The following is a 57671-nucleotide window of genomic DNA, read 5'->3' on the forward strand; positions in this document are numbered from 1 at the left end:
TTTCAAGAGCCCCTGCGGTGACGAAAATTTATGTGTGTTGGTGTCACCCTGAGGGCACTCGAAGGGTTGGCGCAGAGGCCCGCCCGCATACTTCGACTACGCTCAGCATGACCCTTTTGGGATTTATCGAATACCTATATAAAAGAACAAAGCCCGATCCACCCAATTGGTCGAAGTTTAAACTTCGACCTAAAATATTTTAAGCTTAATTTATATTTCTCGCAAGCAAGGATGCTTGATACATTATAAGTCTAAGTTACAATTCGTTAAACTTAAATCAGTAGATTTTATTATATTTCGTGCCTCACTAATAATAATTCAGAGAATACGTTTATAACAAACAATTGGCAGGTAAAACAGATTAATACTTATAATTAACTAGATAAAAATGAAAAAACATTCATTTGAGGAATCTAAATTGCCACGCTGGCTAGTGACAATAATCGCATTTATCTTATTTTTTATTTTAGCCTTTCTTATGCTTTTTGCAGGCCTTCAACTTTACCACCGCTAAACCGGAGGCGTAGTTATATAGTTAAATACCCGACCTACATAAGTTCGCAGCTTTATGAACTAAATTTTAGCCTTTGGTCGGTATTTTACCGCACCAAAAATGTTGAATGTTGTACTCGTTAATGCCCCATCGCAGACAATTTGCAGGCATAGTTTAATTCAATCGTATTTAAGATTGTTGATCAGTTCTATAGCTATTTTGTAATGCGAAATCACCAATAACAATACCGTTCGCTAATAATAAATGTCCATCCAGAGATTTGGCAGGGCTTCCTGATGTAGCTATATCATTAATACAACTCTTGGATAGGTTTTACATAATCTTTTGATACGGAGATTAGTGTGCTGCTTATCGCGCTGGATAGTGGGGTGTTACTTTGCGTAGATTCAGACATAGTGATTAAGGTAAAGGATAATTATCAGGTTTATTTTATTATGTATCGAATATATAGATCTTACTTTGAATTTGGGGAGATATTTAAGTATTGGCCGATATTTTCATCACATAAACTCTGCGGGAACAGAAAGGACTCTGAAAAATAAAAAATCCCTTCTCGTTACAGGAGGGCACTGAAAAAGTACCTGTTTTAAAAGGGAGACTTTAAAGCGATCAAGTAAAACACGATTTTTACTTGATCGTTTTTTATTAGTGAAGTGTTTTGTGAGGCTATTGTAGGCTGGCTCGGAGAGATGGAGAGCGTAGGTTTTAGCCTATTTTTTAGTCGATTTACTGTTGAGAGATTAGTCTTTTAAGGTTAACCGTGAAAATTGCCAATGCTCCCTGCATCTGCATGTTTTCAATCCCGTAAGCTATTGCCCGGTCATAACCATGAACATTTTTCAATTCGCTGTTTTTGGCTTCGATTTTATACCGGTGTTTGGCCTTTTCTTTAAAGAAAGCTGTATCCTGAAAGGTTTGCTGCTCCTGATGTACGGCCGATTTTATTTTTACCCCATAGGTTTTTGATTGGGCCCCCGGTTTGTAACATCCGTCCCTTAATGGACAGGTTTTGCATTTTTCAATGTCGAAATAGTAAGTGTACGACTGTTTTTTTCCAACGGTTTTCTTTCCCTGCCTCGCTTTTCGGATAGCCAGGTGGCCTGCTGGGCATACAAACATGTCAGCATCTTTGTTATAATCAAACTTGTCTTCATCCTTTCTAAAGCCCTGTGTTATTGTGGGTTTAAGCTTAGATACAACCTTGATATCCTGATTAGCTGTTAGTTTAAGATTTTCTTTGCCTGAATAAGCCGAGTCGCCGATGATCGTATCTACTTCAATGCCATTGTTTTGGCTGATCTCCAAAAGTTTGGGAAGTTCCGGGCCATCGCCTTTTTCGCCCGAGGTCACCACAGCAGCGGTAATAATGCGTTCCTCGGTCATGGCCAGGTGGGTCTTGTAACCAAAGAATGAACTGTCTGCGGATTTATGGCCGGTCTTGGCATCCTTGTCTTTTGAGATCGTATAATGTTCTTCCGTATCTGTTATTGTTTCTTTTAACAAGTTTAGTTTCTCCTTAACCGCAGGAATGGTGCTTAAGGTTTGGTCAGCTTCGATATGCTTTTCAAGTTCCCTGCAATAAGCCAGTTCTTTCGCCAGATCATCTGAATCATTCTTTTTCGGCATGAGGTCTTTCATTTCCTCATCTATGGCATAAACCGTTTTTCGAAGTAATTTTGAACGTTCCCTCAATACTTCAAGTGCCGAATAAGGGTTGGATCTGGACAGCGAATGGGTAGCATCAACAATAATGGACTTAGAGCGGATGATGCCTTTTTCAATAGCTATAGAGACAGTTTTGCTGATCAGCAGGTTCAATAGGTCGGCATCCTTTAACCGCAGCTTTCGGAACTTTGTCAATGAACTGGGGTCGATCACGTCTTCTTCAGGCGACATCCCCAGGAAATACTTGAAAGACATGTCATATCTGGAACGCTCTACTACATCGACGTCCGAAACAGTATAGACCGTTTTCAATAGCAGGTATTTGAACATCCGTACAGGACTTTCGGCTGTACGCCCGTTATTAGGGCAGTATTTGTTCAATAACTCATCGTAAATAAAAGTGAAATCGATCAGCTCGTTGATCTTGCGCAGGAGATTATCTTTGGGAACGATCAAGTCATATAACCCCGAAAAAGCGCTGAATTGGAGCTGTTGCTGCTTAACTAACATCTGAAAGGCCTGCTGATTACTCTTTCAAGATACAAAAAAGGAGCAGAAAAACTTAGTTTCTCTGCTCCTTTTTATCCCTTTTTCTAATGGACTTTTTCAGTGCCCTCTGATCAGGTTAAGGGCTTTTTAGTATAAAGCTCAGTTAATTTTTTTGTTGCAGATTGGATATTGACCGCTGCATTTGTGCCATCATGCTGGTAAGGCTTTCCATTGTAGGCTCAGGAGCGGGTAGGGGCATTTGAGTTGATATATAGGCTTTGGCCTTCCAAATTTCTAAAACATCCTCACCGCTTATTTCATAAGGTTCATATACAGGGTTGTCTGATATTAGCTTCAGCTTTTTATCAGTCCTGAATTTGCTTCCCATGCGTTTATAAACCACGCCTTCGCTTTTTGATACAATAACATAGGTTTCGCCACTTTTTACATCACCCCAGTTTTCCATGTATTCGCCTATAATAATGGTGCCTGATACTAAGGGCAACATGGAGTCACCCTTTATTTCAAAAGCACGATATGTACCTTGCTTAAACATTGGTAAATAAAACTTTGGTAGCTGCGCTACATATTCCGGATCGGCATAACCGTTCAAATATCCGGCGCTGGCTTTTAAAGGTACCAACTCAATATTTTCGTTATCATCTTTATCAACTGATATGCTTAAAATACGCAAATTACCTTTAGGCGCAGGTGCCCATTTCTCGTTTATGGTTTCTTTTATAAAGTCATCAATACTAATTTCAAAAAAAGATGCTATGGTTTTTAGCAATTCGTATTTGGGTTCAGCTCTTTCTTCCTCGTAGGCGCCTACTAATGAACGTTTGATACCTACCTGATCTGCAAACTGTTGCTGTGTTAAACCCTTCTTTTTTCGAAGAAATTTAATATTTGACGAAATAATTGACATAAAATTTGGAATTGCTAAATTTATTAGTAATTTTATGCTCATAAAGTTAGTAATATTTTTTCAAACACCAAATTTATTGTCAAATGAAACGGTTTATTTATATTATCACAGACAGAAACAGGAACAATTTACACGTAGGTTTAAGCTCGGATCTGGTTAAAACTTTAAAGTTTTACAGCGATATGCCTACCTTATTTTTCGATACCGCGCAGCAACTTAACCGTTTGGTTTATTTTGAAGAAATCAACAGCGAAGAAATGGCGATGGAGAGATTTAAACAGGTAAGTACTTACACACGTCCTCAAAAAGAAAAAATGATCAGACCTGTTAACCCTGATTGGGTAGATCTGACCATTGGCTTGAATTTTGAAAGCAAGCTGCGTACGAGGCCGCAAATTCGTCCTTCAGTTGGTAATTTCAGGAGAGCAGTTACTTCGTTTTAACAAATATAAGCGCACCTGAATTCATACAATAACGTTTACCACCGCGATCGGCAGGGCCGTCATCAAAAACGTGGCCTAAATGTAAGCCGGTACTTTTTTCAATAACTTCATCACGGTCCATACCGTAGCTGTCGTCTTTTACAATTTCAATTTTGCTCATATCGGCAGGTTTAACAAAACTTGGCCAGCCGGTTCCGCTCTCAAACTTATCCTCCGAAGTAAATAATACTTCGCCGGTAGCTGCGCTTTTATAAACGCCTTTTTGATGATTTTCATCATATGCATTGTGGAAAGGTGGTTCAGTACCGCGATTAACCATTATGTCATACTGGTTTGGGGTAAGTATAGCTTTCCATTGAGCAGGTGTTTTACTCATTTTTCTGTGCTGAAGAACTTTTGCGTTGTCCTGCGCATTAATATTCTGGCAACTGAATAGCGTTAGTATGCTTAATAGCATTACAGCTAAAATCGATTTTTTCATCTTTTATATTTTTTTATGTAGATATAACAAAAAGCGCATCTAATAATCATGTGCCTTCCATCTATATAAGATACGCTTAAACACCCTTCGTGGTTTGTCAGTATAGCGTATAATGATTTATAGATATTATAACCTTAGTCGGGCGACTAGTTGTTTCCTTACACCATTAGTAGAAGTAAATTATAAGTACTTATTTACAGGCGATAGAACAGAATCTATTACAAACATATCTGCGTTGCCTTGTTTGATATTGAATACTTTAATAACGCTCTCACAACCACTTCCATCAAACAAAACAATATTCCGGTTAGCATTTATTTTTGCATTTAATTTAGTACCGGCAAGCGTGCGGAATGTAGCCTGACCGCCACCATCATGAATGGCTTTTGCAATATCTTTGGCAGTTAGTTTTCCTGCTATGATATGAAAATCCAGAGTGCTTATTAATAAAGATTTATTAGAAGGCATCAATAAACTATCCATTTTGTTTGCCGAAAATTTATCAAAGGCCTCATTATCCGGAGCAAAAATAGTTACGGGTTGTCCATTGAATATATTTTTTAATCCGGCGGCGTTTACAACCTTAATAAAAGTGGACAGGTCTTTCTTTGGAGCCGAAAGTAATGTGTCAGTATGGGTTTGCGCTTGTAAGCGCAAGCAGCCTGAAACTATAAATGTTATTAAAACCAGCTTTCTCATAATTGTGATACCACTAGTACGAAATTTTATTGCTGAGGGTTGTCTTTTGAATCATCAGGTGTCACAACTGCCGGTACACCTCCAGTTGTATCCACAGGCGCAGATGTACTATCAGTAGATGTTGTATCTGTAGAAATATGCGGCGATGGACAATTGTACTCTTTAGTTATTTTAACCCATGGCTTTGGATATGGCCCCCAGGTATAACCCGATTTAGGGTCGGCATATACCTTTTCCATAAACCGTGCGAAAATAGGTAAAGCAGTATGTGATCCTTCACCATTTTCAGAAGTCGTGAAGTGTACACTTCTATCATCAGCGCCAACCCAAACACCGGTAACCAGGTCTTTGGTAATACCCATGTACCAACCATCAACATAGTGTGATGATGTGCCTGTTTTACCACCGATTTGGTTATCCTTCTTCCATAAACCCGGATACTCCCATAACGCTTGAGATGTACCTCCCGGTTCTTCCATACCACCACGGAACATATAAAGCATCAGCCACGCTGTTTCTTCGCTCAATACCCTTTCACTATTTAAAGTGAATGTAGCCAATACATTCCCATCCTGATCGGTGATTTTAGTTACTAATAGTGGATCTATCTTCACTCCTTTGTTCAGGAAAGTACTGTAAGCACGTACCATCTCATAAACCGAAACATCATTTGACCCCAATGAAACTGATGGCACAGATTTTAGCGGACTTTCAATACCTAACTTATGCGCGTATTGAACAATTTTATCCCAACCAACTTGTTGGGTTAACTGCGCAGTTATTGAGTTTACTGATTTACCCATCGCCCATCGTAGTGACATTTCCTGATAACTAAATTTAAAGTCGGCATTGTTGGGTTGCCAAACCTGAGGCTTTCCGTCATCCATATAATTAATGGTAACCGGCTTATCTGTAAACTTATCGCAAGGAGTAAAACCATTATCAATAGCAGTTACATATGCAAACGGCTTAAATGTTGAACCCGCCTGGCGTTTAGCCTGATTTACGTGATCATAATTAAAGTACTTATAATCTATACCGCCAACCCAGTCCTTAATATAGCCGGTTGAAGGTTCAATCGTCATCATCCCGGTATTTAAAATACGCGCGTAATATTTTAACGAGTCGACGCTGGAAAAGGTCGTGTCTTTGTCGCCGTTCCATGTAAATACGGTCATCCGTTTTTTGGTGGTGAAGTATTTATTTATGGCAACAGTATCGCCTTTATATCTTTTCTGTAATAACTTGTAAATCGGTAAGCTTTGCTCGCCCTTCAATACAAAATCCTTAATCTCGTTGCCTGCAAAATCACGCCATGGGTTTTTCTTACCCCAAAGCTGATCAAAACGTTTTTGCAATACTTTCATTTTCTCAGCAACAGCTTCTTCAGCATATTGCTGCATTTTTGAATCAATAGTGGTGTATATTTTTAACCCATCAGAGTAAAGATCGTAACCGTTATCCTTGCACCATTTTTTTAACCATTTTTCAACTGCTTCGCGTAGATATGAATCGCCCTGGCCTTCATCATCAACATAATTTAAATTGAGGTTTAATGGAAGATTAACGTTTGTGTCGTATTCGGGTTTAGTCAGTTTGCCATACTTCTCCATTTGGCTCAATACAGTATTACGTCTTGCTAATGATTTATCCGGATTGTTAATCGGGTTATAAGTAGAAGTTGCTTTAAGCATACCTATAAGTGTTGCCGCTTCTGCAGGATTAACCTTATCCGGTGTTTTATCGAAATATTTTAAGGTGGCTGTTTTTATGCCGTAAGTATTATTGCCAAAAGGTACCGTGTTCAGGTAAAGCTCAAGTATTTCCTGTTTGCTGTAAACATGTTCAATCTCGAGTGCAGTTAACCACTCTTTACATTTATAAACAATGGTGTTTAGTAACGGCACATGCTTAATTAGTCCTTGTGATTTACGCTTACGTGTTTCGAACAGGTTTTTTGCAAGCTGCTGTGTTATTGTACTACCACCGCGTTTATCGCCTTTTGCTGTTGAGAGCATACTTGTAAGAAACGAGTATAGATCGATACCATGATGGCTGTAAAATCTCACATCTTCTGTACATATTAAAGCATTAATAAGATTAGGGGAGATGTCCTTAAAAAGTACCGGAGAGCGGTTCTCTTTATAATATTGCCCTATAAGTTTTCCATCGGCAGTGTACAGTTGTGAACCAACAGACATGCTTGGGTTTTTTATGTCATTCATATCCGGCGAATAGCCAAATAACCAAAGGAAGTTAACCTCTATAGCGCAAAAGAATATGATGATGAAATATATAAGTATCAGAAAATACCTGAGAAATCGGTTTTTTATACGATTGAACATTTACTAAGATGTAGTTTATGGCGTTAAATATAGCCAGCTTTGATGAAACATTAAGAACGCAATTATAGCAGGTAAATTTTACAGTCACAACTAAATTAGTTCGTACAATATTTATACAACTTGTATGTAACTTAAAAATTACCTTAAAATTGACTTGCTCTTACTAATGAACGTTGAAACACTGTATAGGTTTTAATTCTGTTTAATTGATGGAGCCTGTTGAGATCAGGTTAAGGGATAGGTTAAGACTGCGCTATCGCACTAAGAAGCTGTTTAAAAATGATAAAACTATCGTCATTGCGAGGAACGAAGCAATCGCTACACTTTACAGAGGAACTCTGTAGGTTCAATCTTACTAATCGCCGTGCTTAATGTAAAGATTGTTTCGCTCCAATGACGCTTTATTTTTGTGCTCGTATATAAGAATTATGCCTGATTATTTTCTTTGCTTTTCATCTCAACTCTTTTTGGATCGAAATGTACACCAGGTGTAAGCCAATATAACAAAACAACCCTTGAATACCTGAAATGGAAAGGTGATAACAAAATGGCCACTCCAAACAGCGCTCCCAAATACAACCACGGAGAATTGCTGCCGGTTAAAATGTGCAATCCCAAAGCCACGGTAACCATTTCGGCAACATTCATGGCATAACTTACAAACATGGCTACATAAAAATAACCGGGTTCAATCTCGAAGGTGAAACCACAATGCGGACAAGCCGTATTCATTTTTTGTGTCCCGAAACTGTACATGGCGCCCGAAAACATATTGCCGGTACGACATTTTGGGCATTTTGCATGTAACGCTGCCTGAAATTCTGATGGTATTTTATGATCTTCCATTTGTAATGTATCCATGGTTATTTTATAAATTGTTTCCTGAATTCTTCCGGAGTTATACCGGCTTGTTTTTTGAAAAACTTAGTGAAGTACGAGTTGTCCGCAAAATTTAAATGATTGGCAACTTCTGTAATACCCAATTGCGGATTGATCAGCAAACGCTTGGCTTCTAAAACTACACGGTTGCGAATAACCTCACCCGCAGGTATACCTAAAAGATCATTACACAAGGCATTTAAATGATTGGGGGTAATGTAAAGTAGTTCTGCGTAATATTTTGGTAACCTGTTGTTTATGTAATTTGCTTCAATAAGATTCTTGAAGTTTTTGAGCAGGGTTAAATTGTAAGGACTTGCTTGTTTTAATTGAGGTGTGATAACAGTCCGACCTATCAAAATAAAAAGTTCTAATAAAAGCAACCTGACCATATCCGGAGTTGTACGTTGGTTTTCTACAGTCTCACTTAACAGTTTCTCGAAAAGACCAATTAACTTTATTCTGAGATTTGCTTCAACATCAATTACTGCTTCATTCGCGTTGCCGCTAAAAAATGGGAATTGTTCAAGGTAATCTGGCTTGAGTAAAAAGGATTGGAAAAACTTAGGTGAAAAGTTTACCACGTAACCATCTACCTTTCCCTCAAAGGCCCAATGATGTACCTGCCCCGGTATCATAAAGTAAATTTGATAGGGCTTTACTTCGAATTTTTGAAAATCTATGGTTTGACTACCCGCTCCTTCAGTGAAAAATACTAAATGGGAAAATGTATGCTTGTGGGCCTGTTGCAGGTTTTTATGAATCTTAAGATAAGGTGCAAATTGGCTGATCAGAATGTCATCCTGCTTAGATTCGGCTAAGTGACCAATATCATAAACCGGAAATCTGTCTTTTATCATAGCGCAAATTTACGCTAAAAGTGCCGTTTGTAATGGTAATAATAGTGCTATTGGTGGTGTTAATTACTGATTTACGTCACTTTATTGATTGCTAGATTAGTTCGGAGCATTAACGACACAAGCAATAAAGATTAATTTAAAGCCATCCGTTAACTAACGGATGGCTTTAAATTAATCGGCTAAATAATATCGGTAACTGCTGTTGTGTTGCATTTTTTGCTTTACACGTTCAATACTGGTTTCAATATCTTCTTGATGTTTTTTGTCAATTACTTCAATAAATGCACTTTGATATTCATTTATGGCAATTGCCCAGTTTTTGTTTTTCTCGGCATATAAACCTAAAAGATTATGTATCGCAGCTGCACTTACTCCCGGAATTGTCAATGCCTTTTCTGCAACTTCGTTTACCTTTTTGTCCATATTTAAAAAAACAATTAAATGCAGGTAGTGATGATATACATCAGGAAATGACGGTTCTAACTCTGCACAGGTTTTAAAATGATAGCCTGCGGCCTGGTAATCCTTTATTTCGTAATAAAATATCTTTCCTAACTGGTAATGAGCCCGGGCATGTAAAGGATCGTTACTGATAATCTCATTCAATAACTTTAACCCTTTAGGATTTTCGCCATAGTTTATCTCATCAACAGCTTGCAGGTATTTTTCTTCAATGGTATAATATGTGTCCATGATTTTTAATGATATGTCCTGGCGACATTAAGCCGGTCAGGGTATTAAATAAACTGTGAAAATTGTCGCTGTTTTTTTATACTAAACAGGACTGGAGAAGGGTAGATCGAATGCATACCTCTTCTGCAGCGATACCACCATTGGTCGCTTATAATTTTTGCAGAATGAATTTAGAAGTAGCATTTCCTTTTATTTATTTCTACAAAAATACACTTAAAAATATGATTTTGCAAAAACGTAGGGAAACATGAGGTTAGACTTACAAAGCGAAATGTTTTATAAGCTTGGGGTTGGGTTGGAATAACGGTAAGCTATATTAAGCTGCAATTGAATGGGTTACCTTCAAGTTTTCTATCAAGTAATTGCTCATTAACTCTTTTTCTGACATCAAAACGCTGAAATCGTCAAACTTTACGCCTTCTTCAAATGGGTATACGGTATAGCCTCTTTTGTTTGGGTCATATGCGCCGATTTCAAAAATCTCTTCTTGTTTTTTGCCTTTTATTTTCGCGCCTTGCACTAATTGGTAGGCATCTGTTATATATTGAAATTCGTTGTTCTTCATAGTACAACACCGAATGCAATTACTTTGCCAAAAAACATCTTGAATTAATGATTAGTATAATTGTTACACACTTATCCAAACCAATCAAAAAGATCGTTTTGCTTTAGTTCAGCCTTCTTTTCAGTATTAATATCTTTTAAAATAATTCCTTCCCTCATCTGTATAATCCTGCTGCCGTAGTTATAAGCATCCTTTAAATTATGGGTGATGAGTATAGTTGTTAAGTTAAAATCTTTGATCAGCTTATCCGCGGTTTTCATCACTACTTCTGCTGAACGTGGGTCAAGGGCGGCTGTTGGTTCATCGAGCAATAAAACCTTACAACTGTCCATAATACTCATCAATAGTGTTAATGCTTGTCTTTGCCCGCCTGATAATGTGTCCATGGGTTGATCTGTTTTATTTTCCAGGCCCATACCTAAGGTGGCTATTTTTTCCTTTACCAATTTTTTAAATGCCTCATCAACACCAATTGATAAACCTTTTGGTTTAGTACGGATAGCAGCAAGACGGAAATTATCAATTATACTCAGATCCGATGCAGTACCGCTTACCGGATTTTGTAAAACGCGTGCTATCCATTGGCTGCGTTTATAATCGGGTATATCGGTTACATCGTTGCCGTCAATACTAATCGTTCCGGAGGTTGGTAGAACGCTGCCTGCAACAATATTTAACAAGGTGGTTTTACCCGACCCGTTGGAGCCAACTATAACTAAAAACTCACCATTGTTTATTTTTAGGTCGATACCGTTTAGGGCATCAACTTGATTGGCTTTGCCTTTATTAAAAACTTTATGGATGTGGTCTATCGCTATCATGCTGATCTGTTAAAAGATAAACGTGGTAAGCCTACAATTAATAACACAAAAGCAGCTGTAACCAATTTTAAGAAAATGGGATCAATACCAACGCTCAGCGTAAGCGCAAGAACAAATTGAAAGATAATGGCTCCTGAAATTACAAGTAATAGACTTATCCATACAGATGTTACTTTAAACCAATTGATAAATGCCTCGGCAATTATAACTGACCCTAAACCATAGATGACAATTCCAATTCCCATACTAATATCGGCATAACCCTGATATTGCGTTATTAAATAACCACTTACAGCAGTTAATGCATTGGCAATTGCTAAACCAGTAATTTTCATCCTGTCGGTATTTACACCTAAAGCTCTTATCATAGTTTCGCTGTTGCCGGTAGCTCTCATCGCAATACCAAAATCTGTTTTAAGCAGATAGCCAATAATTAGCGTGATTATTACAACAAAAGTTAATAGAATGAGAAGCGTATTTTGGTTAGGGTTGGTAATAAAATTAATCAAACTGAATAATGACGGAATTCCATTTAAAGGCAAATTGGAGCGCCCCATTATTTTTAAATTGACTGAGTATAGCGCGTACATAACCAGTATCCCCGAAAGCAGCGCGTTAATTTTTAATTTGGTATGGATAATGCCAGTTAAAGCTCCGGCAATAGCACCCGCTAAAATCACAGCAGGTAAAATGATATAAGTTGGTTGATTATGCAGTAATAAAATTCCTGTAAAACCTCCACCTAAAGTATAGCTGCCATCAGTAGTAATATCAGGTATGTTAAATATCTTCATCGATATATAAATGCCCAAAGCAATCCCCGAAAAGCATAGTCCCTGCAATAAAGCGGTAAGGTAAAAATCCATTTATTTAACTACTTCAAAATTGAGTGGCAGGGTGATTTTATATTTTTTAACCATTTCTGGGTTATAAACGCGTTTTCGTATTTTAACCATTTCTGGTTTTAAACCGGTGGTGCTATGGTTTTTTAAATATTGGGCAGCCTGTTCACCTGCCTGGTATCCCCATTGGTAAATATCTGCACCAAAAGCCATTACTGCTCCACGCTTTACTAAGCCTGCTTCACTTGTGAATATTGGGACATTTTTTTCGTCGCAATTCTTTTTTATTGTTTCGAAGGATGCGAACACGGTGTTATCCGGGTTGGCAAAAAAAGCATCAATGTTTTTGCTTAATAGTGATTGTGTTACCAGTTGTGCATCGGCAGATGAATTTAGTGGCAATGCGATAAGCGTAATATTAAATTTTGCGGCCAAAGTCTTTATGTACTGCATAGCATCGGCCGACTGGGGTTCGCTTTGATTATAGATCATGCCGATAACCAATTTATGCCCTTTGGGCTTTAATACCGTAGGAATGATAGAGAATGAAGTATCAATATATTGCAGATCTTCAACAGCGCCAAATAGGTTTGCAGGTGGCTTGCCGTTTGCATCCAATACATTCATAAGTGCCGGGGTAGGCGAAACCATTTCGAAAATCGGGATGTTTTTTGTTTTTTGAACAGCAGTTACAGATGATAATGTTGTACAGGTAGCCAATAAATCTACCGGCTCAGATATAAAATAGTTTACTATTTGCGTTAACGTAGGGATATCGCCTTGCGCGTTGCGGTATTCAATTTTTATGTTTTGTTTCTCCTCGCTAAAACCGCTGTCTTTTAAGGCAGCCACAAACCCGGTATGGGCTTGTGATATGGTGGCATCCTCAAAAGCGTCAACAAACCCAACAATAGGTACGTTGCTTTTAGTTTTTGGTTTGCAGGATGCAAAAGAGCAGAGTATAAAAATTGCAAAAAGGTATTTTTCAAGCTTCATGTTACGAAGTTAATTAATAGCGATGAAAGGTGGAAGTTTAAAGCCGAAAGGTGATGTTTTAATGATTGTTTTAAAATCCTTTCCACATCATGTGTAAAACCTTTTGGCTAATTTTATTAGTTTTTAATTATTTTAGCACCCGCTATGAGGCCCTTAACATCTAAACTACCCCAAACGGGAACTACTATTTTTACTATAATGTCGGCATTGGCTGCCGAAGTTGGCGCTATTAATTTGTCGCAGGGATTTCCTGATTATGATTGTGACCCATATTTGGTTGAATTGGTTGACAATGCTATGAAAAGCGGTCATAACCAATATGCACCAATGGCCGGTGTAATGGCGCTGCGCGAACAAATAGCCTATAAAACTGAAAAGCTATACGGTGCGATTTATAATCCGGATACAGAAATAACTATTACGGCCGGAGGCACACAAGCCATATTTACTGCAATAAGCGCTATTATTCACCCAAATGATGAAGTCATAATTTTTGAACCGGCTTATGATTGTTATTCTCCGGCTATAAAATTGATGGGCGGCGTGGTGAAATCGTTAGAATTGGAACCGCCAAACTATCGTATCGCCTGGGATATGGTGAAAAAGCTGATCACCAACCGCACCAAGATGATCATTCTTAACTCGCCGCATAATCCTACCGCTACCATTTTACATCAGCAGGATATTGAGGCATTAAGCGCGTTGGTGAAAGATCAGGATATTTATATTTTGAGTGATGAGGTTTATGAACACTTAATTTATGATGGCGAAACCCATCAAAGTATGGCCCGTTACCCGGAATTACAACAGCGTAGTTTTATTGTAGCCTCTTTTGGTAAACTATGCCATGCTACCGGCTGGAAAATTGGTTATTGCCTTGCCCCGGCGCATTTGATGCAGGAGTTTAGAAAAATACATCAGTTCATGATTTTTAGTGTAAATACACCCGCACAATATGCAATTGCCGAATATTTAAAGAATGAACAAGTGTATTTAGGCCTGCCGGAATTCTTCCAACAAAAAAGAGATCATTTTAGAAATGGCATAGAACAAACCCGTTTTAAGTTGCTACCTTGCTATGGTTCATACTTTCAATCTGTAACTTATAATGATATTACAGATGAGCGTGATACCGACTTTGCTATACGTCTGGCAAAGGAGTTTGGTGTAGCTACTATACCTACTTCCGGGTTTTATAGTAAGGGTACAAACCATCATGTTTTGAGGTTTTGTTTCGCAAAAAGGCAAGAAACGCTGGATAAAGCCGTTGATAGATTAATGACTGTTTAGTTTACTCATGCTATTTAATGAATAGCATGAATGTTAATTTTTATAAAGCTAAATCTATATTTGTACTATCTACCAGTATGTTAGCTTAAACTATGGCCTACCGCCATGAAAACAAACCAAATGGATAATCTAAAAATTACCATCTTCCAGGGATACCTTTTTTGGGAAAATACGGATAAAAATCTGCAAAATATATCATTGCGCCTATCCGGCATCCGCGAAAAAACTGAATTAATCATCCTTCCCGAAATGTTTAATACGGGGTTTAGTATGAACGCCGCAAACCTGGCCGAACCAATGGAGGGCAAAACCATGCAATGGATGCAAAAAACTGCTGACCAGTATAATTGCGTGGTAACGGGAAGTCTCATTATTAAAGAAAATAATAAATACTATAATCGCCTGATTTGGATGCGGCCAGACGGTACGCATGTGCATTATGATAAACGACACCTGTTTGCGTTAGGTAAAGAGGATGAAACATACACAGCCGGCGATAAAAAGCTTATAGTGGAGTTGAAGGGCTGGAAGATATGCCCGATGATCTGTTACGATCTACGTTTCCCGGTATGGATGCGGAATGTTGATGAGGAATATGATTTGTTAATTATTGTAGCTAACTGGCCTGAACGACGCGCATTGCATTGGCGTACATTGATACCTGCCCGGGCGGTTGAAAACCAGGCCTATGTTATTGGTGTAAACAGGGTAGGGCATGATGGGCATGAAGTATATCACTCAGGCGATTCTACCTGTATAAGCCCTATGGGTGATGTGATTTACTACAAACGCGATGAAGAGGATTTGTATACTTTTACTATTAGTGGAGATGATCCGGAAAAAACACGCCGTGCCTTGCCATTTTTAAATGATGCTGACAAATTTCAGATTAAATAAGTCTGGAAACTTTTTAAATTTTTTTAAAAAGATTTTTCAAATTAGTTTGCTAAAACGTTAACTTGCCATCCGATTTAGTAACCCCGTTTTATGAAAATATTATTCCGCGGCATTTTGCTTGCAGGTTTGTCTTTTGCATTAATCTTACCGGCATCGGCACAAGTAAAAAAAGACTATACCCAATTAGTTAATCCATTTATCGGTACAGGGGGCCACGGTCATACTTATCCAGGTGCGGTTATGCCTTTTGGTATGGTTCAACTAAGCCCGGATACACGTTACGATGGCTGGGATGGTTGTTCAGGATATTACTATACTGATACTGTTGTTTATGGCTTTTCGCATACACACTTAAGTGGTACCGGTATTCCCGATTATTGCGATGTGCTGTTTATGCCTACGGTTGGTGAGCCAAAATTCAAAAGGGAGGACTATGAATCTGGTTTTAAAAAGAAAAATGAAAGCGCTACTCCGGGCTATTATAAAACCCTGTTAGATAAATACAATATTGGCGTTGAACTAACTGCTACCACCCGCGTTGGCGTTCATCGCTATACTTATCCGTCATCTGCAAAAGAGGGAAATGTTATTATTGATCTGCAAGATCGTGATGAGGTTTTGGACTCATGGATAGAAGTTGTTAGCAATCACGAAATTCGTGGTTATCGCCGCTCAAAAAGCTGGGCCGCTGACCAATCGGTTTATTTTTATGCTAAATTCTCAAAACCATTTAAAACTTACGGAATAGCTTTAGATGACCAATTGCAAGACGGGAAATCTAAAGTTCAGGGTAAGAATGTGAAAATGTTTATCCGTTTTGATAATCCAGGCGAAGTAATCACCAAAGTTGGTATTTCATCAGTTAGCGCTGATGGAGCTTTAAAGAATTTGGACAGCGAAGTACCAGGATTTGATTTTAACAAAGTTCAAAAGGATGCTAAAGCTGCATGGAATAAAGAGCTTTCAAAAATTGAAGTATCGGGTGGTAGTCCATCTGCTGAAAAAGCCCATGATAAACAGGTTACGTTTTATACTGCTTTATATCATTGTATGCTGGCACCTAATGTTTATAATGATGTTGACGGGCAATACCGTGGAATGGATCAAAAGATTCACACCGCTAAAGGTTTTAACTACTATACCGTATTCTCTTTATGGGATACCTACCGCGCAGAAGATCCATTGTTTAATTTGATTGATCGTAAACGCACTCAAGATTTTGTAAGATCTTTTTTAGCGATGTATGAGCAAGGCGGATTATTGCCAATTTGGCCATTAGCATCAAACGAAACGTTTTGTATGGTAGGCAATCACTCTATACCGGTTATTGTTGATGCTTATGCAAAAGGAATAAGAGGTTTTGACGCTGAAGAGGCTTTAAAGGCTATGAAGTCAGCAGTTAATCGAAACCAATTTGGTTTGGAAAGTTACCGTAAAACCGGTGCTGTACAATCAGATGATGAAGCAGAATCTGTATCCAAAACATTGGAATACGCGATAGATGATTGGTGCATTGCCCAAATGTCAAAAATGATGAATAAGCCAAATGATTATAAAGAGTTTATTCAGCGTGCACAGTATTGGAAGAACGTTTATAACAGCGAAAATGGCTTTATGCAGGCACGTACAAACGGTAGCTGGTATACACCTTTCGATCCAACAGAAGTTAATAGTAATTATACCGAAGGAAACTCTTGGCAGTACTCTTTTTTAGTTCCGCAAGATGTTGAGGGATTGATAAACCGCATAGGTGGAAAGGCCAATTTTGAGCATAAACTTGATGAATTATTTACCACAAATTCAAAGCTTAGCGGGAAAGACCAACCTGATGTTACGGGCTTAATTGGCCAATACGCTCATGGCGATGAACCAAGTCATCACATGTCTTACCTATACAATTACACTGATGCACCATACAAAACTCAGTATTACGTAAATAAAATATTAAACGAACAGTATAGCCCTAACCCCGATGGTTTATCCGGCAATGAAGATTGCGGACAAATGTCGGCGTGGTATGTAATTAGTTCATTGGGTATTTATAATACCATGCCTGGTCAACAGCAATTTCAAATAGGTATGCCATTGTTTGATAAAGCCGTTATTCATCTTGAGAATGGTAAGGAATTCACTGTATTAAATCCCAATGCTGATATAAGCAACTCGAATATTTATATAAAGGGCATGACGCTGAATAATGCAGCCTACAATAAGATTTACCTGGATTATAATACGGTTTATAACGGTGGTGAGCTGAACGTGATAACCGGGAAAGTGCCAAACAAAATATATGAGAAAGCGTTAATTAAACCTACATCAAAAATTACCGATGATTTGATAGTTGCTAATCCATACATCATTACACCATCAAAAACATTCAAAAAACCGTTTAATGCGGTAATTAAATGTGGTGATAAAGGTGCCAAAATATATTATACGCTTAATGGTACAACGCCAACTGTAAATTCAAAACTGTATATAACTCCAATCCCTGTTACAAAAAACACTACTATCAAAGCAATAGCTATAAAAAATGGTAAATCGAGCTTTGTGGATGAGGGGACTTTTGTAAAAATAAGAGATGATATTAAATTAACTCTTGTAAATCCATATCTCACCAATTATGCTGATCAAGGAAATGAAACATTAATAAATGGTGTTCATGGCAAAACGGACTGGCGCTTGGGCAATTGGCAAGGTTACCAGGGTGTTGATCTGGTTGCGATACTCGATTTTGGATCAGTAAAACCAATTAATAAAATCAGCTTAGGTACATTACAGGATACTAATGTGTGGATTGTGTTTCCACAATATGTACAGTATTGGGTATCAGATGATGGTAAAGATTACAAACTGCTATCAACCGTAAAAACAAAAGTTGATGTTAAGGATCTTACCGTACAAACACAAGAATTTACCGCTGACATAAACACTCATGCAAGATATGTTAAGGTTATCGCGAAGCAATACGGCCCCTTGCCCGACTGGCATCCGTTTAAAGGCAGTCCATCTTATATATTTGCCGACGAGATAACTGTTGAATAACATTATAAGTGCAGAGGTGATTTTTACGCCTCTGCACTATTTTCTTTTTCTCTTCCCAAACTAAAACCTGATTATCAGGTTATCGGCATTAAAGTTGTTATAATACTCTTTTGCAGATACTATGAAATCAAGGCTTTTCCTCTATGTCTCTTTAGGCGTTGACCTAAGTATCGCTATTTCTAAATTTATTGCTGCAGCTTTTACGGGCAGCTCATCTATGTTTTCCGAAGGTATTCACTCGGTAATTGATGCTGTAAGCCAATTAATGCTGATATGGGGTGTTAAAACCAGCAAGCGGGCTGCTGATGCCGATAGACCATTTGGGTATGGTAAAGAGCTTTATTTTTGGTCGTTTATCGTTTCGTTGGTCATTTTTATTTTGGGGGGATGCATTTCTTTTTATGAAGGATGGCTGCGCTTTAGCAAACCACAATTTGAGGGAGCCCCCACCTGGAACTATGTTGTTTTAGCTATCGCTTTTGCTTTTAACCTGGTATCAATGGTTACGGCTTTAAAAGCATTTAATAAACAACGCGGTAGAATTACTTTTTGGAAAGCGGCTGTAGGTACTAAAGATCCATCAACTATAATAGTTCTACTAGGCGATTTTGGCGATCTGATAGGGTTGTTTATTGCTTTTTTAGGTGTTTTTTTAGGCAGATTGCTACATAACCCATACTATGATGGTGTAGCCTCAATGTTAATTGGTGTTGTACTGATAGTTATATCGGCATTTTTGGTGCGTGAAAGTAAAAGCTTATTGATGGGTGAGCCAACCGGCAGGAAAATCCTTAAAAAAGTAATTGCCATGGTGCAGGCTGATGAATCGGTAGTAAAGGTTAAAAAACATTTTTCAACGTATATGTCACCCGAGGATGTATTGCTCCAGTTGAACACAGTTTTTAAGCAAGGGCTTACTACCAAACAAATAACAGACGCGATAGAACGCATTACTAAAAATATCCAAACCGAATTCCCGAGAATGAAGCAGGTTTTTATTGAGCCTGTAGCAAATTAGCGATATAGGCAAAAACAATTAAACAATTAGTTGCTTTATAATTTGTCTGCTCACACCTTAATTAGCGAATAAGAAAACCCCATTTATGTCTAAACTTTCCGATCGATTAATAGCCTTTAATAAAGACCTTCTCCCTGATATGGTACAGCTCAAATACGAAGCTATGACCGAAAATGCTTTTCGTTTTTATCGGGGTACATGCCATTTATTTTATGAAGATTTAGCAAATGCAGGGGCGTTACCGCTTTCGCCATTGGTTTGGATCTGTGGTGATCTACATATAGAGAACTTTGGTAGTTATAAAGGCGATAATAAAATGGTTTACTTCGATTTAAATGATTTTGATGAGGCACTGCTGGCGCCGGTAAGTTACGAATTGACCAGAATGGTAACCAGCATATTTATCGCATTTGATTCATTGGATATAGAACCGGAAAAGGCCTTGAAAATGGCACAGCTTTTTGTGAAAAATTACTGTGCTACATTGTCTAAAGGAAAGGCAATAAGCATAGATCCACGCACGGCAAAAGGTATTGTATGCGATTTTTTGACCGCTGCTAATGATTCAACCGAAAAAGATATTATTAAAAAACTTACTGTCGGCAAAAAAAATAAAAGCATGTTGTTGGTCGAAGATGCCCAACATTTTAAGGTAGATAAGAAGCTACGGTCTGAACTAAAGACACATATCAATGAATGGATAACAACCAGCAGTGATGGGCCTTATAATTATAAAGTTAGAGGGGTAATATTCAGATTGGCAGGTACAGGTAGTATAGGTGTAAAGCGGTATTTATTTTTGTTGAAAAGTACCAATACTAAAAATAAGTATTTGTTTGTGGATATGAAGCAGGCCAGACCATCGTCAGTTTTGCCATATACAACCGTACAGCAATTACAATGGCCAACCGAGGCTGATAGAGTCATTGCCATCCAAAAACGCATGCAGAACGTATCGTCATCCCTATTAAGCGCTACTGTTTTTCGCGAAGATTCTTATGTGATACAGCAACTACAACCCGTAAAGGATACGATAAAATTTAAGCTACTTAAAGATGAGTATCGGGATATTTACCAGGTTATAGATGATATGGCGGCATTAACCGCATCAGCGCAATTACGAAGCGGTGGTATCCATGGTTCGGCTATTATTGATGAGTTAGAGGCATGGGGAAATGATCAACAATGGCAAGATATTATTATTGAATATTCGCGCAAATATGCTGAAAAAGTTAAGCGATACTATAAACAGTTTGTTGCTGATTACAAAGTCGGAAAATTTGAGTTGAAATAAAATAAACGAGGCAAATCATGTTAAACTAAAAAGGCCCCATATTTGGAGCCTTTAATATTTTAATGAGATAGGGGTTAGGCACCAAATTTATAGCCAACACCTTTAACTGTTGATATTACATCATCACCCAGTTTCTCTCTTACCTTACGAATATGCACATCAATAGTACGATTGGTAACTACTACCGAATCTTCCCAAATGTTTTTCAGAATTACTTCACGTGTATAAACTTTACCTGGCTTTGATGCCAAGAGGTAAAGTAATTCAAATTCCTTTTTCGCTAGCACAACTTTAGCACCTTTTTGGTAAACCAAATAAGCTTCACGGTCAATAACCAGATCACCAATTTCTAATTTGTTATCGGTTACATCTTCGGCAGGAGCATTGCGACGTAGTATGGCGTTAATGCGGCTTACTAAAGCACGGGGTTTAATAGGTTTCGCGATATAATCATCGGCACCCACATTAAAGCCTGCAATTTCTGAATATTCTTCGCTACGGGCAGTTAAAAAAACCATAAAGGTGTTTTTAAACTCAGGCATGGTGCGCATAATACGACAAGCCTCAATGCCATCCATTTTAGGCATCATTATATCAAGTACAATAAGATCGGGTAGTGATCTTTTTGCTTCGGTAACCGCTTCCTGGCCGTTGTGTGCTAAAAATACCTGGTAACCTTCTTTTTTCAGATTGTATTCAATCAGCTCCAAAATATCCGGTTCGTCATCAACTATTAATATTTTCTGTTTAGATGTGTTACTCATTACGGTTGAATTTTGGTATAAAAGTATAACCTAAATAGAATCAAATGGTTAATTTGATATTAACAAATTGTTAAATGTTACGTAATGTTAACAATTTATTGAGGCTTATTAAATGTTTTGTTTAAAAAAGTTTCAAGATCGGTACCGCGCATGTTCTTTGCAATGATAATTCCTTTAGGGTCGATGATAAAATTTGAAGGTATTGCCTCAATATGATATAACCTCTCAGTAGGGCCTTCAAAGTTTTTTAAATCTGATGCATGTGCCCAACTTAATTGATCGTGGGTAATTGCCTGTTGCCAGTTCTCTTTTGATGTATCAAGCGATATACCTAAAATGTTAAGTCCTTTCGGATGATAGATAGCATATTGCTTTACCACATTAGGGTTTTCCATCCGACAAGGGCCGCACCATGATGCCCAAAAATCTATCATTACATATTTGCCTTTATAATCGGATAATTTGATTGGTTTGTTATCGATACTGATCACTGTAAAATCCGGCGCAGGCTGCCCTATAGATACAGGTTTTATAGCCATCATTTGCCTGATAAATTGCTGTACACCCGGGTTTGTATCAAATTTACCTTTAATGGCCTCGGCATAGGCTACTAATTGTGGCTCATATTTGTCAGGATCAAGCATTGTTGCTGCATAAAAACCAGCTAATGAGTTTTCATTATCATTTACATATTTTAATACAACAACGCTTTCTTCAGCATTGATCTTTTCAAATTGCGGTAGATATATGTTTTTTAATGAATCCGACTCCTTACCCAAGGCAATTGCTTTTGACTGGTACTCGTTATACAGCTTGGTATTTTCATCAGCGTAAACATTCGTCAATTTATTAAACGCCTTCAATTTTTCCGATTCTTCAGAACCTGTTAATTGGTAAGCATGGGAGTTGTCATTGTTATCCGTACTGAAGGTGATATCGTCGCCATTTTTTGCGATAAGATCAAATACTGTTCCACCTAAACGTAATTTATATAGACCAGCATAACCGGCGCTGTGCTTAAATTTAAATTTGCCATCCTCGCTTAATTTGGTCGAATCAACAACATTCATTGCAGAGCTATCGGCCTCAATTAAATAAATGGTTTTCAAACTACCGGGATTGGATATAGTTCCGGCGATGGTGAACGCATTTTTATCTGCGCATGAAAATATAAACAGTGATAGTGCAATTACGCTGCATAATACTAAACGGTTCTTCATCTTTATTTTGCTTCTAATTCTTTTATTAACAATTGGTTTGTTTTTTGCGGATCGATTTTGCCTTTTGAGCTTTTCATGATTTCGCCCATAAACAAACCTAAAACGCCTTTTTTGCCTTTCCTGTACTCAATTACTTTATCAGGGTACTTGGCAATGGCGTCGCTAATATAGCGGCTTAAATCGCCTCCATCGTCGCTTATAAGTAAATTTAATTCGGTAGCTAATTGTGTGGCATTTTTTTCGGGTGATGCCAACAAGGCAGGAAATAACTTATGTGAAGCAACTGTATTGTTTATTTTTCCGGCATCAACTAATTGAATTAAGCCTGCTAAATTTTCAGGTTTAACTTTAATTTCATTAATTGAAATTCCGTGTTCATTTAAATGAGATTTCAACGGGCCCATTAATAAATGCACTGCCGATTTATAGTTGCTGGTATGTTTTATCAGTTCATCAAAAAATAATGCCAAATCCCTATCCGCGGTAATTACTGATGCGTCGTAATCGGATAATGATAATTCAGCAATATATTTTTTATAAAGTTCGTTTGGCAGGGCAGGCATGGCCTGTTTTATGTTAAGTATATATGCTTCATTCAAAAACAGGGGTTGCAGATCAGGTTCCGGAAAATAACGGTAATCATTAGCCATTTCTTTTGAACGTAAAACAGATGTTTCGCCGGTATCAGCATTAAAGTTTAATGTGTTTTGATCTATGCGACCGCCTGCTTCAATAATATTTACCTGCCTTACAAATTCATGCTCTATAGCACGTTGTACATTCCGTATAGAGTTTAAATTCTTTACCTCACAACGATTGCCATAGGTGGTTGCACCTTTTAATCTTACGGAGATATTGGCATCGCAACGCATACTGCCTTCTTCCATATTGCCATCGCAAATATCAAGGTAACGTAACAGTTTGCGTGTCTCGGTTAAAAAATGACCAGCTTCTTCGCTGCTGCGCATATCAGGCTCAGTAACTATTTCAATCAACGGCACACCGGCACGGTTAAGGTCGATCAATGAATCTTCACTATGGTTATCGTGCATGCTTTTGCCCGCATCATCTTCCATATGTATATGGTGGATAGCTATATCCTTTACGCTGCCATCAGATAATCTAACGGGAACAAAACCATGCAAGCAAATAGGCTGCTGATCCTGCGTGGTTTGGAAACCTTTTGGCAGATCAGCATAAAAGTAATTTTTACGGGCAAAGGTGTTATTTAAATTGATGGTGGAATTACAAGCGATTCCCATCTTTACAGCGTACTCAACCATGCGCTTATTAATGCGTGGCAGTGTGCCCGGGTGGCCTAAAGAAATAGGACTGATATGATGGTTCGGTTTAGCGCCAAAAGCCGCTGAGTCCGACGAAAATGCCTTGCTTAAAGTAGATAATTGCGCGTGAACTTCTAACCCTACAACTAATTCGTATTTATCACTTATTGAGTCTGCGAGAACTGTCATATAAATAAAATTCAGCAATATAAAGTGCTGATCCAATTTTCAAATATATACTTATTAGTTATTATGCAGACAAAAATTATCTATCAAAATGCTATGATTTAATATGTAGGTGAATGTAAAACCTGCTTTTAATCACTGTGGTGATGTTTCTTTTTCTTTTTGTGTGAGGTGCTTTTATGCTCTTCTTCTTTATGCTTTTTCTTTTTTGAAGAAGTATGGTTTTCCTTTTGAGAACTATTGTGTTTTTCTTCAGTTGTTTTTTTAACCGGAGTTGCCGCTGCTGCAGTTTGCTTAACATTGGTTGAATCTTTACCGATTTGCTTTATCGTAAATTCGTTATTACGTAAGCCGTATTGAAACAAGCGTTTTTGGCCTGTTGGTTTAGCTTGCTTACCGCTGCCTTCATAAAGAGCGAATTGACGCATCAAATTGCCATCCTGTATATAAAAATTATCGTTGCCACGATAACCTTTCTTTTGCGAAGAGGTTAATTTAGGGAAATCGAGTTTATTTGCCTTTCCGTTGCTAAATTCAAAAGCGTAAATAATGGTATTGTAAACACTATCGTTTGTTTTCGCTTGTATCAGGATCTCAGGGTTGCCATCCATATCCATATCAGTATTAAAAGCATCTACAATAGCGCCGTTCAGATCTCCTGTGGTAGTGGTATAGTTCATATTCACCGAATCGGAATGTAATATTTCAAACGAACCGGTCTCGGTTGAGCCACGTCCCCAGCTCAAAATATCAAAATCATTACCCGGAGCAACTTCAATTAATTTATGATACCGGAATGGTTCCATTAAAGCAGGTTTCTGCGGAATAGTTGATGCAGTTGTGGTAGCAGCAGGTTTGCCGGATTCCTGGGCGCATCCTGCCGCTAAAATACTTACTATAAATATTAAAGAATATAACCTGTTACTCATTTAGTAAAGCTATTAATAATACAATTCATCGGGCGATAATTCGCCTTTAGGTTTACCCGGAATGGTTAAATATACATGCAAAGTGGCTGTTGTACCAACATTATAATATTTTAAAGTAAAGCGGTGAAATCCTTTTTGCAAAGGAACCGAGCCGCCTTGCTCTAATGAGCTATGTTTCCCGTCGTTATTTACTACGGGTACATCGTCTATTAATAATACCGAACCATCATCAGACTGTGTGGTGAAACCATAAACACCATCATTATCAATACGTATAAAACCATTATATATTACGCCAAAAGCCAAAGAACTTTTTTTAATGGCGGCTTGATTGAAGCTTTTTACGATGCCTGTGTCAATGGCAACAGATTTGTCAAGATCAGCGGTGCTGGTAAAAGTTCCTGAGTAAAGGTCATATTTTAATCCACTTGTGGTGCCATTATAATTAACTGGTGGCAACGGAGATTTATTCCACATAACGGTATGGGTTACTACGCTTCGCTTGCCAGATGGTGTAATTACTATTGTTTCCAATTCGCGGAATTGGTCTTGCGGTACATTGTAGCTCAATGGTGTGCTGTAAATTAAATCGGTTTCGCGTGGCGTATAACTATCAATAGTATAAAATATAGTTGCACCAACAACAGATGGTTTTAATTGAGCGTTTAACTGAGATCCAAAAACGATGGTATCCTTAGCGCCAATTGCAGATGGTACACGATAATCAAAATTGTTTTTATCTAACCATGCCAAATGATAGGGTAGGCGCACATTGGCAAAATCATTAAAGTTTTTATTGGCTAAAGGCGTCCAGTTTAATTCACTAACTGCAAGTAAACGTGGTAATAACATATAATCAGCCTTGGCTTCAGTAGGGATGTATTCCGTCCATAAATTTGCTTGCGCGCCTAATATATGTTTCTGTTGATCAGGAGTTAAAGATGGTGGGGTAGGGTTGTAACTATATGTTTTCTGTAAAGGTGAATATCCGCCAATGCCTACCGGCTCGTCACTTAATTTGCCTTGCGCTGCATCCAGATATAAACCACCACTTCCGGGTGTCATAATTACATCGTGATTTTGTTGTGCCGCGGCTATACCGCCAGCTTCGCCGCGCCAGCTCATTACGGTAGCGTTTGGTGACAGGCCGCCTTCTAAAATTTCATCCCACCCAATTATGCTGCGACCTTTAGAGTTCACGAATTTTTCCATACGCTGTATGAAATAACTTTGTAAACCTTCCTCATTTTTAAGCTTAAGTTTTTTGATCAGTTTTTGGCAAAATGGAGATTCTTTCCAAACGTTTTTCGGTACTTCATCACCACCTATATGGATGTATCTGCTCGGGAAAAGATCCATTACTTCGGTTAACACATCCTGTAAAAAGGTAAAAGTTTTTTCTGACGGACAATACACATCGTAAAATACACCCCATGTTTCTGATACTTTATAAGTCCTGCTCGGGTCACAGCTGAGTTCAGGATAAGCTGCGAGCGCTGCCTCGGAGTGGCCCGGCATCTCTATTTCAGGGATGATGGTGATATATCTGTCGGCTGCGTATTTAACTACATCGCGTATCTGATCTTGTGTATAAAACCCTCCGTAAGGCGTGTTATCATATTGTTGTGGGGTGCGATCATGGTAATTGCCAATCACGGTTTGTGCACGCTGGCTACCAATAGTTGTTAATCTAGGGTATTTCTTTATCTCAATTCGCCATCCCTGGTCATCAGTTAAATGCCAGTGAAAGGTGTTGAATTTATAAGCGGCCATTAAGTCGATATATTTTTTCACAAACTCTACCGAGAAGAAGTGGCGGCAAACATCCAGCATCATACCACGGTAACCAAAACGCGGATAATCTTCTATTTGTACGCAAGGAAGGCTTAAGCTGGCCATACCTTCGGCCGGGATTAGTTGTATTAATGTTTGTATACCGTAGAATAAACCTGCGCCTTTACCAGCAATGGTTATTTGTTCAGGCGTAATGGTTAAACGATAGCCTTCAGCCGGTAAACCATCGGTTCCGGAAGAAGTTAATACGATACTATTAACAATAGTATTCCCGCCATTAGCTTTGGGCTGAATATTTAGCATTTTTTTGCTGTGCAGGTAATCTGCAAGAAAAAGAACTGCTTTATTATCAGGGCTATCAGCAACTATGGCCGTTTGCCGACTTAGGGTAAATGTTCCTGTATTTTTTTTGATAGAAACAGGAGCGGGGATGATCCCCATATTTGGCCCATTATCCTGGGCGTTTGTAATTGTTGAGAATGAAGTTATAAGAACAATTAATATCAGAAAAATATTTTTATACATAGTAAATCAACAGCTTTGGTATAATAACCGTGAATATAGTAGAATTTGAAAACGTTGAGGGAATTGTTGTGTAAAAAAGTGCATTAAACTAAAAAAACCATTCGCCTAAGCGGATGGTTTTTTAGTTTTTTCAGGCCTTTCAGCGACTGCAGATTCTTCTGCTTTCTCCGATGGTATCGACGAGGCTGCTTTTACATGGTGCGGCCTGGTTTTACCATATGAGCCCATCGCTATTTTGCCTTTACGTGTTTTTTTATCTCCTTTTCCCATTATCTTATAAGTTTATAAGCTTATAAGGCGACAATGGGCATAATTGTTTTAAACAATATATTAAGCCGTTACAATGTGCTCTTTAGCAGCTAAATAACGTTCAGCTTCGATGGCTGCCATACAGCCTGAACCTGCAGCTGTAACTGCCTGACGGTAGATATGATCCTGTGCATCACCACAGCAGAATACACCTTCAATATTAGTTTGGGTTGAATCCGGTTTGGTGAGGATATAACCTGTTTCATCCATATGTATCCAACCTTTAAAAATATCGGTATTGGGTTTATGGCCGATGGCTACGAAGAAACCTGTAACATCTAATGTTTTTTCCTCATTGGTTACATTATTTATTACTGTTACACCAGTAACACTTTGGCCATCGCCTACAATTTCCTTTGTTTCTGTATTATATAATATCTCGATGTTAGGAGTGTGTAACACACGGTGCATCATAGCCTTTGATGCACGAAATTCATCACGACGAACAATCATGGTTACTTTACGGCACATTTTAGCTAAGTAAGTAGCTTCTTCTGCAGCGGTATCACCTGCACCAACAATGGCAACGTCTTGTCCACGGAAAAAGAATCCATCACATACAGCACAGGCAGAAACACCAAAACCGCTGTATTTTTGTTCAGAATCCAACCCTAACCATTTAGCCGAAGCACCTGTTGAAATAATAACGGTATCAGCTAATATAGTTTTTACTTCGTCTACTACCACTTTATGCGGCATGCTTGAAAAATCAACTGAGCTAACGTATCCAAAACGGATATCAGCGCCCAAACGTTCTGCTTGTTTGCGGAAGTTTTCCATCATCTCAGGACCCATGATACCTTCAGGATAGCCAGGGTAATTTTCAACCTCAGTAGTTTGTGTAAGCTGGCCACCGGCTAACATACCGGTATACAATACAGGTTTTAAATCAGCGCGTGAAGCATAAACAGCAGCGGTATATCCCGCAGGTCCTGATCCAATAATCAGGCATTTAACGTGTTCAAGATCTTGAGACATTGTTGTTTTTTAAATTGAAGCACGAAGTTAAGAAAAAAGGTAAATTCGATAGTCAGATGTTGGTAAACATTGAAGGTGTTAGTTATTTGATATAACAAATATAAACCGCCAACGTAAACAATAAATTATGGATAAGAAAAAGGCCCTGCAACAATTTATAATACTGATAGTAATTTTACTGGTTATTATAATTGTTGCACTAAAACTGTTTCTAAAGGATTTTTATCAAACTGGTTGAGCTAGGTTTGTATAATCCCCACATTAAATGCTTTTTCAATGGGAGCATGATTAGCGGCTTCAATCCCCATTGAGATTACCTTACGCGTTTCCAGTGGATCAATTATACCATCAACCCAAAGCCTTGCGGCTGCATAATATGGAGTGGTTTGTGCGTCATAGCGGTCACTTATTTCTTTTAATAGTTCTGCTTCTCTTTCGGGTGTGATGATTTCTTCGCCTTTTGCTTTTAAGCCTGCGGCCTGTATTTGCAATAAAGTTTTAGCAGCTTGCGAACCACCCATAACCGCAATTTTGGCTGATGGCCAGGCATATATTAACCTAGGGTCATAGGCTTTGCCGCACATAGCGTAATTACCAGCACCATAGGAATTACCTATAACAATTGTAAATTTAGGTACGACTGAATTTGCAACCGCATTAACCATTTTGGCACCGTCCTTAATAATACCTCCTTGTTCTGATCTACTGCCGACCATAAAGCCGGTAACATCCTGTAGGAACACTAAAGGGATTTTCTTTTGATTACAGTTCATGATAAACCGGGTTGCTTTATCGGCTGAATCTGAATAGATCACACCACCAAACTGCATTTCTTTTTTACCAGATTTTACAACCTTGCGCTGGTTAGCCACAATACCTACTGCCCAACCATCAACACGGCCAAGGCCACAGATGATAGATTGGCCGTAATCTGTTTTATATTCTTCAAACTCGGAATCATCCAATAAACGCAGAATAATATCCCTCATATCATAAGGTTTATCGCGGGTGTCGGGTAGTATTCCGTAAATGTCTTTTGGATCAAGCTTTGGTTGAGTAGGTTTTATACGATCAAAGCCGGCCTTATTATAATCACCGATCTTGCTGAAAATATTTTTGATGCTATCTAAACATGCTTGGTCGTTTGGCTGTTTATAATCCGTAACGCCTGATATTTCGCAATGCATTTTAGCACCGCCAAGGCTTTCGTTATCAATGTCTTCGCCAATAGCTGATTTTACGAGGTATGATCCGGCTAAGAATACTGAGCCTGTGCCTTCAACTATCATAGCCTCATCACTCATAATGGGTAAATAAGCTCCACCTGCAACACACGAACCCATAATAGCGGAAATCTGTACAATCCCCATACCGCTCATGATAGCATTGTTGCGGAATATGCGACCGAAATGTTCTTTATCCGGGAATATTTCATCCTGCAAAGGCAAATAAACCCCTGCGGAATCAACCAAATAAATTATGGGAAGTTTATTCTCCATGGAGATTTCCTGTGCACGAAGATTCTTTTTAGCGGTGATCGGAAACCAAGCCCCGGCTTTTACAGTAGCATCATTAGCAACAATTACGCATTGCCTGCCGGATACGTAGCCAATACCACAAATCACACCACCTGAAGGGCAGCCGCCATGTTCGGCATAAAGCCCTTCGCCTACAAAAGCACCAATTTCAAGCCAAGGCTTATCTTTATCTATCAAATAAGCTACACGCTCACGGGCAAGCATTTTGCCTTTTTCTTTTTGTTTGGCTGCGGCTTTTTCGCCACCGCCTAAATAAATCTTTTTCAGCTTGGTAGCAACTTCATAAACAAGCCGTTTATTAATGTCTTCGTTTTTGTTGAATTCAATATCCATAATTGGTCGGTCAGAAAAAACGTAATGTAGTACATTACCGCAAGAAAAGATAAAATTGAAGAATTTTGTTTGCTTATCCGATCGTTTAGTTAGATAAATATAGATTGTAATCGTCAGAAATAAATATCGGCTGCCATCCTGTTAAAATGGCTTTATCAGTTTTACTTATTAAGAGTAAATATTTTTGATGATCATTTATATATGTTGGCACTTTTGAATATATATATTGATTCTTAACATTTAATAAAAATAATGCATCCGGATTGGGAGTTAATATTTTTTCTTTTTGATAATTGCCCCAAACGATCTTAGATATTGTATTGAGCTGAGTTATATTGCTTTTTTTATGAATAAATAACTTGAAACCTTTTAAGTCATTGTCATTAGACAAAGCCGACGCAGTATCATTGCTATAGCTTTTAACCCTGTAATACATAGAATCTACACCATATATTACTGATAGGGATATTACTGTTATAGCAATATATTTAAAAAACTTGTTAGCCCTTAATACATAATCAATTAAATAAGGCAACACCAATATATTTACCGGCAAAAATAGCCGGTCTTCATTGCTGATAGCACTACGTTTAAGTGTAAACATAATCCAATATAGCACATACATAACGCTGACTATAGATGTTATTCTAAACATAACATCCGTTTTAAACATAGTTTTAATATTTCTCCTGTATTGGTATACCAGGAAAAAGAATATTAATAAAAATGCCAGCATTAATATGCTTAGGTATGGATCTAAAAAATGAAGTTTACTTTCTATATTACCATAAATTGAATTAATGCTTAATGCTGAAAATACAACTCCCCAAAAACCTGAAAACGAACCGGAAATTATAGTAGAAATATTTACCAGCAATCCCTGCCCGGTTGTTGGATTTTCACCAAGTCGCAGGTAGAATAAATAAAAGAGCACAACGGAAGCTAAATAAGGAAGTATTATTGTTGCCCTTTTTATTAGATATTTAGTTGTGATTTTTTTAGACCTGTAGTGTTCAACAAGAAAATCAATAGCTAAATATATATTAAAGGCCGTGCTAAACAATAGGAAACTATTTTTGATAAATAGCCCTAATAAATTTAGTAATAATAATGCTATTAGATTTAACCAATAATATTGACCGGCAGTTATTGTTTTTAAATAAGAGTATATGTAAAAAGGGACGCATAAAAAAAGGAATAGATCTGAAGAAGAGTATAAAATAAAATTAATATTAATGAACCTTTGTAAAAGCAATATTAATAATGAAGTAAGCACGATATTTTTGGGCAGAGAGGCTCTTTGGAAAATCTTATAATAAAAGTAGCAGCCGAGTGCTATGGAAATAAAAGACAACACGGCTATGGCAACTCCAATATTACCATCAAAAAATTTAGCAGTTAAATAGGGGATTTGATACTGCCCCGGAGCCCACCAGGTTAGATATTCCGCGTTAAGTTTCGATGTATTTTCATTAAAATTCCACTGTTGATTAAACCCACCGCCGTTTATATAATTATGTAAGCTCATATAACCGTGTAGAGCATCATTTAATATAATTGGCTTGTATACCAGGCAAATTATTAAATAAGCTAAACAAATTACAGCAATGCAGATAATTAAACCTGAAGATATTTTTTTTACCACACACAATTATATATAAAGAAATATTAAATAATGAATTAACATTGGTTTTCATTTGGATAGCATCTCAAATAAAATTTCTATCTCTAAACCAAACCTCATCAACATCTGGTTTAAAACTATTCATCAGGTTTATGAGCTCAATAGGGTCGGCTGATGATAATACTAGTTCTCGGTTTACGGGTTTTAAAAAACGTTGTTCAACCATTACATCTAACTGTTTTAGGAGGAAGTCGTAATACCCGTTCACATTCAATATGCCAATCGGTTTGTTATGCAGGCCTAACTGCAACCATGTTAACACTTCAAAAAACTCTTCCATTGTGCCTAAGCCGCCTGGTAGGGTTATGTAGCCATCACACAAATCGCTCATGAGTTGTTTCCGTTCGTGCATGTTTTCTGTTATATGCAGCTTAGTTATATTGGTATGGCCAACTTCTTTATCCATTAAAAATTGGGGAATAACACCCTCTACCTGCCCGCCTTTAGCTAAAACAGCATCGGCAATCAGTCCCATTACACCAACTTTTCCGCCGCCGTAAACCAAATCGATGTGGTTATTTACCATTACTTCGGCTAACAATTCAATAGATTGCTTTAACAATGGATCACCATTGAAATTGGCGCCGCAGTAAACACATATTTTTTTCATATCAGGTTATAATATTGACCGCCAAATTACAAAAATCCTTGCCATTCAATATTAAATCAATGTTCACTAATTCAATAATTAATTAACTTTACAGCATGAACTTTTCATCAAAGTTGTTGGAGGATGCGGTTGCTGAATTTGCCAAATTACCAGGCGTGGGTCAAAAAACGGCTTTGCGTTTGGTTTTGCATTTATTGAAGCAAGATAGTGCAGAAGTTGACAGGTTTAGTGGCGCGATAACCAAACTCAGGCACGAGATACAATTTTGTCAAACCTGTCATAATATATCCGATCAATTGATATGTGAAATATGCTCGGCACCTAAACGGGATAAAGGCACTATATGCGTGGTTGAAGATACCCGAGATGTAATGGCTGTTGAAAATACCAATCAGTATAACGGGTTGTATCATGTTTTGGGAGGATTGATCTCGCCTATGGATGGTGTAGGCCCCTCGGATCTGGAAGTAGATACGCTTATTGAACGTTTGAAAGATGATAGCGTAAAAGAGATCATATTTGCCCTGAGCGCCACAATGGAGGGCGATACTACTTTGTTTTATTTGAATAAAAGATTAAAATCTTTCAATATAACTATCTCTACCATAGCTCGTGGCATAGCTTTTGGAGGTGAATTAGAGTACGTAGATGAACTAACCTTAGGTCGGTCTATTGCTACACGTGTTCCATACGAGAATTCATTATCCAGGTAAATATGAAACTGTCAGTAGTTATTATCAATCATAACATGTGTGAATTGCTTAGGCATACACTATTTTCTTTGGTTGATGCTGGTAAAAATATTGATTATGAGGTATTTATATATGATAATGCATCTACAGACGGTTCTGTAAAAATGATAGAAAATGAGTTCGCTCAGTTCCATATCATAGCCAGTCAAAAAAAGGTTGGATACTCAAAGGCTTATAATGAGATGATTAACCTCACAACCGGACAGTATATTTTACTAGTCAATCCGGATATTATTAGCTCCAAAAAGACTTTAGAACGCACGCTTGAATTTATGGATGAGCATGCGGATTCTGGCGCGGTAGGTGTAAGAATGATAACACCTAAAGGAAGTTTTCTGTCGGAATCAAACCGCGGTTTATCAAGGCAATGGATTGCGTTTTTCAAATTAACAGGTTTAGCTAAATATTTCCCCAAATCCCGCATTGGTGATCGTAACCGGAAGGATTGGGTAGAGGAGTTTCAAACTTCGGAAGTGGATTTTGTAAATGGCGCATTTATGCTGCTACGCAAGTCGGTGTTAAATGACATAGGGCTTTTCGATGAACAATTTGCTATGTACGGACATGACATAGATCTATCATATCGTATAAGGCTAGCAGGCTTTAAAAATTATTATTTCCCCAAAACATATATCATCAATTTTAATTGGGCTAATTCTTCAAAATTAAACTGGCAATTCGTTAAGAACTTTTATGGTGCTATGATTATATTCGCCGTAAAATATTTGTTCAAAATGCCTGAAATTAAGTTAGACGGCACCGGACAGTTGCCTCTTGCTTATGAAGTTGAAAGATAACGTTGTAATTATAACTGGTGCATCATCTGGCATCGGAAAATCACTTGCTCATGAATTTGCCCAACGTGGCGCTAATCTTATTTTAGGCGCCCGCCAATACGTTCTATTATGCGAAATTGCTGCCGAACTGGAGAAAACTTATGGTATTAAAGCAGTAGCGGTGCATTGTGATGTGGCTATTGAAGAAGAATGTAATCTGTTAATTAAACAAGCGCTGCTTACCTTCAAAAAGATTGATGTATTGGTAAATAATGCGGGTATATCCATGCGTGCATTATTTAATGATGTTGATGTTAAGGTATTAAAGCAATTAATGGATGTGAATTTTTGGGGTACAGTTTATTGTACAAAGTTTGCCTTGCCCGAGATACTTAAAACTAAAGGCAGCATCGTAGGTGTATCGTCCATCGCTGGTTATAAAGGTTTACCGGGGCGTACAGGATATTCAGCATCAAAATTTGCTATGAATGGTTTTTTGGATGCTTTACGGGTTGAAAACTTAAATACTGGCGTTCATATTTTAACAGCGTGCCCGGGATTTACCGCATCAAATATCCGCAATACTGCATTAGATAAAAATGGTACCCAACAGGGCGAAAGTACCCTCCATGAAGAAAAAATGATGACTGCTGATGAGGTAGCCCAAATTATAGTGGATGGTGTTGAAAACAGGGAAAGAACCTTAATCATGACCGGGCAGGGTAAGCTTACCGTCGCGTTAAGTAAATTTATACCGGGTATTTTAGATAAACTGGTATATAATGTATTTAGGAAAGAAAAAGACTCCCTGCTTAAATAAACTATTATAAAGTTTGCATATCGGGCAGATCAACCAAATCAAAATGGTTGATTTTACCTAAATCCAGTATGATCCTGCCATCAGTATCTCTGTCGAATATTGGCCTGAACTTAGCACCCCAAACTATTTCTTCGTGCAGGTAAGCAGTACGGGAATGCACGGTTTGAGAGAATGCATCGTCAAAGGTTTTTAATAATACTGCAAAGCCAGCCTCTGATGTTTTGAGGTATTCAAGTGTCATTCCTTTTAATGGGCTGTTTTCGTTAAGCGGATGAACAACGGTCCAGTTTAAAGTAAGTATACTAACAGATTTTCGTTCTAACTCTAAAGGAAAAAAGCGTCGTATTAATTTACCATCAACATCCTCGTTGTAAGAGAAAATAACCTCTATATTAAGATCGACCAAAATATTCCTCCGCTCATTTGCCAGTCGAAACATTAAGCCGCGACAATTATCATTATAAGGCGCTATGAGGATGCTTTTGCTGTAAATGATTTTTGCAGAGGGCTTTGAAAAACGCCCGTATAATAAACCTGTTGCCATTGCGAAAGAGAGCAATCCCAGCATTGATTCAAATGCAGCCACGCTGTTAGCTGCCATGCCCTTGGGGTAGATGTGGCCGTAACCTACGGTTGTGATGGTTTGTGCCGAAAAGAAGAATGCTTCCCAAAAATGATTTAAACCGTTGTCATCTGTTATTCCATATAAACTATTTGGGTCAATAATTAAATAAGTTAAAGCGAAGATTACGTTTATAATAAAATATGTAAGAACTACCCATAGAGAAAACTTCCCCAAACTCATGGTGATAAGTTTATGGTAATTATCAGCTGTATTAAAATAGGATAGGCCTTTCCGTTTTACATTTGGCGATCCATCTTTATTTATCAAAGGCTGATTTTTCATCACCGGTTGGTAGCCAAAGCCAAGATCATCTTCCGGGTTTATTTTTCTTTTGTGATGGAGAGCCATTTGTGGTTTGTTAAGTAACTAATATCGCAATTTTTTTATTCTGTTTGTTTTTAGAAAAACTATTTCCATATTTGTTGCACAAAATGAAAGCGATAGAATTAAATAATAATTGGTGGTGGCTTAACGAGAGATCGTAAGGCAATTCCATATTTGTTTTTTTAACATATACAAAAAGGGTTGCCATATGGTAACCCTTTTTTATTAGCCCTGCATTATGAAAGCGATATTAAATCACTTATTTGAAAATAAAACATTTAGCCGTGAGGAGTCGAAAGAAATTTTGACTGATCTGGCGCTTGGTAAATATAATAACTCGCAAATAGCTGCCTTTATGACGGCCTATTGTATGCGCAGCATTACGGTGAGCGAACTGGAAGGATTTCGCGATGCCATGCTGGAACTATGCCTGGAGGTTGACCTGGAAACAGAGAATTTAATTGATCTGTGCGGCACCGGCGGCGACGGTAAAGACACTTTTAATATCTCTACATTGGCATCTTTTGTAGTTGCCGGAGCCGGTTATAAAGTGGCTAAGCATGGTAATTATGGTGTTTCATCGGGCTGTGGCTCATCAAATGTGATGGAGTTTTTGGGTTATCAATTTACCAGCGATACCGATAAGCTTAAAACAAGCATTGATAATTCAAATATTTGCTTTTTACATGCACCGTTATTCCACCCTGCAATGAAAACCGTTGCACCAATACGCCGTGAACTGGGTGTGAAAACATTTTTTAATATGCTGGGCCCATTGGTAAATCCGGCTAAACCTACAAATCAATTGGTAGGGGTTTTTAACCTGGAGCTGGCAAGGGTTTATGCTTATCTTTATCAAAAATCGAATAAAAACTATACTATCCTTAACGCGTTAGATGGTTATGATGAGGTTTCGCTAACCTGCGACTTTAAAACCTTTAGCGCTGATGGTGAGAAGATATTTAGCATTGAAGATTTAGGTTTCGATAAATTAAGTCCTGCTGAAATAGTAGGCGGGCATACCGTAAGCGATTCTGCTAATATTTTTATGAAGGTATTGAATGCAGAGGCGAGACCAGCTCAAAATAATGTTGTTTTATGTAACTCGGCATTAGCGATTAAAACAATTGATGCTAACAAAAGCTTTGCTGATTGCTTTTATGAAGCAGAGGAAGCATTATTAAATAAAAAGGCTTTAAATAGTTTTAAACTTTTATTAGCTAACTAATACAATGAATATAAAGGTTTGTGGGTTACGTGATCCGGAGAATATTAAGCAGGTAGTAGATTTGCGGCCAAACTATATCGGCTTTATTTTTTATGATAAAACACCACGTTTTGTAAATGAATTGCCTGTTGAATTATTAAAGGCCATACCAGCAACCATAACTAAAACCGCTGTTTTTGTTAATGAAACCGCTGAAAATATTGAAACTTTAATTGCTAAGTATAATTTTGATGCCATACAGTTACATGGTAATGAAAGCCCGGCTTTTTGTGCTTTGTTTAAGAGTAAGGTTAAAGTTATTAAAGCATTTGGTTTAAATGCTGATTTTGATTTTACTGAACTATCTGCTTATGCAGATCATGTTGATTTGTTTTTATTCGATACAAAAACAAGTATCCACGGAGGTTCGGGAGAAACATTTGATTGGAGTGTTTTAAATAAATATGATCTGGATAAACCATTCTTTTTAAGCGGTGGATTAAGTGTAGATAATTTAGATGAAGTGAAAAACATTACCCACCCACAGTTTTATGGCGTTGACTTAAATAGTCGTTTTGAAATTGAACCAGGGTTAAAAAATATTGATAAATTAGAAACAGCATTTAATTTGCTGAAACAAGACGATACCAATGAAATACGGAGTTAACGATTTAGGCTATTATGGCGATTTCGGAGGAGCATACATCCCTGAAATGCTATACCCAAATGTTGAAGAATTAAGGCAACAGTATTTAACTATTATCGAAGATCCTGCTTTTAAAGCTGAGTTTGATGATTTGATGAAGAACTATGTTGGCAGGCCTTCGCCATTATATCACGCTAAAAGATACTCTGAAAAATACGGAGCCAATATATTTTTCAAGCGGGAAGATCTGAATCATACCGGATCGCACAAAATAAATAATGCCATCGGCCAAATATTGCTGGCCAAACGCTTAGGCAAACATCGTATTATAGCCGAAACAGGTGCAGGTCAACACGGTGTAGCTACGGCTACGGTTTGCGCCCTCATGGGCATTGAATGTATTATTTATATGGGCGAGATTGATATGCAACGCCAGGCGCCAAACGTGTCACGTATGAAAATGCTGGGTGCAAAGGTGATACCTGCAACATCAGGCAGTAAAACACTTAAAGATGCGACAAATGAGGCCTTACGCGATTGGATAGCTAACCCTGTTGATACGCATTATATTATCGGCTCGGTAGTGGGCCCGTATCCTTATCCTGATATGGTTGCGCGTTTTCAGTCGATCATCTCATCAGAAACAAAAAAACAACTACTGGAGAAAACTGGTAATGAATTACCGCAATATGTAATGGCTTGTGTTGGTGGTGGTAGTAACGCTATGGGTATGTTTTACCATTTCTTGGATGATGAAGATGTAAAACTGGTAGCGGTTGAAGCAGCCGGTAAAGGCGTTGATAGCGGGCATTCTGCAGCTACAACTTTTTTAGGTAGAGAAGGTGTACTGCATGGCAGCCGTACTATTTTAATGCAGACCGATGATGGACAGGTTATTGAACCGTATTCTATTTCGGCTGGTTTGGATTATCCTGGTATCGGCCCGCAACATGCATATCTATATAAAATAAACAGGGCCAAATACGTAAGCATTACGGATGATGAGGCTTTACAGGCTGGCTTATTATGTTCTCAATTAGAAGGTATTATACCGGCTATTGAAACAGCACATGCATTGGCTTATTTAGAAAAAATGCAATTTAAAAAAGACGATAATGTAGTGATCTGCATATCAGGCAGAGGCGATAAGGATTTGGATACTTACATAAAATATTTTGGATTTTAATAGCATGAACCGTTTACAAAACCTTTTTAAAAATAAGACTAACAGCCTGTTATCCATTTATTTTACTGCCGGTTACCCGGAATTAGATAGCACCGTTGCTATTGCTGAAGCTCTTGAAAAATCAGGTGCCGATTTTTTGGAAATTGGTTTTCCATATTCTGATCCGGTTGCTGATGGGCCGACTATACAACATAGTTCAGAGATAGCTTTAGAAAATGGGATGACGCTTCATGTGCTGTTTGAGCAATTGAAAGATCTGCGAAAAACGGTGAGCATTCCAATTTTACTAATGGGTTATGTAAACCCGATTGTACAATATGGGGTAGAGAATTTTTGTAAAAAGGCAGCTGAAGTAGGGGTAGATGGAGTGATCGTTCCGGATTTGCCGATGTATGAGTATGAAGCTTTATACTCGAAGTACTTTATCGACAATGATTTAAGTAACATCTTTTTAGTTACACCTCAAACTACAGAAGATCGCATCCGCAAAATAGACGAGCTGAGTAACAGTTTTATTTACCTGCTTTCTTCATCATCTATTACAGGTGGAAGTCTAGATGTATCAAGCGGCATCGAGGATTATTACAAACGCATAAAAGCGATGCAACTGAAAAATCCAATGATTATAGGCTTTGGCATATCAAACAAAACCAATTTTGATAAGGCCTGCGAGTATGCTAACGGAGCAATTGTAGGGAGTGCTTTTGTGAAATTATTGAAGGATGAGGATTATTTGAATAAAATTCCAGCTTTTATAAAATCCATCAAATCGTAAAGTCCGATTACAAATATTGTTCAAGGTCGCCTTTGCCCTCACGGATAACTTCAAAGTCGCCGCTGGTGCAATCCACAACTGTTGATGCAATATTTCCGCCGTAGCCGCCATCGATCACCAAATCAACCTGATCCTGATATTTTTCATGGATCAATTCAGGGTCGGTAGAGTATTCGATGATCTCGTCATCATCTTTTATAGATGCAGATACAATAGGGTTGCCAAGCGCTTTTACAATTTCGCGAGCTATGTTATTATCCGGCACCCTGATACCAACCGTTTTTTTATTGGAACTAAGCAACTTAGGTACGGCATGACTTGCATTAAATATAAATGTAAACGGACCCGGCAAGGCTTTTTTTATAACCCGGAAGGTTGCATTGTCAATCGGTTTGATATAGTCTGATATGTGACTCAAATCATAGCAGATGAAGGAGAAATTAGCTTTCTCCGGTTTGATATTTCTAATTCGGCAAATTGCCTCGATAGCTTTCTGATTGGTAATATCGCAGCCTAAACCATATACTGTATCAGTAGGGTAGATGATGAGTCCGCCTTTGCGTAATACTTCGACTACTTGTTCAATGGCCTTGGGGTTCGGGTTTTCAGGGTAGATCTTGATTAACATAGCATACAAATATACCTTATAAAACAGAAAAGGCCATCCGGTTATGGATGGCCTTTGTATATAACCCAATTGAATTATTTTTGTTTAGCAAACTGAACGTTGATTAACAATTTGATGTCTTCGCCTACAACAACTGCACCAGCTTCAGTTACGCCGCTCCAGGTTAAACCAAAGTCTTTACGGTTTATTTTACCTGAAATTTCAAAGCCTGCTTTAGTGTTGCCATAAAAGTCGTCAGCCGCACCACCAAATTCAACATCTAAAGTAACCGGTTTAGTAACACCTTTTACTGTTAGATCACCTACTAATTTATACTCGTCATCACCAGCTTTGGTGAATGAAGTTGATTTAAATGAGATCTTAGGATATTTTTCTGCATCAAAAAACTCAGCAGATTTCAAATGCTCATCACGTTGTGATTGGTTAGTATCAATGCTGTTGATGTCTAAAGAGAAAGAGATTTTAGCATCTGAGAAATCATCATTTTCAGTATCTAATTCACCTTCAAAGCTTTTAAAAAAGCCGCTTACAGTTGATATAACTAAGTGTTTTACTTTAAACTGTACTTCTGAGTGCATTGGGTCTAAAACCCATTTTGTTGCTGTTGCCATGGTTTTATTATGATTGATTAATGAGACAAATGTAGATAAATATATGTTTAAACATTCAATATCGATTTAAATTGACAATTTATCGACATTGGCTTAAATCTTTAACCATTCATTTGTGAAATTGTTCTGCTGAAAACTTAGATTTACACGTATAATTCTGTAACAAATGAGAAAGCTATTCATCGTATCTGCTATTATAATTTTAAGCATGTTAATTGCCTGGAGCATCATTTGGCATCCTGCTGTATGGTCGCTTGTAATAGTTGTACCATTCATTGTGCTGGGTATATATGATATGATTCAAACTGAGCATACCATAACCAGAAATTTCCCGGTTTTTGGTCACTTACGATTTGTAATGGAAGATCTGAGGCCTAAAATCTACCAATATTTTATTGAGAGCGATACTAACGGAACACCTTTCAATCGTCAATACCGCAGCGTTGTTTACCAACGTGCTAAAATGGATGACGATACTCGTCCGTTCGGTACAGAGCTGGATGTTTACGAAAATGGCTATGAATGGCTTAACCACAGCATTGCAGCCATTGATCATACGAAGTTAAACATGAGCCCACGGGTAACTGTTGGCGGGCCGGATTGCCTTAAACCATATTCAGCAAGTGTATATAATATTTCAGCTATGAGCTTTGGCTCGTTAAGCGAGAATGCAATTTTAGCGCTTAACAGCGGCGCCAAAATAGGTGGCTTCGCGCATAATACAGGCGAAGGTGGCCTTAGTCACTATCACCTGCAGCCCGGCGGGGATATTATATGGCAATTAGGTACAGGATACTTCAGCTGCCGCCATAAGGATGGTACGTTTGATTATGACGCTTTTGCCCAGCGCGCTGTCCTTCCGCAAGTAAAGATGATCGAGATCAAGCTATCGCAGGGTGCAAAACCCGGTCATGGTGGTATTTTACCTGCTGCTAAGGTAACTCCTGAGATTGCCAAGATAAGATTAGTTGAAATGGGTGAAGATGTGATCTCCCCACCATACCACACCGCATTTACCAACCCGTTGGAGATGATGGATTTTATCAAAAAACTACGTGAACTATCCGAAGGTAAACCCATTGGTTTCAAGCTGTGCTTAGGCCATAAAAGCGAGTTTCTGGCTATTTGCAAGGCTATGATAAGTACCGGAATTTATCCCGATTTCATTACTGTTGATGGGGGCGAGGGAGGTACCGGTGCTGCACCATTAGAGTTCTCCAACTCAGTTGGTATGCCGCTTCGTGAAGCTTTGGCATTTGTTTATGACGCGTTAACCGGCTTCAACCTTAAAAAGCATATTAAGATCATAGCCTCCGGTAAAGTAGCTACAGGGTTCGACCTGGTGAAGAATTTTGCTTTAGGTGCCGATATGTGCAACAGTGCCCGTGGTATGATGTTCGCATTAGGCTGTATACAGGCCTTGGAATGTAACAACAATACCTGCCCTACAGGTGTAGCCACACAAGATAAAAGCCTCATGAAGGGCCTCGTAGTAGAAGAAAAGAAACAACGTGTAGCCAACTTCCACAAGGCAACCATAGCCAGTGCTATACAGATGATAGGCGCGGCAGGCCTGCAACATCCTGCTGATATACACCGCATGTTTATCTACCGCCGGGTAAGCAGCAGCCAGATCCAAACCTACGGCGAGCTATTCCCTTACATACCCAAAGGTAGCTTGCTAAATACGCCGTACCCTTCAACATTCGAATTAGATATGGCTATAAGCAGCGAAACTACATTTGTACCAAACTATACCCTCGTAAGCCAGGTAGACTCTACCGAAGCAAGCGCATATGTAGGCTAAATAGCGTCTCAAAAAACAAGCGAAGTTCACCCTCTATATCGCGCAGCGAAAGAGAGGGGCGACCAGCGAAGCGTAGTCGGGGTGAGTCGACTCTGCGCCCAACTGTACCACGGTACAAGTGAAACACCTGGTACAGTTGGTACACTTTTTACCCCAAAAACGCTCTAAAAGTATACGAAAAAGCTGTTTTTAGATTGAAAAATCGACATAAAATAGTCCTTTTTAGCCTTTTTTAGACCCGAAAATGCCTTAAAAACACCCATTTTTCATCAAAAAAGGCATATAAAAGCACCCTTTTAGATAAAAAAGTCAACAAAAAAGAGGCTTAATAGCCTCTTTTTTGAACGTCTTGAAACAGTAATTACATATTTTTACCCGCCACCATCACCACAAAATTATTATACTTATAAATACAATCAGTTTCCGAAAAGCCTGCCTGCTCCAGCATCTGCAACTGCGGTTCAAGCTTCGCGAATTTATCCAATTTAATACGCTCGAAAGCCCCATCAATAGCTTGCTGATCAAGTCCCGAATTAATTACCGTTTCCTTCCAGTTTGATTTGTAATAATTATCGAACCATGGCGTACGGCCTTCTACCTGGTCGGCATTAATAAAAACGCCGCCATCATTTAGGGCATCAAAAGCATATTGATAAAGGCTCGCCTTTTGCTCATCCTCCAAATGGTGAATAGCCAGCGCCGAAATAATCAAGTCATACTTTCCTTGAATAGGTCCGGCAGAAAAATCATACTCACCGAACTCAAAATTATCCAACCCCGCGAATCTTTCTTTGGCAACGGCCAACATATCCGTAGAAATATCTGTTAACGTAAAATGCAGATCATTTCTTTGTTGATGTATGAACTGGGTAAAAAGCCCTGTACCCGCTCCAATATCCAAAACCCGCTTAGCGTTGGTAAGAGAATTTACAATCGGAAGGCAGCTCGTGTAAAAATCATCGAAACAAGGAATAAAGTACCTCCGCTGACTATCATATTTTTTCGATACACTGTTGAATTGATCCGTAATATTATTATTCATGATATGATTATCTTTTGCTGTAAACAATTAATGATGCCTTTGCCAATAAGTTTTGATTGATGATAAACCCAACCAAAGCAGGTGATGCCGTTTTAGCGATACCCAAATTTGCCGTTTTTAATGCATAAACGGTAATAATATAAGCATGTGGGTTATCATTTTCGGGCGGACAAGGCCCTCCATAACCCGTAGTTCCAAAATCGGTTAAACTTTGAATAGCTCCATCGGGCATTAATTGTGTTGTGGCATTTCCTGCTCCCTGTTTCAACTCATATATATTAGCCGGGATATTAAATACCACCCAATGCCACCATCCGCTCCCTGTTGGCGCGTCAGGATCATACATGGTTATCGCGAAACTTTTTGTCCCTGCGGGAGCATTACTCCATGCCAGTTGTGGCGATTTATTGTCGCCATTACATCCAAACGTGTTGGCTATAAATTTGCCTGTAAATTGTCCGCTTAAATCCTGGCTGGTTAAAGTAAATGTTTGCGCCGAGGTACAGTAACTGATGCTTGTAACAAAGCATAATGTCATTATAAGTATCTTATTTTTCATAACACAAAAATCTGCCATGTAAATAAGTTACTATAGTGAATTCAGTTCAAACGTCGCTGTTTTTAGCTCAAAATAGAGGTTTGCGATTGGTAAGCCTTCGGTGTTTGCCCAAACTGTTTTTTAAATGCCGATGTAAAGTTTGATGCATTTTCATAGCCTAATTGGAGGTAGATGTCATTAAGCGCGCCGCCTTCTGTAAGCTCATGCCTTGCAATATCCAGTTTCCTTTCCCTGATATACTTTCCGGGAGAAATTCCATATTCCTTTTCAAAGTCACGCTTAAATGTGGCTAGACTACGATTAGCCAGAAACGCCAGCTCGTTTAATGACAGATTTTTCAAGATATTATTTTCGACGATCTGCCTTAATTGATGGTCGCCATCTGCCGCCAAGGGCCTAAAAATCTCAAAGAATTGTGCGGGAAAGCTTTCTGCCAATACCAAAAAAAGCTCTTCTAATTTATGTAACAATAAGGCTGGTGGTACCAATAACTGCTTATCAATTAAATGGATCAGCCCATTTAGGTATTCCGTAATGTATGGTGTTTGGTGAAACTTCAGGAACACGTCTTTTTCAGTAGGAGATGCCTTGTGTCTGTAATTATTTTGCTTAGCGTATTTAACTATAAATTTCTGTGCCAGTTCCGCCGGAAAAAAAATAACCAGGCTGCTGTATTGTTGCGCATTCAGTTTTCTTTCGGCTATAATAGCATGTCCATCAGGAATAAGTACAGCTTCGTGCTCACTTATCAATGTACATTCAGCGCCCCGATAAAGTTCCTTCTGCCCGCTTAATATAAAACTGATAGCACATTTATTAAACGAGATCAGGTTTCTGCCTACCGGCATATGCTCATTATAATAAACAATAGCAATATCATTTGATGTTAACTGCCGATGATTTGTTAAAATTTCCGGTACTTGTATACTTACCATGCTGCAATTTGCGCAATATTTTTTAATTATAGGCGAAGGTTGAAAGATCGAAGTGTTAACCGCTTAATACTATATTTGATGAACGAATTGAATAATGATAATCTATTTCCAGCTGCAATATAAACGACTGTTTAGAATATTAAAGGACTTTGGTATCAATCCCTATCTGGGGATGATATTAGGAGTTGTGGTATTCGTATTGCTCTCAAATACCTTATTTGATAAGATCGCTTATTTCGAATACGTATATGTAATTATAGCTTTAATAGCGATTTTACAATTAGGGAAAACGGAGAGAAATGATTTTCTTAAAAACATCTATACCGCAAATAACTATTTAAAATTAAGATTGCTTGAGAACCTGGCTGTTGCATTGCCGTTCGCCCTGTTTTTATTAAGCAAAAACTTTTATGCTTGTGCATTAAGTGTTGGTTTATTTAGTTTGCTCCTTTCTTTTTATAACAACAACGGGCAATCTAATTTTATAATTCCTTCACCTTTTTCCAAAAGGCCATTCGAGTTTACAATCGGGTTTCGAAAGTATTATTGGCTCTTTATAATTATTTATGCTGTTACTGCTATATCTATTGCAGTCGGTAACTTTAACCTGGGCATCTTTGCTTACTTGGGTATTTTGATAGTTTGCATGAGCTTTTACTCCGCCACTGAACCTGTATTTTATGTATGGGTGCATTCGCAGCAATCTACTGTTTTTCTGAAAAATAAGATCAAAACGGCTTTGCTTTATAGTTTTTTTATCAGTTTACCTATAGCTGGTTCGCTTATTTGTTACTTCCCTTTAAAAGCACTCATCATAATAGCAGTTGGCGCGTGTGGGGCTTTGTATATCATATTAGGTGTAGTTGCCAAATACACAAATTATCCAAATCAAATAACCTTGCTTCAAGTTTTCATGATGAGTATCGGCATGGTTTTTCCTCCAATTTTGTTGGTATTGATCCCACATTTCTTTCTAAAATCTACTAAAAAGTTAAATATCTACCTAAAATGATTGCAATACAGTCCCTTTCAAAATCTTATGGAAAGCATAAAGTTCTACTTGATATTAACTTAACATTTAAGAAAGGGGAAGTAAGCGGAGTTGTGGGTGAAAATGGTGCCGGGAAAACAACTCTTTTTAAATGCATTGCCGGGTTAGAGCCCTTTGATGGAAACATTGAGTATGGCGGAAATATTTTAAAAAATGTAACCGGGTATCTTCCTACAGAGCTATTCTTTTTTTCAAAAATGACAGGAGCTGAATATCTCCGGCTCGTATGCAATGCGCGGGATTTAAAGGAAACTAATATAACAGGCAGCAATATTTTTGATCTTCCCTTAAACGAGTATGCGGAAACCTATTCAACCGGAATGAAAAAGAAATTGGCGTTAACCGGTTTGTTAATTCAAAAAAATGAGGTTTTTATTTTGGATGAACCCTTTAACGGCGTGGATATTCACAGTAATATCATCATTCAGGAAATTATTTTGAAGCTAAAACAACTCGATAAAATAGTAATTATGTCTTCGCATATATTTTCAACATTGAACCAATCATGCGATCATCTCCATTACCTGAAAAACGGACACCTAAAAAGCAGTGTTGTTAAAGGTGAATTTGAGCAAATAGAAGAGGAAATGAGGGGCGACAATATAGGAAACAAGTTAGTCGACCTGCTGAATTTGGAATAGTTTATAACCAACAAAAAAGGGAGCAACGCTCCCTTTTTTAATAAGTCAAAAATGACTCAATGACCTAATGACTCAATGATTATAAAGCCAATACTTCTTTAACCCTATCAGCAGCATCTTTCAATAAGATAGCTGAGTATACTTTTAAGCCTGAGTTATCGATCAATGCTTTCGCTTCAACAGCGTTGGTGCCTTGTAAACGAACGATGATTGGTACAGGTATGTTACCGATCTCTTTATAAGCATCAATAACACCTTGCGCAACACGGTCGCAACGAACTATACCACCGAATATGTTGATCAGGATAGCTTTAACATGCGGATCTTTCAAAATAATGTTGAAAGCAGCCTTAACCGTTTCGGCATTAGCAGTTCCGCCAACATCTAAAAAGTTAGCAGGCTCGCCACCGGCAATTTTAATAATATCCATGGTTGCCATAGCTAAACCAGCACCGTTAACCATACAGCCAACGTTACCGTCAAGCTTTACATAGTTAAGGTTTGATTTGCTTGCTTCTACTTCCATAGGGTCTTCTTCCATGGTATCGCGTAAAGCGGCAAAATCAGGGTGACGGTATAAAGCGTTATCATCTAAGTTTACTTTAGCATCAACAGCTAAAATTTTATTGTCAGATGTTTTTAATACCGGGTTAATTTCAAATTGTGAAGAATCGGTAGCATCATACGCTTTGTATAAAGCGGTGATGAATTTCACCATATCCTTAAAAGCATCGCCTGATAGGCCTAAGTTAAAGGCGATTTTACGTGCCTGGAAACCTTGTAAACCAACTTTAGGGTCAATCTCTTCTTTATAGATCAACTCAGGAGTTGAGTGTGCAACCTCTTCAATATCCATACCGCCTTCGGTTGAATACATAATGATGTTACGGCCTTTAGCACGATCAAGCAATACGCTGATGTAAAACTCTTTAGTTTCGCTTTCGCCCGGATAGTAAACATCCTGTGCCACTAAAACTTTGCTAACTAATTTACCTTCGGGGCCGGTTTGCGGGGTAACTAATTGCATACCTAAAATATCGGTAGCACGTTGTTTAACCTCGTCTAAATTCTTTGCTAATTTAACACCGCCGCCTTTACCGCGACCGCCTGCATGAATTTGCGCCTTGATAACAACCCAGCTCGAGTTGTAATCTTCCTTCATTTTTTTTGCAGCCTCAACAGCCTGTTCAACGGTATCAGCAACAATACCTTCCTGAACTCTAACGCCAAAGCTTTTTAGTATGGCTTTACCCTGGTATTCGTGAATATTCATCTTTTGTGTAGAATTTGCGGTAAATCTACAATTTTGTTTGATATACTGATAAGCGACTTATAATTACTGATTGGTTATTTTAAAATTTTTACAAAAATTGGTGAATAGTGAGTGGTGATAATTATAATCATAAACTTAGATCAGTATGAATATTTTTAATTCGTTTGCTGAAGTATTTTTTTTATCCATGGCAATACCAACTCTTCTTTGAAATAATGCATGGGTGGATCTACGTTAACTAATTTAAAATATGTAGATGCGTCAATACCTGTTGGTAATTTCCGGAGCATCGACCTTGATTTCGGATCGTTGAATTTTGGATATTCATACACCTGAACGTTGTCCTCCTTCCCGACTATTTTATATGCTTTTTTTACCAGATCAAAATCTCTATCCATTCCCCCCTCAGTAAAAATAACAGGCCGTGGCGCAAATGCGCATACTAAATCAGGAAAATCAAAGTATCTCCAGAAGTTTGGAACTAAATGTCTAATTGTATTTGGTTCAGGTCTATGACCTGTGCTGTCTGGTTTGGTAAGTACAAGTGCCCGTTCTCTTGTTCTACATAAAAAATCATTATATACAAACGCATAAATCGATGGATCTAAGATTCCAAGTACCATTAAAGGCTCTGTACCAAGAGAAAAACCAGCTACGATAATTTTAGAACGATTAATATAGGGTTGTGTTTTCATCCAATTAAGCACCTGCATGTCCACAAAAGAAGTATAACCAAGGTAGCTCCAGCCTAACTCCAGCAATCCCCTTGATACCGAAACGTAATCGTAATTCGAACTTCCTGTAACCTTTTCAAGGTCGGATGCTTCGCCGGCAGCAGGATCGTCAACAGCAACGGCTATCAATCCCATTTTTACATAATGCAATGCCATTTCGTTCTTCTCGTGAAACTGAGTATGTTTAAACCCCGGGTTAATCTCGTCCTCTCCTGCCAGTGATTCTTTAGTCTCTCCTGATCCCGGAATGCATAAAACCGCCGGAACAGGATTGTTCTTATTTAAATTATCAGGAATTAAGACTAAGTAGGTAATTACACTTGAAGGCAATGGATATGCTTCCCATTTTTGCAGAGTATAACCGTCTCTTTTCTTTTCTTCTATCTTTTTGGGTAAAGGTTGACTATTATCCACCTGGGGAAATTGCATTATTTCTTTCATGGATTCCCGTACTTTCATTTGCCATTCACGAAGTTGTGAAGGTGAGAAATCTGGATTAAAGGCATATTTTGGAAGTGTGCTTTTCAATAAATTATATACTATCCCCCTCGAATTCAGAAAACGATTGTCCTGCCTATCTGTTTTTATTGTAGCCCATTCCTGTGGGTCTATTTTTTTTACTGGTGTTTGCTGAGCATACAAAGCAGGCTTAATCAGTATAAGAAATAATGTAATTGTTAACAAGACTCTCAATAAAGTAAATTTTGGGTTCATAATGTAAATATTGGTTTTAAATTATGTCATACATAATGCAATTTAAATAAAAAATATTAATTCAACTTATAGCCTGTTTAAAACAGGGGAATCGCCCTTGAAATTTGTTGCGTTTTTTTCTATTAGTCAGATGATGTTCTAAATATAAAAACCGGACCACATGACGTGATTGTTTTTTAAAAGTGATTTCCCTGACTTCTCACTATTCACCACTAAGTAATTAAAACAAATCACTATTTTTACCGCCATGCTCAAAGCGCAATCCATCCATAAATCCTACGGTCAACTGCATATTTTAAAAGGTGTAGACCTTGAGGTGGCAAAAGGCGAAATAGTAACCATTGTTGGCGCATCTGGTGCCGGTAAAAGTTCGCTGCTGAATATATTAGGTACTTTGGATAGGCCAGATTCCGGTCAGCTATATATTGATAACCAGGAACTAAGCAAGTTAAGCAATAAAAACCTGAGCAATTTCCGCAATCTGAAAATTGGTTTTATCTTCCAGTTTCATCATTTATTAAGCGAGTTTGACGCGCTGGAAAATGTTTGCATCCCGGCTTTTATAGCAGGATTATCACGCGGAGATGCAGAAAAGAAAGCCACAAGATTATTGCAGATGTTAGGCTTAGGCGATAGAATGAAACATAAACCGAACGAACTTTCGGGCGGCGAACAGCAAAGGGTAGCAGTAGCACGCGCTTTAGTGAATAATCCTGCATTAATTTTCGCCGATGAACCATCGGGTAACCTCGATTCAACCAATGCACGAGAATTGCATGAATTGTTTTTACAACTAAGGGCTGAGTTTAACCAAACCTTTGTGATAGTAACCCATAATGAAGACCTGGCGGCGCTATCGGACAGGAAAGTAACCATGAAAGACGGCTTAATTATACCATAGTGAGCATATTAATTACATCAGCCAATTCGGCCGCGGCCTATCAGCTTAAAAGTAAATTAAACGTTGATGAGGTGATTTTAGGCGATTACGAGGAATTACCAGCCCTGATGCTTAAATCAGGTAAAATGATACAATTGCCCAGTCCTAAATCAGCATCATACAGCCATCAAATGCTTACTTTGTGCCTGGATAAAGGAATAGAAACTATCTATCCGCTGCGCAAAGAAGAAGCAATACTTTTAAAAGAGGCCGAGCAATTATTTAAAGAATACGATATTTTTATAAATACAAACTTCTAATTGTCATTTTGAACGAGGAACGAGAGAGAAATCTTCTACGACTTGAGTAACTAACAAGCCAGACTTTCGGCGTTCGAGAAGCAATAATACCGCCATGAAATACACCGACATCGATCCACGTAAAACCGCTTTTATATTTGAGCTGGATAATGTGCTTTATCCCGAAAAGGACTACCTGTTCCAAGCCTATTATTTATTTGCCGGATACCTGGAATACCTTGATCTGATTGATGAGAAAGAAGCAGTTGACTTAATGGTGGATACCTTCAACCAAAAAGGTAAAGACGCTGTTTTTGCTGCTGTGCAGGAAAAATATAGTTTAAATGATAACTACCATATCCATTTCAATTTTTTAATGGCGACGGCCAAATTGCCCTTAAAACTGCTGCTTTATCAAAATATGCTGGAGCTGATGCAGGATATTATTGTGGACAGAAAAAAACTGTTCATCGTAACCAATGGCAATCCCGACCAACAACTAAATAAAATTAAGCAAACCGAATGGCATGGGTTAGAAAAATACCTGGTATGCTATTTCGCCGACGAAGTGATGGCAAAACCTGAACCCGACATAATACATAATATATTGCACGACCACAATTTACAACGCCGCGACATCGTTATGATAGGCAACAGCGATAATGATACGCTTTGCGCCGAGGCATGTGGCGTAGATTATATTAATGTTGAGCAATTTTTGTAAATTGCGTTAGCAAAATCGATTTTTGTACGAATACCCCGAGCCGATGAAGAAATTAATTTACTTAGCCGTTATTTTAACATCAGGTATTTTGTCGTCCTGCAAAAAGGATCATAAAAATGCATCAACCGCGCTCAACCTCGTACAGGATTCCATCTATTATTACGAAAAAGAAGATTATTTATGGTTTGATGCCATACCTGATTACAATACTTTTAACCCGCGGTCATATGGTGGCTCAAGTGATTTAGGAGCATTAACCAATGAACTAACCGCTATATCTCAATTAAAAATTAATCCAACAACCGGTAAACCTTATGAATACTCCCAAGAGTCACCCGGTACAGCAAAATATTCCTTTGTTGATAATGGCACAGAGACAGCGTCGCTAAACGGAACTGATGATGATTTTGGATTCGAGCCGATATACATAGCCACAAATGATTTGCGGGTTAAATACGTAAACCCCGGTTCACCTGCTGATTTGGCCGGTATAAAACGTGGTTACCAGATAACCAGTATCAATGACAATACCGACTTATCATATGATGGCACAACCGCCAATTTTGTAATAAACTCCGTTTACTACAGCACCAATATTAAAATGGTGTTAACCAAATACGATGGTACAACACTAACGGTTAGTTTAAACACTACTGCCTATACTGTAAACCCCGTATTAAATTACAAAGTGTTTGATCTGGGTAACGGACACAAGGTGGGTTATATGGCATTTGGCAGTTTCACGGCATTGGCAAATGCGCAACCGCAGTTAAATACCGTTTTTAATTATTTCATTGGTAACGGTGTTAATGATTTGGTGGTTGATATACGCTACAATGGCGGCGGCGAAGGCGCAACAGCCGAATATTTGGACGACCTTATAGTACCCTCATCAAAAAGCAGTACTTTGATGTATACCACTTATTTTAATTTGAACCTACAGAATAACGATTACCCTTTGTTGGCCAAAAAATACTCAATCACTCCGGGGCAGTTTAAACCGGCCAACAACCAAACCAATTTTGCTAAAGCATTAAGTTTAAGCCTCACCCGGGTGTTTTTTATTGTTACTGATGAAACAGCATCATCAAGCGAATTAACCATTAACAACCTACGCCCCGAAATGGATGTTGAACTGATAGGGGATACCACCTACGGAAAACCGGTTGGCGAAATACCAATACCTATCAGTAATTATATCTTGTACTCACCGCAATTATATGTAGAAAACTCAGCCAATCAAGGCGATTACTACACCGGGATGGCCCCCGGCACAGCAGCATACCCTGGCTTACTCGCCGCCGATGATGTAACAAAAGATTTCGGCGATTCCACCGAATTGCTATTGGCCCACGCCCTAAACTTCGTACAAAACGGAACTTACAGCATCACCAGCCCTAAAATTCAAAGCCTCGCTTCAAAGCAAAGCTTCTCCATATCTCAGGCAAAAGCCGTTAACCGAAATCTTGAAGTTCACAAACTTAGAGGAATGGTTTTGGCTGATAGGATAAAGAATCTTAGGAAATAGATTTCATTACTAATCCGCTCCGCCGGTTCAAGTGTCTACACTTGAACCAAATTTTAATGAGCGTCCACGCTCATTATCAAAGAGGAGAAGTATTAATCCGCCAACTGCCTCAAATCCACTGGCACCACCCGCGATATGCCCTGTTCAACCATAGTTACCCCGTAAATAATATCGGTACTGGCAATCGTCCGTTTATTATGCGACACTACGATAAACTGCGATTCCTTAGAAAACTCCCTGATGATATTATTAAACTTATCAATATTGGTATCATCCAGCGGCGCGTCAACCTCATCAAAAATACAGAAGGGTGCCGGCTTCAACAGGTAAAGCGAAAACAGGATAGCCGTTGCTGTTAACGTTTTCTCACCACCTGACAATTGGTTGATCGATAATGGTCGTTTTCCTTTAGGCCGCGCGATAATATCAATATCCGATTCCAGCGGACGATCAGGATCAGTCAGGATCAAATCACAGGAATCCTCCTCATTAAATAATGACCTGAATACCTTAATAAAGTTCTCCCGCACCATTATAAACGCCGACATGAATTTCTCCTTAGCGGTATCGTCAATCTCCTGTATGGTTGCCAGTAGAGATGCTTTGGCTTCCGCCAGATCTTTCTTTTGTGCCTGAATAAACTGGTAGCGCCCATTCATTTCGTTATAAGCCTCCACCGCCATTGGGTTTATCGCCCCAAAATCATCCATTTGCTTCTTCAGCTTTTCGGTTTTCTCGCGCAGTTCCTCTTCACTTTCATCAACCGGCACTTCGGTATCTATTAACTCCTGTATATCTATATTAAATTCAACCGAAAGACGCTCTTTCAAAGCATTCAATTCCAGTTTAAGGTTATTGCGTTCATCACGCAATTCGTTCTCAATAAATACGGCGTTATCTTTTTTACGTCGCAGGTTGGTTACTTCCGCCTCAGACTCGGTTATCTTTCCCCGCCATTCATAGTATTCTTGTTCGGCTTGCTGAGTAGCTTTCTCAAGCGCTTCTTTCTGGGCATACATTTCCAGCAGGTCATCATCGGAGTTATCAGCCAGTTGCAGGTTTTCCTGTATAGCCGCTTTAACTTTTTCCAGTTCGATGCTGTTTATTTTGATGCGGCCCTCTAATTGTTCTTTCTGTGTTTCACGATAGTCAAGATCCTTAAATAACCCCGAAACTTTATTCTGCTGCTGGTGAAAACGGATATTCTCTTGGTTAAAGGCATTGGATTGTACCGAAACAAACTCATTCAGCTCATTAAAAATACCCTGCTTACTGATGAGCAAGTCGTTCTGTATCTGCTTTTGCGTTTTCAACTCGGCCAATTCCGGTTTCAGCGCCGCGGTTTCCTCAATAATCCCGCTGATCTTTTTGGCAATATCGTCCTTACGGTTAAGGCTGTTGGTAATAAACGTTTGATACTGTTCCTGCCGTGTTTTAACGGTGATGAGTTCCGTATTCAAACGGTTAACCTCCAGCTGCTTTTGCTTAAGCTCTTCGGTTTTGTTTGATGCCTTTAAAGCGGCTTGTTTGTTTTGTAGCTCCTGTAACTGGTCCTTAAAGTAATTAACCCGGGTATCAAATTGCTTGATCTCCTTAGCCAAATTCTCTAAATTCTTAGCCCGACCAATCCGCTTACCCTCAAACAAACCCACCGAACCACCCGCCATAGTATGCTTCGATTTATTGAACTTACCGCTTTTGCCAATGATTACGATACCCTCGGGCAATTCAGCATTATTTAAAACCTGGTCGTTTTGATCATCAATCAAATAAACATCCTTCAGCAAATAATTGCACAGGCTTTGATAGTAAATATCAACCTCAACAACATGCAATGCGGAGATACCCCCCTCTAAACCTCCCCCGGCAGGGGAAACTTTATTTTCTAAAGCCCTCCCTTCCGGGGAGGGTTTGGGTGGGGCCGTTTTATAACTATCCAGTACAAAAAATTGCGCCCGTCCTTTAGCCGAATTGCTCAATAACTTTATCGCGCTGATCGCCTCGTCGTAATTATTCACCACGTAATGGTTCATCAGCGGCTCCAGGTAGTTTTCAATAGCTACGCGGTATTCCTCCTTACAAAACAAAATATCGCTGAACAGCGGGATATTCTTAGCCCAATCCGCGTTCTTCTTCAAAAAGCGGATTGATTCCGGGAACCCCTCCAAATTATCAACCATACTCTTGGTAAGGTTGTATTCATTTTGCTTGGCATCCAGTTTACGGGTATCCGCGGTTATACTTTCCTTTACCGTATTCAGTTCAGTATCAATCTCAATTAGCTGCTCCTGTAGCTTTTTCTCAAAATCCATTAGCGTTTGATGCTCACTGTTCAGCGTTTCGGTACGTTCCTGCAATTCAGCAACCACTTCGTTAAAATGGGAGAGTTCCACCTCTTTATTGGTGGCATCCTCCATATTACGCTGACTTTCCTGCTCTAAAGCCTGCTGTTGTATCTGTAATATTTCCAGATCTTTTTCAGCCTTATAAACCTGGTTTTGTAACTTAGTATTGTTATTGGTCGGCTCATTCAACTCATTGCGTGCCGATCCTTGCTGTCCCCTCAACTCATCCACCGTCTCCTTCAAATCCGCCAGTTGCGATTGGATAGTTTGCAGCGTTTCATCTTCCTGAAATTTTTCCTCAGATAAACGTTTGATGTTATACAGCACATGGTTCAACTGGTTGCGGTCGCGTTCCAATTCCTCGCTTACCCGTGCTTCCTTATCCTGCTGAAACTTCAGTTGCTCATTTTTTATCTTTTTTTCGCTCTCGTAGGTCCTGATTTTAGATACATACTCGTTAGTAGCTTTTTGTTGGATAGACAGGTTTTTCTCCTTATTTAAACTATCCAGTTTATGCTGTTGTAACGATGCCTCCAACGTATCGATCTGTGCAGAGATACCCGATTTCTCAACCTGCTGCACCTGTTCTTTCTCCTCGATCTTAGCCAACGACTCGCTAAAGTGAGCAATCCTGAATGAAGCCAGTATTATACTTAACGATTTGTACTGATCTCTTATCCGGTAATAACGTTCCGTTTTCTTTGCCTGATTTTCCAGTGTTTTAAGGTTCTTTTCTATCTCGAAAAGTAAATCTTCCACACGTTCAAGGTCGGCTTCAGTATCTTTTAATTTATTGAAAGTCTGTTTTTTACGGAGTTTGTATTTGGAGATGCCCGATGCTTCCTCAAACAAATTCCTGCGCGAGCCTTCTTTATTGGTGATGATCTCGTCAACCATCCTCAGCTCAATAATAGCATATGAATCCGACCCGATACCCGTATCTAAAAACAGATCGGTAATGTCTTTTAGTCGACATTGAACATCATTTAACCTGTACTCACTATCGCCGCTGCGGTATAGTTTACGGGTGATGGTAACCTGCGAAAACTCAACAGGAAGTATATTCTTAGTATTATCAAAAGTCAGAGAAACCTCGGCCAGATTTGCAGGCTTACGGCTTTTTGATCCGTTGAAAATGATATTATCCATTTTCTCAGACCGCAGCATGCGGGTGCTTTGCTCACCCAATACCCAGCGTATGGAGTCGACTACATTTGATTTACCGCAGCCATTAGGCCCCACAATAGCCGTAACACCCTCATTAAAATTAATGGTGATCTTATCGCCAAAGCTTTTAAACCCCTTGATTTCTAAACTGGTAAGCTGCATTTAAATTAATATAGGACCCAAAAAATCCGGCTTTCAAATTAGCTATAAATATTTGTTTTTTGAAAATAATTGTTGTTAAGACCAGAAGCCCAAAAAAGCCCGGCCCCCGTGCGATTTCCCCTCTTGAGAGGGGCGGAGGGGTGTGTTAGCAGATAGATTATAATCATTGCTGCCGCAAGCGTGACCGCGTATCAAAACAGAGGAGGCTTTGTGTATTCGTAGACACAGTCTACGAACAGCAACCTTAATTTCAATAATTCATTCCAGCCTATGGTCGGTTATTTCTAAATATAAAAATGATTTTATGCTGATGAAACATTTATTACCTATCGATACTTTTATCAAAACACTTACAACAACATTTTTATGAAAATAGCAGTATTTGGAGCCGGAGGCCGCATCGGCAGCCGCATAGTCGACGAAGCACTTCGCCGTGGCCATGATGTTACCGCCGCGGTTCGTCACCCGGAAAGGTATATAAAAGTACACGAACACCTAAAAGTAGCTAAAGCCGACCTGTTCAACTCGCAGGATGTGGAAACA

52 protein-coding genes (1 of these 52 only partly in view) are annotated in these 57671 nt (G+C 38.5%); 21 read left to right on the top strand and 31 right to left on the bottom strand.

All coding sequences use genetic code 11. The features are described from left to right. Nucleotides 1-1240: 1240 nt before the first annotated feature. Nucleotides 1241-2689, bottom strand: a complete 1449-nt coding sequence (locus GSQ74_RS15205; protein ID WP_158994743.1) for an IS1182 family transposase — start codon at nt 2687-2689, stop codon at nt 1241-1243. A gap of 142 nt (nt 2690-2831) precedes the next feature. Beyond that, a complete protein-coding gene (locus tag GSQ74_RS15210) occupies nt 2832-3596 on the bottom strand; it encodes a helix-turn-helix domain-containing protein (protein ID WP_158994745.1) in 765 nt (254 codons plus the stop codon). Between the two features lie 83 nt (nt 3597-3679). Between GSQ74_RS15210 and GSQ74_RS15215 the strand changes: the two genes are divergently transcribed. Then, entirely contained in the window at nt 3680-4039 is a 360-nt protein-coding gene (locus GSQ74_RS15215; RefSeq protein ID WP_158994747.1) for a GIY-YIG nuclease family protein, read from the top strand. Here the strand turns inward: GSQ74_RS15215 and msrB are convergent. The 10 genes from msrB to GSQ74_RS15265 all read right to left on the bottom strand — a co-directional run bounded on the left by msrB (nt 4026) and on the right by GSQ74_RS15265 (nt 13220). Then, nucleotides 4026-4520 (bottom strand): peptide-methionine (R)-S-oxide reductase MsrB, encoded by a 495-nt coding sequence (msrB, locus tag GSQ74_RS15220; RefSeq protein ID WP_174236933.1) that lies wholly within the window; start codon nt 4518-4520, stop codon nt 4026-4028. The genes GSQ74_RS15215 and msrB overlap by 14 nt on opposite strands. Nucleotides 4521-4700: 180 nt before the next feature. Beyond that, nucleotides 4701-5219 (bottom strand): fasciclin domain-containing protein, encoded by a 519-nt coding sequence (locus GSQ74_RS15225; RefSeq protein ID WP_158994749.1) that lies wholly within the window; start codon nt 5217-5219, stop codon nt 4701-4703. 26 nt (nt 5220-5245) lie between these two features. Next, complete coding sequence (locus GSQ74_RS15230; protein ID WP_158994751.1) at nt 5246-7564, bottom strand: transglycosylase domain-containing protein; 2319 nt, start codon at nt 7562-7564, stop codon at nt 5246-5248. A 426-nt stretch (nt 7565-7990) separates the two neighbouring features. Beyond that, entirely contained in the window at nt 7991-8425 is a 435-nt protein-coding gene (locus tag GSQ74_RS15235; RefSeq protein WP_254060897.1) for a DUF983 domain-containing protein, read from the bottom strand. Nucleotides 8426-8427: 2 nt separating this feature from the next. Then, nucleotides 8428-9303, bottom strand: coding sequence for a helix-turn-helix transcriptional regulator (locus tag GSQ74_RS15240; RefSeq protein ID WP_158994753.1), 876 nt, complete (start codon nt 9301-9303; stop codon nt 8428-8430). Between the two features lie 171 nt (nt 9304-9474). Beyond that, a complete protein-coding gene (locus tag GSQ74_RS15245) occupies nt 9475-9996 on the bottom strand; it encodes a hypothetical protein (protein WP_158994755.1) in 522 nt (173 codons plus the stop codon). A 316-nt stretch (nt 9997-10312) separates the two neighbouring features. Beyond that, a complete protein-coding gene (locus GSQ74_RS15250) occupies nt 10313-10561 on the bottom strand; it encodes a hypothetical protein (protein ID WP_158994757.1) in 249 nt (82 codons plus the stop codon). A 71-nt stretch (nt 10562-10632) separates the two neighbouring features. Then, nucleotides 10633-11382: an ABC transporter ATP-binding protein gene (locus GSQ74_RS15255; protein WP_158994759.1), complete on the bottom strand. Its 750-nt coding sequence runs from the start codon at nt 11380-11382 to the stop codon at nt 10633-10635. Next, complete coding sequence (locus tag GSQ74_RS15260) at nt 11379-12248, bottom strand: ABC transporter permease (protein ID WP_158994761.1); 870 nt, start codon at nt 12246-12248, stop codon at nt 11379-11381. The genes GSQ74_RS15255 and GSQ74_RS15260 overlap by 4 nt, the downstream gene beginning before the upstream one ends. Then, entirely contained in the window at nt 12249-13220 is a 972-nt protein-coding gene (locus tag GSQ74_RS15265) for an ABC transporter substrate-binding protein (RefSeq protein WP_158994763.1), read from the bottom strand. A 144-nt stretch (nt 13221-13364) separates the two neighbouring features. On the opposite strand from GSQ74_RS15265, the gene GSQ74_RS15270 reads away from it, so the two are divergent. From GSQ74_RS15270 to GSQ74_RS15290, 5 genes are all read left to right on the top strand, one after another. After that, nucleotides 13365-14510: a methionine aminotransferase gene (locus GSQ74_RS15270; RefSeq protein WP_158994764.1), complete on the top strand. Its 1146-nt coding sequence runs from the start codon at nt 13365-13367 to the stop codon at nt 14508-14510. Between the two features lie 120 nt (nt 14511-14630). Next, entirely contained in the window at nt 14631-15407 is a 777-nt protein-coding gene (locus tag GSQ74_RS15275; RefSeq protein ID WP_158995247.1) for an amidohydrolase, read from the top strand. 90 nt (nt 15408-15497) lie between these two features. Continuing rightward, a complete protein-coding gene (locus GSQ74_RS15280; protein WP_158994766.1) occupies nt 15498-18452 on the top strand; it encodes a GH92 family glycosyl hydrolase in 2955 nt (984 codons plus the stop codon). A 121-nt stretch (nt 18453-18573) separates the two neighbouring features. Further along, nucleotides 18574-19470: a cation diffusion facilitator family transporter gene (locus GSQ74_RS15285; protein ID WP_158994768.1), complete on the top strand. Its 897-nt coding sequence runs from the start codon at nt 18574-18576 to the stop codon at nt 19468-19470. An 85-nt stretch (nt 19471-19555) separates the two neighbouring features. Further along, complete coding sequence (locus GSQ74_RS15290) at nt 19556-20764, top strand: DUF2252 domain-containing protein (RefSeq protein ID WP_158994770.1); 1209 nt, start codon at nt 19556-19558, stop codon at nt 20762-20764. Between the two features lie 74 nt (nt 20765-20838). Here GSQ74_RS15290 and GSQ74_RS15295 read toward each other — a convergent pair whose 3' ends face one another. The 10 genes from GSQ74_RS15295 to GSQ74_RS15340 all read right to left on the bottom strand — a co-directional run bounded on the left by GSQ74_RS15295 (nt 20839) and on the right by GSQ74_RS15340 (nt 32917). Next, entirely contained in the window at nt 20839-21528 is a 690-nt protein-coding gene (locus GSQ74_RS15295; protein WP_158994772.1) for a response regulator transcription factor, read from the bottom strand. A 95-nt stretch (nt 21529-21623) separates the two neighbouring features. Continuing rightward, nucleotides 21624-22748 (bottom strand): TlpA disulfide reductase family protein, encoded by a 1125-nt coding sequence (locus tag GSQ74_RS15300; RefSeq protein WP_158994774.1) that lies wholly within the window; start codon nt 22746-22748, stop codon nt 21624-21626. A gap of 2 nt (nt 22749-22750) precedes the next feature. Then, the gene (gatB, locus tag GSQ74_RS15305) at nt 22751-24220 is read right to left on the bottom strand and encodes an Asp-tRNA(Asn)/Glu-tRNA(Gln) amidotransferase subunit GatB (RefSeq protein WP_158994776.1); all 1470 of its coding nucleotides are present in this window, start codon (nt 24218-24220) and stop codon (nt 22751-22753) included. Between the two features lie 128 nt (nt 24221-24348). Then, nucleotides 24349-25146: a hypothetical protein gene (locus GSQ74_RS15310; protein WP_158994779.1), complete on the bottom strand. Its 798-nt coding sequence runs from the start codon at nt 25144-25146 to the stop codon at nt 24349-24351. A 12-nt stretch (nt 25147-25158) separates the two neighbouring features. After that, nucleotides 25159-27465 carry a family 20 glycosylhydrolase gene (locus tag GSQ74_RS15315; RefSeq protein ID WP_158994781.1) on the bottom strand — a complete coding sequence of 769 codons (2307 nt, stop codon included), beginning with the start codon at nt 27463-27465 and terminating at the stop codon, nt 25159-25161. 105 nt (nt 27466-27570) lie between these two features. Beyond that, on the bottom strand, nt 27571-27735 hold the full coding sequence (locus GSQ74_RS15320; RefSeq protein ID WP_158994783.1) for a 30S ribosomal protein THX: 165 nt from the start codon (nt 27733-27735) through the stop codon (nt 27571-27573). Nucleotides 27736-27795: 60 nt separating this feature from the next. Beyond that, nucleotides 27796-28752 (bottom strand): thioredoxin-disulfide reductase, encoded by a 957-nt coding sequence (gene trxB / locus GSQ74_RS15325; RefSeq protein ID WP_158994785.1) that lies wholly within the window; start codon nt 28750-28752, stop codon nt 27796-27798. Nucleotides 28753-28991: 239 nt separating this feature from the next. Beyond that, nucleotides 28992-30623, bottom strand: coding sequence for an acyl-CoA carboxylase subunit beta (locus tag GSQ74_RS15330; protein WP_158994787.1), 1632 nt, complete (start codon nt 30621-30623; stop codon nt 28992-28994). Between the two features lie 85 nt (nt 30624-30708). Continuing rightward, the gene (locus tag GSQ74_RS15335) at nt 30709-31899 is read right to left on the bottom strand and encodes a hypothetical protein (protein ID WP_158994789.1); all 1191 of its coding nucleotides are present in this window, start codon (nt 31897-31899) and stop codon (nt 30709-30711) included. Nucleotides 31900-32332: 433 nt separating this feature from the next. Beyond that, nucleotides 32333-32917 carry a TIGR00730 family Rossman fold protein gene (locus GSQ74_RS15340; RefSeq protein WP_158994791.1) on the bottom strand — a complete coding sequence of 195 codons (585 nt, stop codon included), beginning with the start codon at nt 32915-32917 and terminating at the stop codon, nt 32333-32335. 95 nt (nt 32918-33012) lie between these two features. On the opposite strand from GSQ74_RS15340, the gene recR reads away from it, so the two are divergent. The 3 genes from recR to GSQ74_RS15355 are packed head-to-tail and all read left to right on the top strand — an operon-like array spanning nt 33013 to nt 35265. After that, nucleotides 33013-33630: a recombination mediator RecR gene (recR, locus tag GSQ74_RS15345; RefSeq protein ID WP_158994793.1), complete on the top strand. Its 618-nt coding sequence runs from the start codon at nt 33013-33015 to the stop codon at nt 33628-33630. Nucleotides 33631-33632: 2 nt separating this feature from the next. Next, entirely contained in the window at nt 33633-34466 is an 834-nt protein-coding gene (locus GSQ74_RS15350; protein ID WP_158994795.1) for a glycosyltransferase family 2 protein, read from the top strand. Then, the gene (locus GSQ74_RS15355) at nt 34450-35265 is read left to right on the top strand and encodes an SDR family oxidoreductase (RefSeq protein ID WP_158994797.1); all 816 of its coding nucleotides are present in this window, start codon (nt 34450-34452) and stop codon (nt 35263-35265) included. Before GSQ74_RS15350 ends, GSQ74_RS15355 begins: the two co-directional genes overlap by 17 nt. Before the next feature lie 4 nt (nt 35266-35269). On the opposite strand, the gene GSQ74_RS15360 is transcribed toward GSQ74_RS15355, so the two are convergent. Further along, nucleotides 35270-36238: an ion channel gene (locus GSQ74_RS15360; protein ID WP_158994799.1), complete on the bottom strand. Its 969-nt coding sequence runs from the start codon at nt 36236-36238 to the stop codon at nt 35270-35272. A 214-nt stretch (nt 36239-36452) separates the two neighbouring features. On the opposite strand from GSQ74_RS15360, the gene trpD reads away from it, so the two are divergent. Genes trpD through trpA form a run of 4 tightly spaced genes read left to right on the top strand, consistent with a single transcriptional unit; the run spans nt 36453 to nt 40028 of the window. Further along, entirely contained in the window at nt 36453-37442 is a 990-nt protein-coding gene (gene trpD / locus GSQ74_RS15365) for an anthranilate phosphoribosyltransferase (RefSeq protein ID WP_158994801.1), read from the top strand. Nucleotides 37443-37446: 4 nt separating this feature from the next. Beyond that, nucleotides 37447-38088 carry a phosphoribosylanthranilate isomerase gene (locus tag GSQ74_RS15370; RefSeq protein WP_158994803.1) on the top strand — a complete coding sequence of 214 codons (642 nt, stop codon included), beginning with the start codon at nt 37447-37449 and terminating at the stop codon, nt 38086-38088. Further along, complete coding sequence (gene trpB, locus GSQ74_RS15375; RefSeq protein WP_158994805.1) at nt 38072-39253, top strand: tryptophan synthase subunit beta; 1182 nt, start codon at nt 38072-38074, stop codon at nt 39251-39253. Before GSQ74_RS15370 ends, trpB begins: the two co-directional genes overlap by 17 nt. 4 nt (nt 39254-39257) lie before the next feature. Next, entirely contained in the window at nt 39258-40028 is a 771-nt protein-coding gene (gene trpA, locus GSQ74_RS15380; RefSeq protein ID WP_158994807.1) for a tryptophan synthase subunit alpha, read from the top strand. A 7-nt stretch (nt 40029-40035) separates the two neighbouring features. Here trpA and GSQ74_RS15385 read toward each other — a convergent pair whose 3' ends face one another. After that, nucleotides 40036-40656 (bottom strand): L-threonylcarbamoyladenylate synthase, encoded by a 621-nt coding sequence (locus GSQ74_RS15385; RefSeq protein WP_158995249.1) that lies wholly within the window; start codon nt 40654-40656, stop codon nt 40036-40038. A gap of 74 nt (nt 40657-40730) precedes the next feature. Next, nucleotides 40731-41267, bottom strand: a complete 537-nt coding sequence (locus GSQ74_RS15390) for a YceI family protein (RefSeq protein WP_158994809.1) — start codon at nt 41265-41267, stop codon at nt 40731-40733. Nucleotides 41268-41433: 166 nt separating this feature from the next. On the opposite strand from GSQ74_RS15390, the gene GSQ74_RS15395 reads away from it, so the two are divergent. Then, nucleotides 41434-43074 (top strand): FMN-binding glutamate synthase family protein, encoded by a 1641-nt coding sequence (locus GSQ74_RS15395; protein WP_158994811.1) that lies wholly within the window; start codon nt 41434-41436, stop codon nt 43072-43074. A 361-nt stretch (nt 43075-43435) separates the two neighbouring features. Here the strand turns inward: GSQ74_RS15395 and GSQ74_RS15400 are convergent, their stop codons facing one another. The 3 genes from GSQ74_RS15400 to GSQ74_RS15410 all read right to left on the bottom strand — a co-directional run bounded on the left by GSQ74_RS15400 (nt 43436) and on the right by GSQ74_RS15410 (nt 45610). Further along, nucleotides 43436-44116 (bottom strand): trans-aconitate 2-methyltransferase, encoded by a 681-nt coding sequence (locus GSQ74_RS15400; protein WP_158994813.1) that lies wholly within the window; start codon nt 44114-44116, stop codon nt 43436-43438. A 7-nt stretch (nt 44117-44123) separates the two neighbouring features. Then, a complete protein-coding gene (locus GSQ74_RS15405; RefSeq protein ID WP_216846756.1) occupies nt 44124-44654 on the bottom strand; it encodes a YbhB/YbcL family Raf kinase inhibitor-like protein in 531 nt (176 codons plus the stop codon). Between the two features lie 83 nt (nt 44655-44737). After that, the gene (locus GSQ74_RS15410; RefSeq protein WP_158994817.1) at nt 44738-45610 is read right to left on the bottom strand and encodes an AraC family transcriptional regulator; all 873 of its coding nucleotides are present in this window, start codon (nt 45608-45610) and stop codon (nt 44738-44740) included. 94 nt (nt 45611-45704) lie between these two features. On the opposite strand from GSQ74_RS15410, the gene GSQ74_RS15415 reads away from it, so the two are divergent. Continuing rightward, on the top strand, nt 45705-46622 hold the full coding sequence (locus GSQ74_RS15415) for an ABC transporter permease (RefSeq protein WP_158994819.1): 918 nt from the start codon (nt 45705-45707) through the stop codon (nt 46620-46622). Further along, a complete protein-coding gene (locus tag GSQ74_RS15420; protein WP_158994822.1) occupies nt 46619-47302 on the top strand; it encodes an ATP-binding cassette domain-containing protein in 684 nt (227 codons plus the stop codon). The genes GSQ74_RS15415 and GSQ74_RS15420 overlap by 4 nt, the downstream gene beginning before the upstream one ends. Nucleotides 47303-47381: 79 nt before the next feature. Here GSQ74_RS15420 and sucC read toward each other — a convergent pair whose 3' ends face one another. Further along, nucleotides 47382-48617, bottom strand: a complete 1236-nt coding sequence (sucC, locus tag GSQ74_RS15425) for an ADP-forming succinate--CoA ligase subunit beta (protein WP_371724522.1) — start codon at nt 48615-48617, stop codon at nt 47382-47384. 113 nt (nt 48618-48730) lie between these two features. After that, complete coding sequence (locus GSQ74_RS15430) at nt 48731-50023, bottom strand: alpha/beta hydrolase family protein (protein ID WP_158994826.1); 1293 nt, start codon at nt 50021-50023, stop codon at nt 48731-48733. A gap of 247 nt (nt 50024-50270) precedes the next feature. On the opposite strand from GSQ74_RS15430, the gene GSQ74_RS15435 reads away from it, so the two are divergent. The 4 genes from GSQ74_RS15435 (at nt 50271) to GSQ74_RS15450 (ending at nt 53454) form a co-directional block, all read left to right on the top strand. After that, nucleotides 50271-50924 carry an ABC transporter ATP-binding protein gene (locus GSQ74_RS15435; RefSeq protein WP_158994828.1) on the top strand — a complete coding sequence of 218 codons (654 nt, stop codon included), beginning with the start codon at nt 50271-50273 and terminating at the stop codon, nt 50922-50924. After that, nucleotides 50924-51223, top strand: coding sequence for a hypothetical protein (locus GSQ74_RS15440; protein ID WP_158994830.1), 300 nt, complete (start codon nt 50924-50926; stop codon nt 51221-51223). Before GSQ74_RS15435 ends, GSQ74_RS15440 begins: the two co-directional genes overlap by 1 nt. A gap of 94 nt (nt 51224-51317) precedes the next feature. Next, nucleotides 51318-51926: an HAD family hydrolase gene (locus GSQ74_RS15445; RefSeq protein WP_158994832.1), complete on the top strand. Its 609-nt coding sequence runs from the start codon at nt 51318-51320 to the stop codon at nt 51924-51926. A 43-nt stretch (nt 51927-51969) separates the two neighbouring features. Further along, nucleotides 51970-53454, top strand: a complete 1485-nt coding sequence (locus GSQ74_RS15450) for a S41 family peptidase (protein WP_158994834.1) — start codon at nt 51970-51972, stop codon at nt 53452-53454. Nucleotides 53455-53546: 92 nt separating this feature from the next. On the opposite strand, the gene smc is transcribed toward GSQ74_RS15450, so the two are convergent. After that, the gene (gene smc, locus GSQ74_RS15455; RefSeq protein WP_158994836.1) at nt 53547-57128 is read right to left on the bottom strand and encodes a chromosome segregation protein SMC; all 3582 of its coding nucleotides are present in this window, start codon (nt 57126-57128) and stop codon (nt 53547-53549) included. A 366-nt stretch (nt 57129-57494) separates the two neighbouring features. Between smc and GSQ74_RS15460 the strand changes: the two genes are divergently transcribed. Next, a protein-coding gene (locus GSQ74_RS15460) for an NAD(P)-dependent oxidoreductase (RefSeq protein WP_158994838.1) crosses the window boundary here: on the top strand, nt 57495-57671 show its 5' end (the start). Its footprint extends 462 nt past the window's final position; only the first 177 of its 639 coding nucleotides appear in the window; the start codon lies at nt 57495-57497; its stop codon lies off the right edge, out of view.

This window comes from Mucilaginibacter sp. L196, assembly GCF_009765905.1.
Lineage (GTDB): Bacteria > Bacteroidota > Bacteroidia > Sphingobacteriales > Sphingobacteriaceae > Mucilaginibacter.

Coding starts and splice junctions, on each gene's coding strand:
- GSQ74_RS15245 (WP_158994755.1), bottom strand. CDS start 9,996: ATGGACACATATTATACCATTGAAGAAAAATACCTGCAAGCTGTTGAT.
- GSQ74_RS15280 (WP_158994766.1), top strand. CDS start 15,498: ATGAAAATATTATTCCGCGGCATTTTGCTTGCAGGTTTGTCTTTTGCA.
- GSQ74_RS15235 (WP_254060897.1), bottom strand. CDS start 8,425: ATGGATACATTACAAATGGAAGATCATAAAATACCATCAGAATTTCAG.
- GSQ74_RS15410 (WP_158994817.1), bottom strand. CDS start 45,610: ATGGTAAGTATACAAGTACCGGAAATTTTAACAAATCATCGGCAGTTA.
- GSQ74_RS15230 (WP_158994751.1), bottom strand. CDS start 7,564: ATGTTCAATCGTATAAAAAACCGATTTCTCAGGTATTTTCTGATACTT.
- recR (WP_158994793.1), top strand. CDS start 33,013: ATGAACTTTTCATCAAAGTTGTTGGAGGATGCGGTTGCTGAATTTGCC.
- GSQ74_RS15360 (WP_158994799.1), bottom strand. CDS start 36,238: ATGGCTCTCCATCACAAAAGAAAAATAAACCCGGAAGATGATCTTGGC.
- trpA (WP_158994807.1), top strand. CDS start 39,258: ATGAACCGTTTACAAAACCTTTTTAAAAATAAGACTAACAGCCTGTTA.
- GSQ74_RS15315 (WP_158994781.1), bottom strand. CDS start 27,465: ATGTATAAAAATATTTTTCTGATATTAATTGTTCTTATAACTTCATTC.
- GSQ74_RS15385 (WP_158995249.1), bottom strand. CDS start 40,656: ATGTTAATCAAGATCTACCCTGAAAACCCGAACCCCAAGGCCATTGAA.
- GSQ74_RS15415 (WP_158994819.1), top strand. CDS start 45,705: ATGATAATCTATTTCCAGCTGCAATATAAACGACTGTTTAGAATATTA.
- msrB (WP_174236933.1), bottom strand. CDS start 4,520: ATGAAAAAATCGATTTTAGCTGTAATGCTATTAAGCATACTAACGCTA.
- GSQ74_RS15265 (WP_158994763.1), bottom strand. CDS start 13,220: ATGAAGCTTGAAAAATACCTTTTTGCAATTTTTATACTCTGCTCTTTT.
- trpB (WP_158994805.1), top strand. CDS start 38,072: ATGAAATACGGAGTTAACGATTTAGGCTATTATGGCGATTTCGGAGGA.
- GSQ74_RS15285 (WP_158994768.1), top strand. CDS start 18,574: ATGAAATCAAGGCTTTTCCTCTATGTCTCTTTAGGCGTTGACCTAAGT.
- GSQ74_RS15420 (WP_158994822.1), top strand. CDS start 46,619: ATGATTGCAATACAGTCCCTTTCAAAATCTTATGGAAAGCATAAAGTT.
- GSQ74_RS15430 (WP_158994826.1), bottom strand. CDS start 50,023: ATGAACCCAAAATTTACTTTATTGAGAGTCTTGTTAACAATTACATTA.
- GSQ74_RS15290 (WP_158994770.1), top strand. CDS start 19,556: ATGTCTAAACTTTCCGATCGATTAATAGCCTTTAATAAAGACCTTCTC.
- GSQ74_RS15320 (WP_158994783.1), bottom strand. CDS start 27,735: ATGGGAAAAGGAGATAAAAAAACACGTAAAGGCAAAATAGCGATGGGC.
- GSQ74_RS15355 (WP_158994797.1), top strand. CDS start 34,450: ATGAAGTTGAAAGATAACGTTGTAATTATAACTGGTGCATCATCTGGC.
- GSQ74_RS15330 (WP_158994787.1), bottom strand. CDS start 30,623: ATGGATATTGAATTCAACAAAAACGAAGACATTAATAAACGGCTTGTT.
- GSQ74_RS15435 (WP_158994828.1), top strand. CDS start 50,271: ATGCTCAAAGCGCAATCCATCCATAAATCCTACGGTCAACTGCATATT.
- GSQ74_RS15300 (WP_158994774.1), bottom strand. CDS start 22,748: ATGAAGAACCGTTTAGTATTATGCAGCGTAATTGCACTATCACTGTTT.
- trpD (WP_158994801.1), top strand. CDS start 36,453: ATGAAAGCGATATTAAATCACTTATTTGAAAATAAAACATTTAGCCGT.
- GSQ74_RS15205 (WP_158994743.1), bottom strand. CDS start 2,689: ATGTTAGTTAAGCAGCAACAGCTCCAATTCAGCGCTTTTTCGGGGTTA.
- GSQ74_RS15250 (WP_158994757.1), bottom strand. CDS start 10,561: ATGAAGAACAACGAATTTCAATATATAACAGATGCCTACCAATTAGTG.
- GSQ74_RS15450 (WP_158994834.1), top strand. CDS start 51,970: ATGAAGAAATTAATTTACTTAGCCGTTATTTTAACATCAGGTATTTTG.
- GSQ74_RS15370 (WP_158994803.1), top strand. CDS start 37,447: ATGAATATAAAGGTTTGTGGGTTACGTGATCCGGAGAATATTAAGCAG.
- GSQ74_RS15260 (WP_158994761.1), bottom strand. CDS start 12,248: ATGGATTTTTACCTTACCGCTTTATTGCAGGGACTATGCTTTTCGGGG.
- GSQ74_RS15270 (WP_158994764.1), top strand. CDS start 13,365: ATGAGGCCCTTAACATCTAAACTACCCCAAACGGGAACTACTATTTTT.
- smc (WP_158994836.1), bottom strand. CDS start 57,128: ATGCAGCTTACCAGTTTAGAAATCAAGGGGTTTAAAAGCTTTGGCGAT.
- GSQ74_RS15390 (WP_158994809.1), bottom strand. CDS start 41,267: ATGGCAACAGCAACAAAATGGGTTTTAGACCCAATGCACTCAGAAGTA.
- GSQ74_RS15310 (WP_158994779.1), bottom strand. CDS start 25,146: ATGAGTAACAGGTTATATTCTTTAATATTTATAGTAAGTATTTTAGCG.
- GSQ74_RS15255 (WP_158994759.1), bottom strand. CDS start 11,382: ATGATAGCGATAGACCACATCCATAAAGTTTTTAATAAAGGCAAAGCC.
- GSQ74_RS15340 (WP_158994791.1), bottom strand. CDS start 32,917: ATGAAAAAAATATGTGTTTACTGCGGCGCCAATTTCAATGGTGATCCA.
- GSQ74_RS15240 (WP_158994753.1), bottom strand. CDS start 9,303: ATGATAAAAGACAGATTTCCGGTTTATGATATTGGTCACTTAGCCGAA.
- gatB (WP_158994776.1), bottom strand. CDS start 24,220: ATGACAGTTCTCGCAGACTCAATAAGTGATAAATACGAATTAGTTGTA.
- GSQ74_RS15225 (WP_158994749.1), bottom strand. CDS start 5,219: ATGAGAAAGCTGGTTTTAATAACATTTATAGTTTCAGGCTGCTTGCGC.
- GSQ74_RS15445 (WP_158994832.1), top strand. CDS start 51,318: ATGAAATACACCGACATCGATCCACGTAAAACCGCTTTTATATTTGAG.
- GSQ74_RS15350 (WP_158994795.1), top strand. CDS start 33,633: ATGAAACTGTCAGTAGTTATTATCAATCATAACATGTGTGAATTGCTT.
- GSQ74_RS15210 (WP_158994745.1), bottom strand. CDS start 3,596: ATGTCAATTATTTCGTCAAATATTAAATTTCTTCGAAAAAAGAAGGGT.
- GSQ74_RS15215 (WP_158994747.1), top strand. CDS start 3,680: ATGAAACGGTTTATTTATATTATCACAGACAGAAACAGGAACAATTTA.
- GSQ74_RS15275 (WP_158995247.1), top strand. CDS start 14,631: ATGGATAATCTAAAAATTACCATCTTCCAGGGATACCTTTTTTGGGAA.
- trxB (WP_158994785.1), bottom strand. CDS start 28,752: ATGTCTCAAGATCTTGAACACGTTAAATGCCTGATTATTGGATCAGGA.
- GSQ74_RS15295 (WP_158994772.1), bottom strand. CDS start 21,528: ATGAGTAACACATCTAAACAGAAAATATTAATAGTTGATGACGAACCG.
- GSQ74_RS15395 (WP_158994811.1), top strand. CDS start 41,434: ATGAGAAAGCTATTCATCGTATCTGCTATTATAATTTTAAGCATGTTA.
- GSQ74_RS15400 (WP_158994813.1), bottom strand. CDS start 44,116: ATGAATAATAATATTACGGATCAATTCAACAGTGTATCGAAAAAATAT.
- GSQ74_RS15405 (WP_216846756.1), bottom strand. CDS start 44,654: ATGACATTATGCTTTGTTACAAGCATCAGTTACTGTACCTCGGCGCAA.